Origin of the sequence: Okeania sp. SIO2F5 (assembly GCF_010692685.1) — a bacterium.
In the GTDB taxonomy this organism is placed as follows: Bacteria; Cyanobacteriota; Cyanobacteriia; order Cyanobacteriales; family Microcoleaceae; genus Okeania; species Okeania hirsuta.
The window spans coordinates 1-57,671 of the sequence record NZ_JAAHGU010000019.1; the positions used below are offsets into that span (position 1 = coordinate 1).

At 35.0% G+C, this 57,671-nt stretch carries 45 protein-coding genes and 3 pseudogenes (1 of these 48 running past the window's edge); 25 read left to right on the forward strand and 23 right to left on the reverse strand.

Translation table 11 applies throughout. The features are described 5' to 3' along the window. The first annotated feature begins 2,017 nt into the window (after positions 1-2,017). The 6 genes from F6K27_RS09920 to F6K27_RS09945 all read left to right on the forward strand — a co-directional run bounded on the left by F6K27_RS09920 (position 2,018) and on the right by F6K27_RS09945 (position 12,702). Positions 2,018-3,163, forward strand: a complete 1,146-nt coding sequence (locus F6K27_RS09920; RefSeq protein ID WP_287243410.1) for a response regulator — start codon at positions 2,018-2,020, stop codon at positions 3,161-3,163. An 80-nt stretch (positions 3,164-3,243) separates the two neighbouring features. Continuing rightward, positions 3,244-3,609 (forward strand): response regulator transcription factor, encoded by a 366-nt coding sequence (locus F6K27_RS09925; protein ID WP_287243412.1) that lies wholly within the window; start codon positions 3,244-3,246, stop codon positions 3,607-3,609. Positions 3,610-3,938: 329 nt separating this feature from the next. Beyond that, a complete protein-coding gene (locus tag F6K27_RS09930) occupies positions 3,939-4,424 on the forward strand; it encodes a chemotaxis protein CheW (RefSeq protein ID WP_287273077.1) in 486 nt (161 codons plus the stop codon). Positions 4,425-4,495: 71 nt separating this feature from the next. Next, complete coding sequence (locus tag F6K27_RS09935) at positions 4,496-8,398, forward strand: GAF domain-containing protein (protein WP_287273079.1); 3,903 nt, start codon at positions 4,496-4,498, stop codon at positions 8,396-8,398. Positions 8,399-9,496: 1,098 nt separating this feature from the next. Then, on the forward strand, positions 9,497-12,391 hold the full coding sequence (locus tag F6K27_RS09940; RefSeq protein WP_287273080.1) for a hybrid sensor histidine kinase/response regulator: 2,895 nt from the start codon (positions 9,497-9,499) through the stop codon (positions 12,389-12,391). Positions 12,392-12,549: 158 nt separating this feature from the next. Further along, a complete protein-coding gene (locus tag F6K27_RS09945; RefSeq protein WP_161564506.1) occupies positions 12,550-12,702 on the forward strand; it encodes a hypothetical protein in 153 nt (50 codons plus the stop codon). A gap of 117 nt (positions 12,703-12,819) precedes the next feature. On the opposite strand, the gene gatC is transcribed toward F6K27_RS09945, so the two are convergent. The 4 genes from gatC to F6K27_RS09965 form a co-directional block, all read right to left on the reverse strand. Then, on the reverse strand, positions 12,820-13,110 hold the full coding sequence (gene gatC, locus F6K27_RS09950; RefSeq protein WP_124154823.1) for an Asp-tRNA(Asn)/Glu-tRNA(Gln) amidotransferase subunit GatC: 291 nt from the start codon (positions 13,108-13,110) through the stop codon (positions 12,820-12,822). A 43-nt stretch (positions 13,111-13,153) separates the two neighbouring features. Beyond that, positions 13,154-13,675 carry a photosystem I assembly protein Ycf3 gene (locus tag F6K27_RS09955; RefSeq protein WP_124144852.1) on the reverse strand — a complete coding sequence of 174 codons (522 nt, stop codon included), beginning with the start codon at positions 13,673-13,675 and terminating at the stop codon, positions 13,154-13,156. A gap of 338 nt (positions 13,676-14,013) precedes the next feature. Continuing rightward, positions 14,014-14,532: a nuclease-related domain-containing protein gene (locus F6K27_RS09960; protein ID WP_375339641.1), complete on the reverse strand. Its 519-nt coding sequence runs from the start codon at positions 14,530-14,532 to the stop codon at positions 14,014-14,016. 498 nt (positions 14,533-15,030) lie between these two features. Beyond that, on the reverse strand, positions 15,031-15,648 hold the full coding sequence (locus F6K27_RS09965) for a DNA-3-methyladenine glycosylase (protein WP_287273082.1): 618 nt from the start codon (positions 15,646-15,648) through the stop codon (positions 15,031-15,033). 18 nt (positions 15,649-15,666) lie between these two features. Between F6K27_RS09965 and F6K27_RS09970 the strand changes: the two genes are divergently transcribed. The 6 genes and pseudogenes from F6K27_RS09970 to F6K27_RS09995 form a co-directional block, all read left to right on the forward strand. Further along, positions 15,667-15,789 carry a hypothetical protein gene (locus tag F6K27_RS09970; RefSeq protein ID WP_275670366.1) on the forward strand — a complete coding sequence of 41 codons (123 nt, stop codon included), beginning with the start codon at positions 15,667-15,669 and terminating at the stop codon, positions 15,787-15,789. A 1,237-nt stretch (positions 15,790-17,026) separates the two neighbouring features. Next, the gene (locus F6K27_RS09975; protein WP_161564508.1) at positions 17,027-17,176 is read left to right on the forward strand and encodes a transposase family protein; all 150 of its coding nucleotides are present in this window, start codon (positions 17,027-17,029) and stop codon (positions 17,174-17,176) included. 176 nt (positions 17,177-17,352) lie between these two features. Further along, positions 17,353-18,273 carry a cation diffusion facilitator family transporter gene (locus F6K27_RS09980; RefSeq protein WP_124144855.1) on the forward strand — a complete coding sequence of 307 codons (921 nt, stop codon included), beginning with the start codon at positions 17,353-17,355 and terminating at the stop codon, positions 18,271-18,273. Positions 18,274-19,128: 855 nt separating this feature from the next. Beyond that, on the forward strand, positions 19,129-19,827 hold the full coding sequence (locus tag F6K27_RS09985) for a 1-acyl-sn-glycerol-3-phosphate acyltransferase (protein ID WP_124144856.1): 699 nt from the start codon (positions 19,129-19,131) through the stop codon (positions 19,825-19,827). 479 nt (positions 19,828-20,306) lie between these two features. After that, positions 20,307-22,733: a phosphoketolase gene (locus F6K27_RS09990; protein ID WP_287273084.1), complete on the forward strand. Its 2,427-nt coding sequence runs from the start codon at positions 20,307-20,309 to the stop codon at positions 22,731-22,733. 284 nt (positions 22,734-23,017) lie between these two features. Then, positions 23,018-23,359 (forward strand): annotated as a pseudogene (locus F6K27_RS09995) (NAD(P)-dependent oxidoreductase); the annotation flags it as partial. A gap of 341 nt (positions 23,360-23,700) precedes the next feature. Here the strand turns inward: F6K27_RS09995 and F6K27_RS10000 are convergent. Beyond that, positions 23,701-24,447 carry a hypothetical protein gene (locus tag F6K27_RS10000; RefSeq protein WP_124144858.1) on the reverse strand — a complete coding sequence of 249 codons (747 nt, stop codon included), beginning with the start codon at positions 24,445-24,447 and terminating at the stop codon, positions 23,701-23,703. A 722-nt stretch (positions 24,448-25,169) separates the two neighbouring features. Further along, positions 25,170-25,307, reverse strand: coding sequence for a hypothetical protein (locus tag F6K27_RS10005; protein WP_287273086.1), 138 nt, complete (start codon positions 25,305-25,307; stop codon positions 25,170-25,172). Positions 25,308-25,559: 252 nt separating this feature from the next. Between F6K27_RS10005 and F6K27_RS10010 the strand changes: the two genes are divergently transcribed. From F6K27_RS10010 to F6K27_RS10030, 5 genes and pseudogenes are all read left to right on the forward strand, one after another. Next, complete coding sequence (locus tag F6K27_RS10010; RefSeq protein WP_287273088.1) at positions 25,560-25,895, forward strand: hypothetical protein; 336 nt, start codon at positions 25,560-25,562, stop codon at positions 25,893-25,895. Positions 25,896-26,533: 638 nt separating this feature from the next. After that, positions 26,534-26,712 (forward strand): annotated as a pseudogene (locus F6K27_RS10015) (DUF427 domain-containing protein); the annotation flags it as partial. Positions 26,713-27,595: 883 nt separating this feature from the next. Then, positions 27,596-28,075 carry an antitoxin Xre/MbcA/ParS toxin-binding domain-containing protein gene (locus F6K27_RS10020; RefSeq protein ID WP_124144860.1) on the forward strand — a complete coding sequence of 160 codons (480 nt, stop codon included), beginning with the start codon at positions 27,596-27,598 and terminating at the stop codon, positions 28,073-28,075. Positions 28,076-28,410: 335 nt separating this feature from the next. Continuing rightward, on the forward strand, positions 28,411-28,926 hold the full coding sequence (locus tag F6K27_RS10025) for an RES family NAD+ phosphorylase (RefSeq protein ID WP_124144861.1): 516 nt from the start codon (positions 28,411-28,413) through the stop codon (positions 28,924-28,926). 613 nt (positions 28,927-29,539) lie between these two features. Continuing rightward, positions 29,540-29,725 (forward strand): hypothetical protein, encoded by a 186-nt coding sequence (locus F6K27_RS10030; protein WP_124154826.1) that lies wholly within the window; start codon positions 29,540-29,542, stop codon positions 29,723-29,725. Here the strand turns inward: F6K27_RS10030 and F6K27_RS10035 are convergent. Further along, positions 29,686-30,114: a hypothetical protein gene (locus F6K27_RS10035; RefSeq protein WP_124144863.1), complete on the reverse strand. Its 429-nt coding sequence runs from the start codon at positions 30,112-30,114 to the stop codon at positions 29,686-29,688. The genes F6K27_RS10030 and F6K27_RS10035 overlap by 40 nt on opposite strands. Before the next feature lie 1,153 nt (positions 30,115-31,267). After that, entirely contained in the window at positions 31,268-31,849 is a 582-nt protein-coding gene (locus F6K27_RS10040; protein WP_287273089.1) for a thioredoxin family protein, read from the reverse strand. Positions 31,850-32,041: 192 nt separating this feature from the next. Here F6K27_RS10040 and F6K27_RS10045 point away from each other — a divergent pair, with 192 nt between their 5' ends. After that, positions 32,042-32,446 carry an NIL domain-containing protein gene (locus tag F6K27_RS10045; RefSeq protein ID WP_124144865.1) on the forward strand — a complete coding sequence of 135 codons (405 nt, stop codon included), beginning with the start codon at positions 32,042-32,044 and terminating at the stop codon, positions 32,444-32,446. Positions 32,447-32,453: 7 nt separating this feature from the next. Continuing rightward, on the forward strand, positions 32,454-32,873 hold the full coding sequence (locus tag F6K27_RS10050) for a hypothetical protein (RefSeq protein WP_124144866.1): 420 nt from the start codon (positions 32,454-32,456) through the stop codon (positions 32,871-32,873). A gap of 490 nt (positions 32,874-33,363) precedes the next feature. On the opposite strand, the gene F6K27_RS10055 is transcribed toward F6K27_RS10050, so the two are convergent. From F6K27_RS10055 to F6K27_RS10075, 5 genes are all read right to left on the reverse strand, one after another. Beyond that, a complete protein-coding gene (locus F6K27_RS10055) occupies positions 33,364-33,921 on the reverse strand; it encodes a shikimate kinase (protein ID WP_124144867.1) in 558 nt (185 codons plus the stop codon). Between the two features lie 41 nt (positions 33,922-33,962). Beyond that, complete coding sequence (locus tag F6K27_RS10060) at positions 33,963-34,682, reverse strand: hypothetical protein (RefSeq protein WP_287273091.1); 720 nt, start codon at positions 34,680-34,682, stop codon at positions 33,963-33,965. Further along, positions 34,675-35,307 carry a flavin prenyltransferase UbiX gene (locus tag F6K27_RS10065; RefSeq protein ID WP_124144869.1) on the reverse strand — a complete coding sequence of 211 codons (633 nt, stop codon included), beginning with the start codon at positions 35,305-35,307 and terminating at the stop codon, positions 34,675-34,677. The genes F6K27_RS10060 and F6K27_RS10065 overlap by 8 nt, the downstream gene beginning before the upstream one ends. Positions 35,308-35,720: 413 nt before the next feature. Beyond that, entirely contained in the window at positions 35,721-38,027 is a 2,307-nt protein-coding gene (locus F6K27_RS10070; protein WP_287273092.1) for a ribonuclease R family protein, read from the reverse strand. 437 nt (positions 38,028-38,464) lie between these two features. After that, positions 38,465-39,700: a transposase gene (locus tag F6K27_RS10075; RefSeq protein ID WP_287273094.1), complete on the reverse strand. Its 1,236-nt coding sequence runs from the start codon at positions 39,698-39,700 to the stop codon at positions 38,465-38,467. Positions 39,701-39,904: 204 nt separating this feature from the next. Between F6K27_RS10075 and F6K27_RS10080 the strand changes: the two genes are divergently transcribed. Beyond that, positions 39,905-41,122: a hypothetical protein gene (locus F6K27_RS10080; protein WP_287273096.1), complete on the forward strand. Its 1,218-nt coding sequence runs from the start codon at positions 39,905-39,907 to the stop codon at positions 41,120-41,122. Between the two features lie 194 nt (positions 41,123-41,316). On the opposite strand, the gene clpP is transcribed toward F6K27_RS10080, so the two are convergent. From clpP to F6K27_RS10110, 6 genes are all read right to left on the reverse strand, one after another. Then, entirely contained in the window at positions 41,317-41,904 is a 588-nt protein-coding gene (gene clpP, locus F6K27_RS10085; RefSeq protein ID WP_287273098.1) for an ATP-dependent Clp endopeptidase proteolytic subunit ClpP, read from the reverse strand. Between the two features lie 1,317 nt (positions 41,905-43,221). Further along, a complete protein-coding gene (locus tag F6K27_RS10090) occupies positions 43,222-43,449 on the reverse strand; it encodes a hypothetical protein (RefSeq protein ID WP_287273100.1) in 228 nt (75 codons plus the stop codon). A 1-nt stretch (position 43,450) separates the two neighbouring features. Next, a complete protein-coding gene (locus F6K27_RS10095; RefSeq protein ID WP_287273102.1) occupies positions 43,451-43,957 on the reverse strand; it encodes an ATP-grasp domain-containing protein in 507 nt (168 codons plus the stop codon). A gap of 1,232 nt (positions 43,958-45,189) precedes the next feature. After that, complete coding sequence (locus F6K27_RS10100; RefSeq protein WP_287273104.1) at positions 45,190-46,038, reverse strand: GNAT family N-acetyltransferase; 849 nt, start codon at positions 46,036-46,038, stop codon at positions 45,190-45,192. Positions 46,039-46,193: 155 nt separating this feature from the next. After that, the gene (locus tag F6K27_RS10105; protein ID WP_287273106.1) at positions 46,194-47,294 is read right to left on the reverse strand and encodes an acyltransferase family protein; all 1,101 of its coding nucleotides are present in this window, start codon (positions 47,292-47,294) and stop codon (positions 46,194-46,196) included. A 1,117-nt stretch (positions 47,295-48,411) separates the two neighbouring features. Next, positions 48,412-48,744, reverse strand: coding sequence for a hypothetical protein (locus F6K27_RS10110; protein ID WP_287273108.1), 333 nt, complete (start codon positions 48,742-48,744; stop codon positions 48,412-48,414). A gap of 359 nt (positions 48,745-49,103) precedes the next feature. Between F6K27_RS10110 and F6K27_RS10115 the strand changes: the two genes are divergently transcribed. Then, positions 49,104-49,892, forward strand: a complete 789-nt coding sequence (locus F6K27_RS10115; protein ID WP_287273110.1) for a DUF5131 family protein — start codon at positions 49,104-49,106, stop codon at positions 49,890-49,892. Here F6K27_RS10115 and F6K27_RS10120 read toward each other — a convergent pair. Together F6K27_RS10120 and F6K27_RS10125 are read right to left on the reverse strand one after the other, a co-directional pair. Then, positions 49,870-50,922: a three-Cys-motif partner protein TcmP gene (locus F6K27_RS10120; protein ID WP_353735962.1), complete on the reverse strand. Its 1,053-nt coding sequence runs from the start codon at positions 50,920-50,922 to the stop codon at positions 49,870-49,872. The genes F6K27_RS10115 and F6K27_RS10120 overlap by 23 nt on opposite strands. 378 nt (positions 50,923-51,300) lie before the next feature. Continuing rightward, on the reverse strand, positions 51,301-51,633 hold the full coding sequence (locus tag F6K27_RS10125) for a hypothetical protein (RefSeq protein WP_124147309.1): 333 nt from the start codon (positions 51,631-51,633) through the stop codon (positions 51,301-51,303). 592 nt (positions 51,634-52,225) lie between these two features. Between F6K27_RS10125 and F6K27_RS10130 the strand changes: the two are divergent. From F6K27_RS10130 to F6K27_RS10140, 3 genes and pseudogenes are all read left to right on the forward strand, one after another. Next, positions 52,226-54,166: pseudogene (locus tag F6K27_RS10130) on the forward strand (serine hydrolase). Positions 54,167-54,314: 148 nt separating this feature from the next. Beyond that, entirely contained in the window at positions 54,315-54,443 is a 129-nt protein-coding gene (locus F6K27_RS10135; RefSeq protein WP_287273112.1) for a hypothetical protein, read from the forward strand. A gap of 464 nt (positions 54,444-54,907) precedes the next feature. After that, the gene (locus F6K27_RS10140; RefSeq protein ID WP_287273114.1) at positions 54,908-55,420 is read left to right on the forward strand and encodes an inorganic diphosphatase; all 513 of its coding nucleotides are present in this window, start codon (positions 54,908-54,910) and stop codon (positions 55,418-55,420) included. A gap of 457 nt (positions 55,421-55,877) precedes the next feature. Here the strand turns inward: F6K27_RS10140 and F6K27_RS10145 are convergent, their stop codons facing one another. Then, positions 55,878-56,504, reverse strand: a complete 627-nt coding sequence (locus F6K27_RS10145; RefSeq protein ID WP_287273115.1) for a sulfotransferase family 2 domain-containing protein — start codon at positions 56,502-56,504, stop codon at positions 55,878-55,880. Between F6K27_RS10145 and F6K27_RS10150 the strand changes: the two genes are divergently transcribed. After that, on the forward strand, positions 56,494-56,703 hold the full coding sequence (locus F6K27_RS10150) for a hypothetical protein (RefSeq protein ID WP_287283970.1): 210 nt from the start codon (positions 56,494-56,496) through the stop codon (positions 56,701-56,703). The genes F6K27_RS10145 and F6K27_RS10150 overlap by 11 nt on opposite strands. Positions 56,704-56,974: 271 nt before the next feature. On the opposite strand, the gene F6K27_RS10155 is transcribed toward F6K27_RS10150, so the two are convergent. Beyond that, on the reverse strand, positions 56,975-57,671 hold the 3' portion of the coding sequence (locus F6K27_RS10155; protein ID WP_287273117.1) for a glycosyltransferase family 4 protein. 542 nt of this gene lie beyond the right edge of the window; only the last 697 of its 1,239 coding nucleotides appear in the window; its start codon lies off the right edge, out of view — the gene reads right to left on this strand; it ends in the stop codon at positions 56,975-56,977.

Consider the following 57,671-nt stretch of genomic DNA (forward strand, 5'->3'; position numbering starts at 1 on the left):
GGTATGGATGATTCAAAGGTAGGGGTCAATGACAGTCCCTCAACTGATGAGAAGTAAAAACAGGTGGATTTATCCCCTGTTTTAACTACCGTCAGAATCCACGCGGATTTATCCCGTGGAGTGTCAATTGATTATTGTTCCTGTAAAACTTAAATAAAATCAGGTATCTAATTTTGCTTATTGCCAAATTGGTGGGAATTATCGAATAAAACATGTGTCATATTTGAGAATATTTAAAAGTGTCAAATATGGCAAAACATAATCAATCTAAAAAAGATAAAAATGGTAATTATTTGCCTAATAACTCGGCATATCGGCAATGCGATCGCCTAAAGGTGTGCTTAACTTATTAGTATCTGGATAAAACCCAGAATATGAAGCGAAGAGTTATCATCAACTGTGTTTAATTCCAAACGACAGAAAGCAAAATCATATTTTTGGCTGTCGCCTACATGTTTGCGCAGCATGACCTAGGAAAAAGCACAGCAATGAGTAGCAAAGTTTGGTAATTTTAAGGTGTAACCTAAGCGCATCGCCGGGAAAATTTCAAATATCTACCTTATCTTAATATTTACTAGGCCTTACTACAACTATATAGCTTCAACTTCCTAATCATTTCCACTAATACTTCTGTTTTAGTTTTTTCGCTATGACGACATTTTTGATTATACCTTTTAAAAGTAAGATTCTGTTAAGCAGATGGTCAGTACTTTGTTTGATGGGGGTTTAATTCTAGTTATTATCTAGTATATGTATTGCAGAAGGAAGGACTGAAGTTGGAAAAATCTTGTGTTGTCTGAGTTTTAAGTTTTTCATATGTCCACAACCTTTCCTTCCACTGCTATACATACAACATACTTTTATTTTTACCAACATTAATCATAGCATAATGTAACTATTTATATTTGTCTCAAATTAGCAAAAATTTAAGTGTTTAATATGGCCTTTAGGTGGCCTTTTGATCATTTCGTAATACTTTTACTATATTTTGTTGACTCTAAAGAATTGAATCAGTGAAAATTTATAGGTGTATGAGAGATACCCAAGGGAAGTCAATCCGTGTCTACAGACTCCTTATAAAAGTGCAAAGTTAAAAATATTAACCGATCGCTGAAGGTCGTCAATATATCTTGATTGCGCCTTTTCAATACTTCAATAACTAATATGTATCCTAACTTCTGAAAAGGGGGTATATGAGAAATTCATAGTGCAAAAAAATGTTTAAGTGGCTATCACTCCTAGAATTTACATCATAAATATTAATTTAACTTAATTTGTTTAGAGGTCTGATAACTTAACATTCCTGAGAGGTTCATTAGCTTTTGAATTTTGTAATTTAATTAGTAAAATATAGCAAGGCTTTGATCGTTTATAAATTTTTAGCAATCCTATTTAAGTTGTAATATTTTGGTAACAGTTAGGGAGCAGTCATCAGGAGTCATAATTGTAAAGGTTTTCAGTTCCAATTAACTATTATAAAAATTGTCACAACCAATGCGCGGATTGCTATATATAAGGCGACTGTCAAAAACATTGTCCACAAAGTAAATATACTTAGATTTAGTAGTGTAGAATAATTTATATATATGATCATAGATGTCAATCAACTATAACTATAAACGATGGTGTTTTTTCAGCGACTTATTTTAATATTATTAATCAATTTCTTGATTAATAATATTAATTTTATGATAAAATTAACGTAGTTTTACTGTTTAAATATTTATGATCATTATCTAGTTTATTTGATCATATGAAACAAAAAAACTACTGATTTTAATGCAATCAATACAATAAAACATTTTGAAAATGTATTAAATAATGATTTTCTGTTCAAATATTAAGAATCATAATATAATATGATTAACGGAGAAAATATTAAAATAATTTTATTGTATTGTCATTTTCTTGAGAGGAAAAACTAATCTAGAAAGTTAAGCAGATGGCCACAAATGATGTTGTCAAATATTCATAACTCGAATGGTGATCGAGTTTTCATATTGAACCTTTAAGATTCATGTCTGCAAACAACAAAATAATCAAATTAGCACAAGAAATAGACATCCTTAGTCAAAGAATGGCAACCGGCAACCTATTATTAAATAGCCATGCAAAACAAGGAAACATTTATATATTTTATGGTAGATTACTCTATACTACTGGTAACTTTCATAGAGTGAGACGTTGGCAACGAGGGATAGAATTGCACTGTCCTAAATGGAAACCCATAACTTTACAACTATCAGATCAAGAAAAACCTTGGGAATATATTCTACTATATGATGGAATAACAAGAGATGAAATTACTCTTTATCAGGCTAAAAAAGTCATTCGTACTGTCACATTAGAAATATTATTTTCCCTGAGTCTTTACGTAGATCTAACATGCCAGTGGGAGCAAAGTCCAGATAAGAAATCAGAATTATCTTTAGGTTTAGCTCTATGCTATAGAGAACTAGAAGAAATTTTTAGTAAAGTTAATAAAATGCAAAATTTATGGCAAAAAGCAGGTTTCAATAGTCTTAACCCCAATCTTGTTCCTGTCATGACAAAAACTGTTAAACCAGAAGCTTTATCTGGTTGGGGTAAATACTTACATGGGGACCTAACTATATGGGATATTGCCTATCAACTAAGAAAATCAGTATTAGCTGTAACTAAAACTTTATTTCCTTTAGTCAAAAAAGGATTAGTTCAATTAAAAACAGTACCAGACTTATCAACATCACCTATAAAATCATCTTTAACAACAGCTAATTCTCAGAAAAGTACAGACAAAACTACATCCAAAAAACAATCATTAATTGCTTGTATTGATGATAGCCCAGTAGTGACTGAAACATTAAAGAAAATTGTGCAACCTGCTGGTTATAGGTTTATCAGTATACAAGATCCAATTAAAGGATTTGTTAAAATAGCTGAATATAAACCAGATTTAATTTTTCTTGACCTAGAAATGCCTCATGCAAATGGTTATACTGTCTATCAATTTTTACGCAAAGCACCAGCATTTGAAAAAATACCAGTCATTATTTTTACCCATCGAAATAATGTGATAGATCGCAGTCGGGCTAAATTAATAGGAGCAGCCGACTTTTTGAGTAAGCCTCCTAAACCGGAAGAAATCTTAAAAATGATCCAAAAACATTTGCCTCACACTTAATTAAAAATTCAACTGGCAAACAAAAAATTTATTAATATAAGTAAAATTTTGGACAAACATTAAATAACAATTAGAAAGTTATGAAAGCAAGTATATTAATTGTAGAAGATAACCCAACTGAAGCTAGTATTTTGACTGAATGTCTACAAAAGTCAGGATTTGATGCATTGAGCGTAACCACAGCAGAAGCAGCTAAAGCTTTGCTGAATCAAAAAACTTTTGACGCAATTTTAACAGACGTGGTATTACCTGGTCAAAGTGGTTATGGACTGTGTAGGGAACTAAAAAGTCAAGAAAATACAGCTCATATACCAATTGTTATTTGTTCTAATAAATCAGGGAAAATAGATCAAAAATGGGGTATGAAGCAAGGTGCATCTGCTTATGTGACAAAACCAATTAATCGAGAAGAAGTTGTAGCAACATTAAGACGATTAGTTGTTTAATATCATGTTCCCCCGGAGGGGGAGCTACGCTAACGGTTGAATACTTATAAATAACTGTTGTGAGTCCTCAGGAGTCAACCCACCCCTTGCCCCTCCTAGGAGGGGAAGTCACCGAGTCAGGAGGGAAGAAAGGAGAAAAAGAGGAAATATTGGTATTGGGGGTATTGATAATTTCAGTATTTGTTTGGTACTGTCGGTATTGTCAGTCCTTAAATTTTATTTATAACTGACCCGTCCGCAATTCGTAGCTTTCCCAGAGGGGGAACATGATATAACATAGTTGTTTAACAAACATAAATTTTTATGACTAAAGTCTTCACTTAAAGTCAATGCAAAAACAACAATTATTCCGTAGCATACAATATTTATGTATAGAAATTGATCGGACTTTACAAACTATACTATCTACTGATGACCTAGATGAAGTTATTACCTTAGACTACGGAAAAGTCTTACAAATACCAGGTATGCCAACTGTAGTTGCAGGAGTTTTTCAGTGGCATGGCGAGATTATATGGTTAATTGATATTGCTTATTTGATGGGATTTAATCCTTTACTATCTACTGGATACAATCAGGAAAAACTTCGGGTAGTAAAAGTAAAATATAAAGATAACTATCTAGGTATTTTAGTACAAAAAGTAGGTGAGTTGATAAATATTGAGACTAAAAATATTACCCTGTTGAAACAAAAAAAAGTTAATTCTCCTGTAGCAAAATTTATCAAGGGAACTTGTACAAACTCAGAGGGAGAAAAAATGATGATTGTAGATATTGAAAAAATTATTCAAGATTTAGAAAAAGCAAAGAAATAAAAATCAGACAAAAAAATTAGCAAGAGCCGTTAACTAATTAGTAATTATTGAGAATTAATACAACTAAAATTATGGCACAGACAAATTTTAGAAAAACCAACCAATCAGAAAATAGAACGCAAAATATGAGCCAAAATTTCCACAACAAATCTGATAAAAAAACTGTAAATACTCAAGGAAATAATGAATCATTAGCAATTGTTCCAGTAGAAGTGTGGCAACCGGATACTAATCAAAAATCATTAGGAATCAAAGCAAAAACTAATGCTTTAACAGAAGATTTAGCCGCCTTACGATCTAATATAGATTTCCGAATTAATCAACTTCAACTATTAATAGAAAAAGAAGGAGCAGCAGCCGAACGAGTAGAATTATTAAACGAAATTACTTCCCATATTCGGGAATCTCTCAACTTAAAAGACATCTTTAAAACAGTAGTAGAAGATGTCAGAGCTGCCCTAGAAACAGATAGAGTAGTAGTTTATCAATTTGACAAAAACTGGAAAGGTACAGTTATTGCAGAATCAGTTAATAGTGACTGGCCACAAGCTATAGGGGCAGAAATTACCGACCCCTGCTTTGCAGACCGTTATGTAGAGTTTTATCAAAAAGGCCGGGTGAAAGCGACTGCTGATATCTACGAAGCAGGATTAACAGAATGTCACATCAGTCAACTAGAACCTTTTGCTGTTAGAGCTAACTTAGTCGCTTCCATTCTTGCCAACGGAAAATTATTCGGCTTATTAATTGCCCATCATTGTTCTGAAGCAAGACAATGGGTAGAATCAGAAATAGAATTTTTTCAGCAACTCGCTACTCAGCTAGGCTATGCTGTAGACCAAGCTCTACTACTAACAAAACAAAAAACAGCTACCGAACAAGCTCAAAAACTTAATTACATCAATGTCCAGATTCGTCAATCTCCAAATGTTCAAGAAATTCTCACTATTTCAGTTGAAGAAACTCGCGAAGCTCTTGATTGTGACAGAGTAATAATATACGAATTTGATACCCAGTGGAAAGGCAAAATTATTGCAGAATCAGTTAATAGTAACTGGCCACAGGCTATAGGGGCAGAAATAGCTGATCCTTGCTTTGCCGATCGCTACGTTCAACCCTATCAAAGGGGACGGGTTAAAGCCACAGAAAATATTTACGAAGCTGGGCTAACAGAGTGCCATATTAATCAGCTTAAGCCCTTTGAAGTAAAAGCTAACTTAGTTGCTCCCGTAGTAGTAGAAAAAAAACTCATAGGTCTATTAATTGCCCATCAATGCACAGGGCCTAGAGACTGGACAGAATTAGAAATTGACTTAATTCGTAAGGTGGCTGTTCAAGTGGGTTATGCTCTAGAACAAGCATACCTATTGCAAAAACAACAAGCTGCTGCCAAGCAAGCTCGATTTTTAAACGAAATTGGCATCAAACTCCGGAGTTCCCAGAATGCCGAAGATATTTTTGATCTTATTGTAGAAGAAGCCCGCGGTACATTAGAAGCCGATCGCGTCATACTTTATCAATTTGATGCTGACTGGAATGGTAAAGTAGTAGCCGAGTCAGTAGATCGAGCTTGGCCTCAAGCTTTTGGTAAAAAAATATCTGAGCCTTGCTTTAAAAAAAATTATCTCAAATCATATCTGCGAGGACGAATTAGCACAATAGAGAATATTGATGAAGCAGGATTAGGAGAATGTCATATCCAACTTTTAAAACCTTTTGCCGTTAAAGCTAATATTGTTGCTCCCATCATCGCCGAACAAAAACTCCACGGTTTGCTAATCGTACATCAATGTTCTGCACCTCGTAAGTGGCAAGAATCAGAAATTGACTTTACTAAACAACTAGCCACCCAGGTAGGTTTTGCCCTTGACCAAGTAACATTATTACAACAGCAACAAGCCGCTACAAAACAAGCTATTGCCCTCAATCAAATCAGCTCCAATATTCGTAAATCTCTTAACCCTCAAGACATCTTGAACACTACAGTCGAGGATCTGCAAGAAGCTATTCAAGCAGACCGAGTTATGGTCTATAAATTCGATCCTCAGTGGAAAGGTACAATAATAGCAGAATCAGTAACAGTCGGATTTCCAGAAGCATTAGGAGCTGAAATTGTAGACCCATGCTTTGCTCAAGGTTATATTAAGCCATATCTGAAAGGGAGAGTTAAACCAACCAATGATATCCGTGAAGCTGGATTAACAGAATGCCATATTAAACAATTAGAACAGTTCAATGTGAAGGCAAATTTAGTAGCTCCCATTATCACAGATAAAAATTTATATGGTTTATTAATCGCCCACCAATGTTCTGCCCCTCGCTACTGGGGAGCATTAGAAATTGACTTAATTAAGCAATTAGCTATTCAAGTTGGTTACGCATTAGACCAAGCATTATTGCTACAGCAACAACAAGCAGTGACTCAACAAGCGCGGTTACTCAGTGAAATTAGCTCCCGTATCCGGGAATCTCTAGAATTGGAAAAAATTTTCCAAACTACTGTAGAAGAATCACTGGTACTGATGAAAGCTGACCGTATTGTCATATATCGTTTCGATGAAAACTGGGAAGGTAAAATTATTTATGAGTCAGTCAAACCTAATTGCTCAAAGATTGCAGAGATGGAAACAGAAATTCCCTGTTTCCCTGCTGAGTATGTAGAACCCTATCGTCAAGGTCGAGTACAAGTCACGGAAGATATTAACAAGGCAAATTTAACAGACTGTCACCGAGAACAGTTGGAAAAATGGCAGGTGAAAGCAAATGTGGTAGTGCCAATTTTAGTAGGTCAAAAACTTTATGGTTTATTAGGCGCTCATCAATGTTCTGATACAAGACAATGGCAAGATTCAGAGGTCCAAGTTTTCAAACAACTGGCTTTACAAGTGGGTTCTACCCTGGAACAAGCTCTCCTATTAGAACAGGTAATCCAGGCTCGGAAAACAGCAGAAACTATCTCTCAGGAGCAACAAAAGGGTAAAGAATTATTAGAAAATCAAATAGAAACTTTTTTGACAGAAATAGAAAATTCTTTTGAGGGGGACTTGACAGTACGAGCTAATGTAACAGTAGGTGTAATGGGTACTGTGGCTGACTTTTTTAATGCCACGATTGAAAACTTACAGCAGTTGGTACTACAGGTGAAGTCAGCAACAAATATTGTGAGTTCCACAACTGAAGGTAACAATGCTGAAATTGAAAAATTGTCTGGTGAAGCTCATCGTCAAGCAGAAGCTATTACTAATGCTCTTGGACAAATTCAGGTAATGACAAATGCGGTTAAAGCAGTAGCTGCTAATGCTCAACAGGCAGAAGCTAAGGTGCAGCAAGCAAATCAGATTCTGCAAACTAGTGATGCTGCAATGAACCGTAGTGTGGAGGGAATTGTGGTAATTCAAAAAACAGTGGAGGCAACCGCTAGGAAGGTGAAAAATTTAGGGGAAACTTCTAAGAAAATTTCACGGGTGCTGAATTTGATTAATGATTTGGCAAATCAAACAAATATTTTGGCGTTGAATGCTTCGGTAGAGGCAACCAGAGCGGGGCAAGATGACCAAGGATTTGCTACAGTTGCTAGTGAAGTACGTTCTCTTGCGGAACAGTCAGCTAGTGCTACTCAAGAAATAGAGCAAATTGTTGAAGAAATGCAATCTGATACTAGCAAAGTTGTCAAGGCAATGATAGTAGGTCGCAAGCGGGTAATGGTAGGAACTCAGTTAGTTAAAGGAGCGCGAAAAACTCTGACTGATTTATTGGATGTGAGTGCACAGATCAGTGAGTTGGTAGAGGAGATTACTTTGTCTGCGACTACTCAAGCTAATACTTCTAGCAAACTGTCAAAAACAATGCAAGAAGTGGCAAACATCGCTAATCAAACTTCTGAACAATCTATGAATGTTGCAGAGTCTTTTTCTAAGTTACTAGAGGTAGCAGGAGATTTAGAAAAGAGTGTGGCGGAGTTTAAGGTAAATTAAATAGTGTTTTCGTTTGTCATGCTTTGCAAACAGCATTCAGCGCTCCCCAAGAAACTTTGGATGTAGTTCTAAAATGGTCTTATACCACATTATGCACTTCAAAATGTATAGCGCTGTGCGCAGGCAACAGCTCCGGAAGGCAACAGCTCCGGAAGGGGGATTGAAGAAGGAGACAGGAGACAGGAGACAGGAGGAGAATTACATGGGGATAGTCTTCGACAAGTCGCTCCGCGTCTACGCTCCCCCAAGTAATGCGTGAACACCCCCGTTGACGGTGGGGTATTAAACCCACAAAGAAAATGATAAAAAGCTGTTTGCGCAAGCATTCGGTAGGAATCAGATAAAACTTTTAGCTATTGGACACCTCCTGTAATTTGTAAATATGCCAGCGCACATTGCTATAGTATAAAAAATCAGGAGTCAGAACTCACAACTCAGGAGTCAGGAGAAAATAATGGTCGGTAATCAGAGAAAGAAATTAAGTACAAATACTTAGCAGTTTCCTGGTAAACGGCGCGATGGTGCTCCGCATCGTCCGGAGCACCATCGCGAAGGCTAATTAACTTAATTTACAGAGTATAAATACTTAGGGGATAGGAAATTTTGTGCTACTTTGTATATTACAAATTGACGTGCCGAATGTGGGTTTTATAGATACAGAAGTTCCCTACTCCCTAAAACCATCAATATAGCAGTCGAAGCAAAGGGCGTGGACATATCAAAAGCTTAAAAGTCAGACAACGCCAGATTTTTCGGTCTTTCGGTTCTTTATTCTGCTATATATGTACTTCCAGAGGGTAGGAAACTGCTGTATTTAAGATTAATATCAAAAACTTAATGTGGCGTTGCTGACTGGTGGGTATGATTTGATAATTTTGTATTTGGGATTTTTTATTTTGGATGGTTTGAACTACTTGTTAATATTAACTTTTCCCAGATCCCAGATCCCAGATCCCAGATCCGGTGTTCCCTGTTCCCTGTTCCCTATAAACCTACTTTCATACCTTAATTCAGCAATGCCCTTAATGTTTGCCCACTGTGATACTTTCAATTTTCTTCCCTGTTGCCTGTTCCCTATGGATTTAGATTTTATAAATAATGATAGAAATTGACGATCAAGCCTACAAATTTTTTGTAGAAGAAGCTACAGAATTACTACAGACTCTTGAACAAGGATTAATACATATCTCTCAAGAGCATGAGATCCAAAAACTACATCAACTAATGCGGGCAGCTCACTCAATTAAAGGTGGTGCTGCTTGTATTGGTTTAATGGGAATTCAAACAATTGCTCACGACTTAGAAAATAGTATTAGAGCGCTTTATCAAGAAAATACTGTTTTTGACCTAGAGTTAGAAAATCTACTGCTACAAGCTTTTGACTGTTTGCGATCGCCTACTGTTAAACAAATTGAAACAGGTAACTATGACCAAGAGAATTCTATTATTAAGGCCAAACAAGTTTTTGAGCAGATAGAAAAGAAACTTGGACATTCTTTAGAAGAAGCAGCAGAATTTCCCGAAGTATCGATGGAAGAGGGTGATATGACTAAATTTCTGTTTACAGAAGAAATACCCTCTGGTTTGCATCGTTGGGAAAATTTATTGGCTGGAAAGAATAGCACTGACAGTGGTTTATCCATTCAAGATGAACTGAAGAGACAAGCTGAAGTATTTGCAACTTTAGGGACAATGCTAAATTTGCCTGGGTTTACTTCTATTGCTGAAACTACGATCAAAGCTTTGGAAGTAAATCCAAAATACATAAAAAAAATTGGTACACTAGCTCTAGCAGATTTTTGGGCAGGGCAAAAAGCAGTATTGGCAGGCGATCGCACTCAAGGAGGGAATCTAAATGCCACATTGGTCAAACTAACAAAACCACTAAAATCTTCAGAGGAAGAAACAACTGCTAAGAGAAAACAAGTTAATCAACCAACTCAAGCAGTAAAAGCTGTTGTCTCTCAAAAATCTGAAGTTACAGTGGAATCTGAAGTTGCAGTGGAAACAGAAAATGTCAAAACATCTAATAGTGCGACCGCATCAGTAAATATTTCTCAAAAACAAGTTTCTGCACCGGGAGTTACTAATCAAAAGGAACAAATTCAGCAAAAGCAAATTACTTCTACATCCTCATCTTCTTTGGGTATCAGGATAGATATCAAACGTCTGGAAATGCTGAATAATTTGCTGGGAGAATTAGCTACTCAAGATAATAGTTTTATTCTCCAAAATCAACTATCTCAAGCTGCAATAGGAACTTTAGAAAAAGGGTGGCAAAAATGTTATCAGTTAATGATGAAACTTCAAGATATGAAGACTTTTTCAGAACAACTAAATAAATCCCCCAATTCTCAGAATAATCAACTAGCATATCTGGTAAATATACTGCCAAATCTATTAGAAGAAATTGCTCAAGTAGGCGAAGCTGTGAATGACATTAAACTACTACATCAGCAAAGTCAACAAGTTGTCAAAAAAAGACAACAAACCTTACAGCAAATACAAAATAATCTCACAAAAACTCGAATGTTACCTGTGGAATCATTATTGAATCGATTTCCTAGAATGATTAGAGATTTATCAGTACAAAAGCAAAAACAGGTCAAACTCGAATTAGTGGGGATGAATACTCTAATTGATAAAGTAGTTTTAGAGAAATTATACGATCCTATGGTTCATATAGTCAGAAATGCTTTCGATCATGGTATCGAACCCCCAGAAATCAGACAAAGTAATGGTAAATCAAAAGAAGGAAAAATCACTATTAAGTCTTATTATCAAGGGAATTATACTTACATAGAAATTCGAGATGATGGTCGGGGTATAGATGTTAATAAAATTCGGAATCTAGCTATACAAAAAAAAATTTTTTCTGTCACTGAAGCTGCTAAATTATCCACTAAACAATTATACAAATTATTATTTTATCCTGATTTTTCAACTACAAAAAAAGTGAGCGATTTATCAGGAAGAGGGATGGGATTAGAATCAGTTTACAGTCAAATAGAATCATTGAAAGGAAATATTACTATTCAATCCCAACTTGGTCAAGGGACAAAATTTATTCTGAGACTGCCATGGACTTTAACAATTACAAAATTATTGGTTTTTCGCATGGAGGGAAATTTCTTTGCAATTCCTTTAGATATTTTAGCAGCCATTATATATGTTGACCCTAGCGAAATTAAAGTCGAGCGCAGGGAAAAAGTATATTATTGGAAAGGCAAAAAGGTATCTATAGCACCATCAATCTTGTTGGATTATAATTATCCCATAGTTTCAGGAAGTATTCAACAAGAATCAGTGGAATTTTCTTGGAAAAATTCTTATACAAAAAACTCTCAAGGGAAAGTGATGTTGTTATTGATATCTGAAGATTCAGATACAATTGCCATCAAAATTGAACAAATATTAATGGAGCAAAATTTGACCATTAAACCTTTTAGCAAAATTTTAAAAGCACCATCATATTTATATGGTTGTACAATTTTAGGAGATGGGAGCTTAGTACCAGTTATTGATGGTATTCAATTATTAGAAAAAATATTACACACAGAACAATTAGATGCTAAAAATTTACTAAAAAATACTTCTAAATTTAAACAGTCTATTCTTTCTAAACTACCAACTATTCTAGTAATTGATGATTCTTTAACTACTCGCCAAGCTATTTCCAGTACTTTACAAAAAGCAGGATATGATATTGTTCAAGCTAAAGATGGATGGCAAGGGTTAGTAAAACTACAGCAAAATACTCAAATTCAAGCTGTTATTTGTGATGTAGAAATGCCACAAATGAATGGTTTTGAATTCCTCAGTCGTTGTCGTAAACAATATCCTATAGCACAAATGCCAGTATTAATGTTAACATCTCGTAGTAGTCAGCCCTATCGTACATTAGCTAAACAATTAGGTGCAAATGACTATTTAAGTAAGCCTTATTTAGACCAAGAATTAATTAATAGGTTACAAAGCTGCTTACAGGTTTAATTAAAAGGGAATAGGGGATAGGTATGGAGGGAAAGCAGCATTAAATCTCACATTCCGCACGTCAACTTGTAACATCATGTGAACTTTTTCATCACTTTGGGGCTAATATTCATCATCAGTCCCATCAATAATAACCGTTCCAGCTAATCTTCTTTCCATTGGAAAATTTTTCTGGCTTTTCTTCAGATAGCCTAGAAGATGATTACAACTCTATAATAGGAGAACTTGATGCCGATAAAACAGAGAATCAGCTAAAAGAAAAGGAGAAATTTACTGAATATTCTAGAGTAGATAATTTTTCTGACTTTTGAACTCAGTGAAACAGTATAACAGAGTCCAGTAGGGTGCGTTAATGAAATGTAACGCACCATCTAGATATAAAGCTGATAGCTGATAGCTGACTGCTGAATGCTTACTTCCCTACTATATTATTCTTCACTCATAATTTTAGGAACTTTAAAAAAGTCTCCATCTTGCTCTGGAGCGCAAGAGAGAATTTCTTCTCTATTTGGAAACTTTTCTAAATCATCATGACGAGTGATATTACTAACATCAATTGCCCTAGTAGTAGGAGGTACTTTCTCTGTATCTAATTCACTCAACTGCTCGAAATAATCCAAAATACTACTTAACTGAGTCGTAAATTTTTCTTCTTCTTCTGGGTTAAGTTTTAATCTAGCTAAATGTGCAACTTTACGGACTTGTTCGCTGTCAATCATTAGTAATTTTTTCCTCTTTTCAAAACTCTAAAATTAACTACATTTAGAAAAATACATCTTTAGTCGATCGCCCAGTAACTTTCAACCAGTTTTGAGCTTCAATATAATTATTAGGAGCTAAACTTATTGCTTGTTGCCAATATTCAGCCGCTTTATCAAACCAACCATCTGCTTCTTCTGACGAACCTTTTTCTTTCGCCTGTTCTCCTCTGTAGTGAAAAATTACAGCAATATTATTTAAAGCTTGAGGCATTCTCGGATTATTTTCTAAAGCTTGGTGATAGTATTCTATTGCTTGATCGTGTTCGCCATTACTAGCATGAATTAAACCTATATTATAAAGAATATAACTCCGGTCATTAGGGTCATTTTCTAATTTCAAAGCTTCATCATAATTGTCTAATGCCTCAGCATATTCACCATCACCCTGTGCCGACATTCCATCACGATAATAAGCAAAAGCCTCTTTAGCTTGATTATTTGTTGGTAGCAGCTTCAAAATCAAATCTGCCATGACCGTAAATGATTTGTCAATGAAATTATCATTACGTTGAGTTCTGGGCATATTACAACTCTATATTAATTATTGAGTACATAATATAGAGTAGAACAATTCTGGGTAAGTTGCACATACTTTGTTCACAAAAGTTATCGGCCCAAAATATTATATGGCTAATTTTTTATTGATATTTTAATTATTTTTAGGCAAGAAAAGTGAACTGTTATTTTTATTCTAAAGTAGAACAATTTGGAGCTATTTTTCTTATTAAGTTCATTATTGTAGGGTGCGCCATTACGGCTAAAATATCAGCTGTGAAAGGTATTTAACAATCCGTTGTAACGCACCATTTTAGATTTGTCAGTCTAGTACATAAAGTTAGCAGCAGTTTTCCGGATTAAGAATTATTGATCGGAAGGTTTTAGTAAAATAGGCTTTGGTTTTGCAGAAGGTTTAGGAATATCTGAAATATCGCAATTCTCAACTAATTTACTAATGATTAAAACTTGCTCATTTGTTAAACATTTAGGATATTGCTGTAACATCTGTGTTAGTTCTTGAAAACCTTGCAATACAGGAACAGAACAATTAGTTATGCCAATCCATTTTGCCACAGGAAAAACAACAGGAGCAAATATAAAATTTTCAGGGAAACCAGAAACTTGAGGCATAATCAAATTTTCAAACATTTTTTTGTGATATATACTTTGAGAAGTAGGGCTATTTTCTAATGGAAACCACTTTGCTCCTTCTCGTCTTTTCCATTTATCTTGATTAGCAGAAAATGAACCTTTCCAAGTTTTTACTTCTACTAAAAAAGCACCTGCATTGCCAATAATTAAAAGATCGATTTCTGTAAAGTTTCTATATTTTGTGGAAATTAAAGCATTTTTAAACATTACCCAATTGTCAGGTAGTGACATGAGTAATAATGATAAAAAAGTCTCGCCTAAGTTGCCATTTATTTGGTTTCTAAATTGTTTAAACTGAAAAAAACCAGCGCCAATTTATCCAAAGAAACCACCCCTAAATCTTGTTTCACTTCTTGTCTATTGTCATAAATTTTTTCCTGAATTTTTGCTTAAAAAGCTTGTTGTAGTGATGGAGATTGTTTTAAAATTCTCATGATTTTTATTTATGGCTTGCTGATTAAATCTAAAACCATTGACATATAAAAAAAAGTGCCTTTTTGAGGTCGAAAAAAGTGCCTGGTTTTTAGTCTAAAACGCTCAAAAAGTTAGTATTTTAGGCTCATAGTTGGGCAGAAAAATCCCAAATTGACAAAACTTAGCTTCTACCTCCTCCCTCCTGTCTTCCCCTCCCAGGAGGGGAGGGGTTAGGGGTGGGTTGTCTCCTGTCTCCTGTCTCCTGTCTCCTGTCTCCTGTCTCCTGTCTCCTGTCTCCTGTCTCCTGACTCCTAATTAAATTTTAGACACAGCATCACAGTTAGCCAAATACCACCGCCACGGTAACTCAGTCCCTTTCCTAATGCCAATACGAGTTTTTTGTACTATTTGCAAATCTTCCTGAAGTTGCCTCGTGGGATGTTCCAACCACATAGGTCTCCCCACTCCCAAAGGTGAACCATTCAAACTAAGGTCAATATCAAGTAAACGACAAAGCTTACCTGGGCCAGCAGCAAGACGAGAAATTTTAGGTTTTGATTTTTGTTTTGGTATATATTCCCACAACCAATCTGGCACAGACTCCAATTGTAAAGCTCGAATTAAGACAACACTAGGAACCCCATCTGCATCTGTCACAATATTTAAACAGTGGTACATTCCGTAAATGAGATAAACGTAGCTCATCCCTGGGGGGCCAAACATCACAGCATTTCGTGGGGTACGACTGCGATAAGCGTGACAAGCAGGGTCTCCTGGTGCATAAGCTTCGGTTTCTACGATGGTGCTACGGATAATTTGGTCATTGGACATCCGTCGCACTAAAGTACAACCTACTAAATCTGGGGCAACTTCGGGAGATGGGCGTTCTAGCCAAGTATTGTTTATAATTTCATTTGTTTGAATTAAATTCATATTAAGGAGCTTGTAATTATGGATGTCAAATTAATTTTAATTGGATTAACTGTGTTGTTTAGTATTGGTTGTCTATTCTTTGGCACTAAGAATGGATTTTATGATACTGATGATTATCATGGAAATGGTTGTGCCCACTAAGTAGGCGATCGCGGTAGCGATAATGCGACTTATCGCTCAAATATTTTACTTTTTTGATTTTTGATAATTTATTTCTTGGGCAGAATAGTAGTCTGTCCAGGAATTTGTATGAATTAAAATTAAATTAACTATGATTAAGTAAGCTTTTTAACAATTAACAATTAATCATTAATCATTACCTCTCCTGAAAACTGATAGGATCGGCGAAAATGATTTTTTTTTATTTATTCTTCAAAAAAGAGGCTTGAAATCTTAATTATTCGGTAAATTAATCAAAATAAATGAACTAGGAATTAAATAATCTGCTCGAATATATCCATGGATTATGTAGAAAATCTAAATGATTTATGAAGAAGCATCATATTTTTTTAAATCAGGAAGATTGAATAGTTTTAAGTTAATAAATAATTCAAATAAACCTTTAACAATTTTGAAACTCTTACCAATATAATATAATTTTCTTAGCAAAGTTTTGAGTTGTAACCAAATCACTTCAAGTAGATTTTATTGAGGTGCGTAGGGAGAAAATTTACAACAATAAACTTTTCATTTTTCTTGATAAATTGCCTGATTTTATTGATTTTTTCTCCTCTATAATAACTTGCTCCATCCTATGTCAATCAAGTTATTGCTTTTAGATTTCTAGTTTGTTAACTTTTCACCAACTCTACTTTCCATTTTTTATTATCTACTCGATCGAAAATTAAAATAAATTCTCCACTTATGAAGATTTAATGCTCCATAATTATGCTCTATAAAATCAGTTTTACTACTTATATTTAATCTTTCAATTTAAAGGAATAATCTTGAGCTTGATGCTCAATATAAGCTTAACTTGATCTCACTATTTTCATCATTTTTGTCTACTTTTTTTAATTTCAATTAAACCAAGCATGAAAAAAGAATGCTACAAAAAAAGGCTGAAAATCATGCCTAAAAAGAACTTATCCAATCCTATAATAGACTTGTCGCTTTATAAGGTAAAGTATAGAACCCCTAAACGGATCTATTTAAAAATAGAGAAGGAGATGGGGAGATGGGGAGATGGGGAGATAAGAGTATTTTTCTACCTGCAAGGGAAGCTACCAGGTTTGCTATTGGGCGACGCGGGGTCTCATCCGCTTTTTCCCCATTCTCGTTCCTGAATTTCCACAACTTCCTCAGGCTGAGGACGGAAGTCAAAAGCACATACCGCCTCCAAAGATACGCTCAGGGGTTCTATAGAGTTAGAAGGAATTTGTCAACATCAAGCCGACCCACGAAAAAACCTCGATCTCAGGAATTAACTGACCAACAAAAACATCTCAATCAAGAAAAAAGTAGCGACCGCGTCAAAAGTGAACAGACAATATCTGGGGTAAACAGATATAATGCAGCTAGAGGATGATATCGAAATCACATCAAAGATGCGCGACGCTCGCTTCATGTTCACTGCAGCTGGACTCTGGAATTTCTACTTAATGGCAGGATAATTTAATGATTGAAAGGTAGAAATTTTCCATTTAACTTTAAGGTTTTATTTCGCGACAAGTCTATTAATTATTAATTATTAATTGTTGAACCATGTCTACCGATAATCGCAAACAAGTCCGCAAAGTTTTAATCATCACTTTACTACTAAATTTATTAGTGATGTTAATCAAAGCTGGAATAGCATTTTGGACAGGTTCTCTGAGTCTATTTGCTGATGCTTTGCACAGTGTCACTGACAGTGCTAATAACATTTTAGGGTTAGTCACAAATCATCTTGCCTCCCCTAAACCAGACCGCCAATATCCATACGGACATCAAAAATTTGACGCTATTGGCGCTCTAGGTATTGCTGCTTTCCTTGGTATTGCTTGTTTTGAAATTCTGAGTGGAGCAATACAACAAATAGTGGGCGGTAGTCAAGAGGTGAATATTTCTCCACCCGCACTATGGATATTATTAATTGTGCTTGGGATTAATATTTTTGTGGCATTTTATGAACGTCGGGTAGGACATAAAATCGGTAGTAGTATTTTAATTGCCGACTCTCACCATACAATGAGTGATATCTGGGTGACAGTAATTGTTATAGCTGGATTAATTGGTATTTGGCAAGGAAATATTTGGAATCTAACTATTTTCCGTTGGTTAGATGTGCTTTTAGCTTTTCCCGTTGCTCTTTTAGTGTTTCGGAGTGCTTGGGAAGTTTTGAAAGAAAATTTGCCTTGGTTGGTAGACTATATGGCAGTAGCACCAGAAGCTATTCATGCGATCGCGATGGAAGTTCCAGGAGTAGTTAATTGTCACGACATTGCTTCTCGTGGAATTATCGGTCGTCAGGTATTTATTGAAATGCACCTCATTGTTAATTCTAATGATATAGAAACTGCTCATCAAATTACTGAAAAGGTAGAAGCGCTTCTACAAGAAAGGTTTCATCCTGCCAGAATCATGATTCATGTTGAACCCCCTGCTTATCAATCAGAACATATTTCTTATCAATCTGATAGTTAAGCAAGTCTATAATTTTAATTTTAAATTTTCAGATCTGAGATTTCTGAGTAGGATTCGGATTTTTAATTATAGCACTACGTCTTTTGGCGTTTGACAATTTGAATGAAAAGCAACACAAGTAATATCATGTCCGGTTGAATATTATAAATAACGATAAAGGAGTCAGGAGTAATATCAAATCCATTTTATTGGACATAAAAAAATTCTCCAATCGTCATAACTATGCTCATCTTTGTCATTCTCTCTCCTCCTGACTCCCCCTCCTGGGAGGGGGAGGGGCGAGGGGTAGGTTGACTCCTCCTGACTTAACCATTCTATAACTGCTTAACCGGATTTGATATCAGGAGGGAAGAAAGAAAGAATAAATAGGAGGAAAAGGAGAAAGTTTTTTGTTTGCAGGCGCACAACTTTCCTAGGGTCATGCTACCGCAAACGTTAACGCGGAGCGCGGGACGGAGTTCTATCACTAATTATCCGGACATGATATAACAATAGTCTTAGAGCTGATTTGTAAACTAAGCTGAAACCTCTTTCTAGACTAGACTTGCTGGAAATTATGCTCATAGGGCTTAGATGTGGCTAAACCCTTGCACTTTGACATTCTCTCCGGCCTAAAGGCACGGAGATTCCTACTGAGCCGTAGCTCTTCGGCGGGTTGACGCTTCTTAGGCTGCTGCTACTTTGACAGTAGTCTTATGTTTGCCTCCACGTCCGTTTAGAGTTTCCGAGTGCCCCCCGGCAACTAATAATAGTGTAGCATATATTCAATTCACTTGCAAATAAAAAGTCGCCCGCTTATGGGCGAAGCTTTAAACTCAATTTTTCGGTAAACTTCTTCTTACCTTTACACCACCAATGACTAAAAACAATAAACCTAAGAATGATCAAGCATCTGCGGAAGTTACCTCTGAGTTCTCAGCTTGGTTAACTCCACTAACTTACTTTTTGTCATGCTGTATATTAGTGCCATTTTATTTCAAAATAGAAATCAGGGGTCAAAAAAATATACCAAAAACAGATGCAATTATTCTTGCACCTACTCACCGTTCTCGCTGGGATCCTCTAATTATAGCTTATGCAGCAGGTTTGTTTGTGACTAACCGTAAACTTCGATATATGGTCTCCGAAGAACAAACACGAGGTTTTCAAGGTTGGTTTATTCGTCGCTTGGGTGGGTTTCCTGTTGATCGCGATCATCCTGGAATTTCTAGTATTCGCCATAGTGTTCAACTCCTAAAAAATCAGGAAATGTTGGTACTATTTCCTGAAGGAAGAATATATCCCGAAAATAACAAAATTTATCCTATTCAATCGGGTGTTTCTCGTATAGCACTACAGGCAATATCTAGCAAAAAGGAACTTAATCTAAAAATTATTCCTGTTAGTATTTTATACGATCATCCAGCTCCTCCACCCTGGCGGTGTGGCGTTAAGGTTAATATAGGTTCTCCTTTAGAAGTCAAAGATTATCTTGGTTATTCTACAAAGCAAGCTGCTAAGATACTTACTGATAATATAGAACTTTCTATGACACAATTGCACAAAAAACATTAGGTTAGTTCAAGCTATTAAAGTAGCTAAAAATCAAGATAAATTATAGGCTTAAACTAAGTATGAGAAAATCAAAATAATAGTAGTTAAAATTTATCAAATAAGCTGAATTCATTAAACATAATAAAAAAATTATAATGAACAACCTTGATTGAATAGGGCATTCTATAACCTATAACATAATTGGTATATATGTATATTGGTATATATCTATTATTCTTTCCCTCGAATAAAGATAATAATTATAAATACTAAACTTAACTAAATCTTAACTATCTTTTATGACAGTTTTATTGTAGAAGTTAATTATAGTTATTCGTAGCTAGATTGGCATAGTAATATAGTCATGTCATCTCCACTATTAGCAGAAACAAGAATGAATGTTTGAAATTGCTCAACTCAACTTAATCCTAGCAATGGACATTTATTCTGCTTACTAAAAGACAAAAGATGTAGAATTTTGTATAAGGGATCTGAAAATAATGGTATCAACACCAGAAAAAATAGCTTCGATCAGTGCTTTTGGCCAGGCGCGTTCAACCGTTGAAGGAACGCCCCTGAGTTCTGATGAACTCTACAAAATGCAAGCTTTTTGGCGCGCTTCTTGCTATTTAATGGTAGGGATGATTTATCTTAAAAAGAATCCTCTCCTACAGGAACCTCTAAGCCCTGAACACATTAAAAGTCGAATTTTGGGACACTGGGGGTCAAGTTCTGGTCAAGCATTTATATGGATACATCTCAACCGGATTATCAAAAAATTTGACCTTGATATGATTTATATGTCCGGTCCAGGACATGGCGCACCAGGAGTATTAGCTCCAACTTATTTAGAGGACACTTACTCAGAAGTCTATCCTGACAAGGGTCAAAATATACAAGGTCTAGAAAAATTCTTCAAAGAATTCTCTTTCCCCGGTGGTATTGGTAGTCATTGTACGCCAGAAACTCCAGGTTCTATCCATGAGGGAGGTGAACTTGGTTATGTACTTTCTCATGCCACAGGTGCAATTCTGGATAATCCAAATTTAATTTCTGTGCCAGTTGTGGGAGATGGTGAGTCAGAAACAGGACCTCTAGCTACATCTTGGCATTCCAATAAATTTATTAATCCCATTACAGATGGTGCTATCTTACCAATTCTGCATCTAAATGGTTATAAGATTAACAATCCTACAATTTTAGCTAGAATCAGCCATGAGGATTTAAGAAATCTATTTTTGGGTTATGGTTATCAACCATATTTTGTCGAAGGCTCCGATCCAGATAGTATGCACCAAGCAATGGCAGCTACCTTAGACCATTGTGTTCAAGAAATTAAAGCTATTCAGCAAGAAGCTAGGAGTTCTGGCAATGCCGATCTGCCACGGTGGCCGATGATTATATTCCGGACACCTAAAGGATGGTCAGCTCCCTCAGAAATTGATGGACACAAAATTGAAGGTTTCTGGCGGGCGCACCAAGTGCCGATGACTGATGTTGCTAAAAATCCAGAACATCTAAAAATTTTAGAAGGGTGGCTGCGTAGCTACAGACCAGAAGAACTTTTTGATGAAAGTGGCAAGTTTAAACCGGAATTAAGAGAAATAGCTCCTTATGGTGGCCGTCGGATGAGCGCTAACCCTCATGCCAATGGTGGTCTTCTCTGCAAACAATTGAATATGCCTAATTTCCAGGAATACGGTATAGAAATAGATAAACCTGGAACAATAGAAGCAGAAAATACTCGTCCTTTGGGTGTATTTCTCCGGGATGTCATGGCTAAGAACATGAATAATTTCCGGGTATTCGGACCTGATGAAAATACTTCTAATAAGCTGAATGCCATTTATGAAGTTAGTAAGAAAACTTGGATGGCAGAGTTTCTACCGGAAGACTTGGATGGTGGGGAGCTTGCACGAGATGGTCGTGTGATGGAAATGTTGAGCGAACACACTCTCGAAGGTTGGATGGAAGCATACATATTGACGGGAAGACACGGCTTTTTCTCGACTTATGAGGCATTTGCTCATGTAATTGATTCAATGGTGGGTCAACACACAAAGTGGATTGAAAAGTGCAATGAACTTAGTTGGCGTGAAAAAATTCCTTCTCTAAATTTGTTGATTACTTCTACAGTTTGGCGACAAGACCACAACGGTTTTACTCACCAAGATCCAGGTTTCCTAGATGTAGTTTCTAACAAGACTCCAGAGGTAACTCGGATTTATCTACCACCTGATGTTAACTGTTTGTTATCGGTTGCTGACCACTGTTTGCGGAGCAAAAACTATGTAAATGTCATTGTGTCTGACAAACAGAAGCATTTGCAGTACATGGATATGGATGCTGCAATTAAGCATTGTACTAAGGGTATTGGTATTTGGGATTGGGCAAGTAACGACCAGGGAATGGAGCCTGATGTTGTGTTGGCAACTGCTGGAGATATTCCGACTAAGGAAGCTTTGGCTGCTATTGTTCTTTTACGGGAGGCTTTCCCTGACTTGAAAATTCGCTTTATCAATGTAGTCGATCTGTTTAAGTTGCAACCAGATACAGAGCATCCTCATGGATTGAACGACCGCGACTTTGATACTTTGTTTACTCTGGATAAACCAATTATCTTTAACTTCCACGGTTATCCTTGGTTGATTCACCGTTATACTTACCGTCGCACTAATCACAATAATCTCCATGTCCGAGGTTATAAGGAAAAGGGTAATATTAATACACCTTTAGAATTAGCTATTCGGAACAATATTGACCGCTTCAGTATTGCGATGGATGTAATTGACCGAGTAGATAGACTAAAAGTTGCAGGTGCTCATGCGAAAGAAGATTTCCGCAATGAGCAAATTTCTTGTCAAAACTATGCGTACGAGTATGGTGCTGACCGACCTGATATTGTTAATTGGAAATGGCCTTACTAGCTGAAGTCAGAACTCAGAAGTCAATCCGCCTCTTTTTCTCCTAAGTAGATGACAATGTAGGGACGTTTCATGCAACGTTCCTACAGGGTTATAAGTTTTTGGCGTTGATGATTTGAGGTATGATATCATGTCCGGATAAGGTCTCGATAGAACTCCGTGACCTTTGCGCGACCAAAAAACTTTCTCCTTCTACTCGGGGTTTCTTCTTCTTTCTTCCCTCCTGAGTCCTGTAGGGAGTAATGGCCATTCCCCCCTACGACTCCTGACTCCTAAGTAATTAAACAGGAGTGATGTTAATTAATACCAGTCGCGGTCAATTAATTGATACAAAAGCAGCAATTGAAGGTATAAAATCTGGAATAATTGGTTATTTTGGAATTGATGTTTATGAGCAAGAAGAAAATATTTTCTTTAAAGATTTATCTGATACAGTTATTCAGGATGATACTTTCCAGTTATTACAATCTTTCCAGAATGTTTTGATTACTTCTCATCAGGCATTTTTCACTAAAGAAGCACTGAATGATATTGCTACTACAACCTTATCTAATATTACTGACTTTGAGCAAGGAAAGCCTCTCCAAAATGAGGTAAAGCTTCCTGAAAAAGTTCCGACTAAAGCATAAAATGGATACAGAGATATTATTTTAGCCTACATTACGTACTTCAATATGTCGTATAAATGATCGGGAGTCCTAATTTAGAATTCAGGTAGGGGATCCATCAGATTAGCAACGTACAGGAAAAAATAATAGTGGTCATAATTAGTGATGCCATTTTAGAAAAATAATGTTACTAACAATAAGTGTGATTAAAATAATTTACAGTAGATGTCCCTTTGAGAAAAAAATAGAGTTTCTGACCTAAAAACTGGTTCTGAAGACATTCATTCTGACTCCTGACTCCTGATTCCTAATAAAGATGCTAATCATTTGTAGCAAAAATTTATCGAATTAGTATTAGACTTTTAAAAAGTATTCGATGATAGAGAAGGAGATGTTTTGGTACAATTATGTCTCCATTGAGTTAGAACTTGTTCTCTGTAAACCCTTCGATTTCTTCGTTTATGAATAAATTCATTGTTATTAACAAAATAGCCCATACGAGCATTAACAAAACCATTATAGGCAATTTCTACTGGAAAAGTTTTCCAACCATAATTGCTTCTATTGTTCCGCTCAAACCAAACTAATTTGTTAGTATTTTCATATCTACAAATATGAATTACTCGACTCTCCGTGCGGAAAAATGCCTCCTGAGATAAATTACGATTTATATTTTGGCAACTCAAATTATTGTTGGCAAAAGGAGGTTGATTATAATCATCATAAAATTCCGGTTGTGATGGTTTAGAAGCACCTTTACGGTTTTCATATTGACCATGTTTGAGGTAATGTTGGTAAGCAGATTGAAATTCTCCACGACGTATCGCATTTCTAACGTCAGGGTTATGTCGCAAATATTCTTGCTCATCAAATATTTTGAAAGCTGGGGGGCGATTTTCATATTGTCCATATCTGACATAATGTTCATAACCAGATCTATATTTTCCTTGACGTACTAGCTGTGCAACATCAGGGTTTTGACGTAGATATTTTTGTTCGTCAAATTCTCTGGTATAATTTTCTGCAAGTGCTAGGGGAGTATTACAAATAGTTAGAGCTACTACAGCGATCGCTACTATATTTGTTTTCATCTTATTAAGATTAAGCATTTTTGAACACCTCAACTATTAATTGTTCTTAATTATTAAGGTATCTCCTGAGTTATATAGACTGTGAGGTATTTTAGGCAGTTAAAATTTTTTTTTGTGACTTACCTAAGTGCCTTAACATCCTGTTTCCTTTACAGTGCTTTTCGTTTGAGTAAACCAAAAAATATAGCAGGGAATAGGGGATAGGGAATAGGGAATAGGGAATAGGGAACCCACCCCTAACCCCTCCTGAGAGGGGAATAATTGACAATTTATGGATAATAATTGATTTTTTTTAATTTCCACCAGATGTCTAGTGATATCATGTCCGGTAGCATCGGTATTGTATAGCAAAGGTAGGGAACAGGGAACAGGGAACAGGCAAGAATACTTAAGGGCAATAAAAAACTTAAATTTCCTGTAGATATTCACCCTTGGGTTACACAAACGCCCCCAGCAGACATGATATGATTGTATATTATTCAGGATTTACGCAGCACAACGTATTTTCGTCATTGCGACCCATAGGGAAGCAGTCTCAAATCCTAGTTTTTCGTACTTCATGGGTAAGTCCTATTATTCTTAACCCCACATTTCGCACGTCAATTTGTAGCATTAAAAGTACTATATAAATCCGTAGCTTGGTAAGTATTTATACTATGCGAATCATCTCAATTACTTTTTCCGTTGATCATGCTTCCGAGTAAAAAATTTACGCATAAATACTTGCTATACATGATTACTCAATCACGGCAGCTATGATTTTCTTCTAAAATTCTGTCTCCAGCTCTCCTGACTCCTGACTCCTGATTCGATACTACATTTTGTGGTGCGGAATGTGGGTTAACATTTACTACTCCCCTACTCCCCCACTCCTCCACTCCCTGACTCCCCCACTCCCTGACTCCCCACTCCCTGACTCCCCTACTCCCTACTCCCTATTACCTGCCATAACAGTGCCAATTTATGAAGTGTCTACTTGTCGGATGATTATGCTTTACTATTTTCGTAGTAACAAGGTAGATTAATCTGATATCTCAGATGGTTTGATTCAGATAGTGGCATATATCTATCACTATTTAGTGCTAAAAGTTCCTACAGTTAAAGCATAGAGTTAATCAAGGAATTTAACAATGACATCTAACACCTGCCTCTCCCAGTCTACCTCCTTTGCTGCTGATACCAATACAGATACTTGTAGTACTATTGCATGGCTTGACTTAGTAGCATCAGCAGTAGACAATTTTGATGGAGATGATTGGTTAGCTCTGTGTGGTGATATTGACAAAGGTGAAATCTACCGAGATTGGTTTATTTGGCAAGATGTAGATTTTTCTCAAGAGTGGGAAGCTTACGATCTGGCAAGCAACAAGAGATTTGTAGCAACAGATTTATCTTTACTCAAAGCTCATATCGATCAAATAGAAGATGCAAGAAGTGCAATATCTATCATGGAGTATAATAATTAGTATGTCATGTATCTATACATTTTGATTTTTTTGTCGTTGTTCCGTTTTTAGGGTTAGTTAGTGCAATATAAAAACCCCTATAAGAAAATTATGCTGAAAAAACAGTGAGAGTGTAGGTATCAAGATTTACTTGTTACCTACATTACTGAGTTTTCGTTTTGACGATCGCATTTTTTTCAAAACATTATCACTCTAATCATTGAAAAAATTCACAATTGACTGATGGGATAAATCACATACATTGAATTTATTTTTACATATTATCAAAGTAGAGAGGTAAATTATTTTCTATATTAAATTAATTAATTGATTAAAGTTTCCTCACAGAAACACAAAGGTTATTCTTAAATATGCAGCTTAACTAGCTGCTTTTTTTGTGTTTTCTGAAAGTTATTTTCAGAATAATAGCTTTTCTGGCGTTGGATAAAGTACAAAATTTTGATTTTCTAGATCATAAGAAAATACAGAGATAAAAACGTATTATTACTCAATTATTAATATAGAAATTAGTGATCGCCTTAAATCCAGGATTATAAAATTTAGACCGGTAAAATCAATTTTTAATTTTCTCTTTTTCCTGATTTAATTCAATATTTTATCTGATTATATACCGTAATTACTAGGATTAGGAAAAAATAATGCTTAAAGCTATTTGGAATGGTGTTATTTTAGCACAGAGCGATCGCTGTGAAACTGTCGAAGGTAATTATTATTTCCCACCAGACACAGTTAATCGTGAATATTTCAAAGAAAGCAAAACCCATAGTAACTGTTTCTGGAAAGGTGAAGCGAGCTACTACAATATAGAAGTAGTTGGTATTATCCCAACCCCAAAGAAAAAGCCAAAAACATTCAAAACTATGTGGCCTTTTATCCTCGCGTACAAATAGAAAGCTAGGGTAAAAATGTGTCCTAAAATCATTAAGTCTGGCCACAATTATTTCTCTTGTCCACTCGCCTTCTAGAAAAACAGTTTAGATCGAGTCAAATCAAAGCTATAACAGTTACACCCAACGGGAATAAAAAAATAATCCCGAATCCCTACTGGAAGGTAGAGCAGACTAGAAACAAAGGGCGAGAAATAAATACTCTATTCAAAACTGCATAAATTTATTTATGGGTTTTTTTGTTTCTTATTCAACTTTAACAAAAACTATGTAACATTGTTGTCTATAATTTTCTAGACATCAGATCAAGTCACTAATAAGGAATATGGTTTCTAACGGTCTCATCTTTATACTTTTTCTCATCTTTCTGATCCTCCTGTTTTTTGGATCTTCTCTCTAGAGTATCGAGCTTATCAGAAAAAATTAGAGGTTTATAGTATAAATCATGGTCATAATAGTTATAAATTAATTATATTCTGGATATTTAGCTTCAGATATAGCAACTAGCACTCAGCTATATCCAGGAAACTTTTTTCCCTAATGTTATCTTGCTTTTACGGCGGGTTAAACTACTGAATTAATATGTATTGCAGGGAACAGCGGTGCAACCCCCCGTCGGTGGTAGACGCATCTGGTATCCCACTCCTGTGAGGGAACAGTGAGAAAAACTTTTTCCTATCTAAGCTTCATCATCAACATAAGTCCTAACTATCCCGTTCTTTGTTATAAAATCTGATCAATATAAAATTTCAATCACTTTTTTAGACATCTGGCATTATAATATTAGACACATGACCTTCAAAGGATGTCCAGATGTTATCTCCAGATCAAGTTTCTCAGAACTCAGAAACTGAAACCATCCCCAGAATCTATCAAATTTTAGGATTTGAGCAAATACCTCAAAATATTTTGGAATTGCCCCAAGAACTACAAATAGTCAGTATAATTCGTCAGGGATTTTCCATAATTTCTGTGATTAAAGTAGCTGAATATTGTGGAATTTCTGAGTCACAAATGGCTGCTTTATTAGCAACTTCTGAACGTACTATATCTAGGCGCAAGAAAGATCAGAAACCTCTAGATCTTTCAGAATCAGATAGACTGTATCGTGTTGCTAGAATTTTTGCACAAACCTTAGATATATTTGAAAATTTAGAAATAGCAAGAGATTGGCTGAAAAAATCAAATCGTGCCTTGGGTGGCAAAACTCCTTTAGAACTATTAGATACGGATGCAGGTACACAACAAGTAGATGAACTTTTGAATAAAATAGAGTATGGAGTATATAGCTAATTATTCATTATTAATCGTTCATTTCTTTTAGTCGTGAATAAAAAAATATATAAAGGCAGGTTGAAAACCTGCCCACAGGTGTTTTTTTAAGAAAATAATTCAGGATTTACAAGCCGAAAAATAGATAGATATTATCAGCATTTTTATTCTATTGATTCTGTGGCACTGTCAAAATGAATCAAAGAATTGAATACTTCTGATCATCAACCGAGCTTATATGAATCTTGAATAAGGAGTCAGGAAAAAAATTAATTAGTAGCTAGTCTGAGTCTTTCAATCATTTATTCCGAACCCTAAATTTTTCTTCAATTTTAGTAGTTTACAAGATAATAATTATGAGTTTAATAGTATGGCGAATATCTCATAAAAAACATATTAATAGTGTTTTTAAAGCTGAAGCTTCTAGTTATAGCAGAGGGCGTTGGAATTCTAAAGGTACATCCTTGATTTATACTTCAGCCACATTATCTCTAGCGACATTAGAAACTTTAGTCAGTATGGAAATAGAAAATTTTGGCAATATATTTGTATCTATTGGTGTAAAAATTCCTGATAATTTTCCGATTAAACAAGTAGATGAAAATTTATTGCCCCATAACTGGCGTGATACTTCTCCACCTGCCGTTTTAGCATCGATTGGAGATAAATGGTTAACTGCTAAAACAACAGCAGTTTTAAAGGTTCCTTCTGCTATTATTCCTCAAGAATATAATTATTTGATTAACCCTTTACATCCTGATTTTGAGAGAATTTCAATTTATCCACCTCAATCTTTTACCTTAGACCGCAATCTCAAAAGTATCGAAAAAAAATTATTGACGGAATCTTATACGGTAGTTCTAAATAAGTAATAATTTTGGCATTTTACCTCTTGATAATCAAAGGGATATCACAACCAATGTACTTATATAATGTCCGCTTAATACAACGATAATAAAGTTCTTAGGTTGTAGGTTGTAGGTGGTAGGTGTAAATTCAAAAGGGAACACTGGAGGTGGCAAAAATTTGGGATATTCTTTCTATATCTCAGGGATAAAATTTTTATTATACTTAATCATCCGAAAATGGTATTACATATTTAGGCCTTGCTGATTAACTCTAAAAGCCTTTATCTGTAAATCCTTTAATCTTTTTGATGAGAAAAAAGTGCAAGCTTTTCGCTCCAAAAAGCTGAAAATGTGAGGATTTTCAGCAAACCTAGAGGGAAAAATCTTAGATAATTATTCCTCCTGACTCCTGAAGACTGACTCCTACACAAATACTTTTTCAGCAAACCCTATTTAGGAGCATCTCTTATACCATTTCTTTGTGACGCACTTAATAATTTTTGCTCAGACTTTATTGCACTGATTATTTTTATCGTTAATTCCAGCAGCTTCTTCTAAAGGAACGGTAATCCTTTTTCCGGCACAAGGGGCTGTTAAAGATAAGCAACTTCTCGCCTCTATAAAAATCTTTCATTCTTTGAATTACGATACAGTATTAGTCGATTATCAAGGAGTTGGAGGGTCGAGCGGAAGTAAAACAACAATTGGAGCAAAAGAAGCGAAAGATGTAGCTTCAGCAATGACTTTTGTACGACAAATTAATCCAAATCAGCCAATTATACTTTATGGAATTTCTATGGAAAGTGCTGCTATTCTCCGTTGAACTATCAATTGATTATTTTGATCAAAGCGAGTAATGCCAACTACATCTTGGCTCCGATTTAGAGCATCGCTCAGATAGTGTGTAATATTAGAAACAGCAGAAGCACGATTATTTAAACTTCGGTTATAAGCTTCTAATTCTAGTCTTGCTTGGGTACGACTAGCAATTTGTACTGCAATACTTTTGACTTTTGAAATAAATTCTTCTACTGCCAAAGTTCGAGTTCTTAAAGCTGACTGTAAATTGCTTTCTTCGTTTCTTTTGAGTTGCTTATATAGAGGAAATATACTGACTATTGCAACCAGAACACTAATAGTAAATATTCCTGCCGCAGAATAAAATATTAAAAGTATTTGTAATTGTTTAGAATTGATAGATGATTTATTCATAGATAATTTATTTGACAGATTAGGTGAGTTTTATCATGTATATAAATCATATTTTAGTTGTGCAAAAATATATGATAAAACTAGAAAGATTTACAAAATTTTTCATAGTTTTTATCGATTTTTTTATTTTCAATAAATTATTGAAGATTGCTATAGCAGATCCACAAGTTTACCTATTTCCTGAAATTGTATTTTATGTGATATAATCTGCTTTTTTGCATTCTCGATAGCTATCTAATTCAGAATTTATTTATCTATATTTTTAACATAGAGTTTAAGACCCCCACGCTTATTTGAAGAATTAGTTGTGGGTTTTGATAACGGTTCTGTAGACGTGGAGCGACAACATTCAGTATCTCTCATCATAAACCTGATAACTGATACAGCATTTGAAGGAAAGGTTAGGACATATCAAAAGCTTAAAACTCGGATAACGCAAGATTTTTCCTTCTTCCTTCTCTACTAGATAACTAAAGCCTTTTTCCTTCTACTATACAGCGTATTTCTGGTTTATGAGATACAGTAACCATAATTTATAAAGCAGTTTTAAAAATGCTGGGAGTCGATGAAATTAATAAGTTTACCTAATTTACTTGCAATCTTCTGTAACTGATTCAATGTGCATTATTTGCAGTTAATCTTGACAGTATTGATGAGTAAATTATCAGATTAAATTAACATTATACCTCTGTTACTTATATAAAAAAAAGGCAACTTATCAAACAAAAATGACCAATTTATATTTCCTAATCAATCAACTATAGCATTTCTCAGGTGAGTGAGGTACAGTTGTGATGAGGTACTGATAGTGTAACTTCTCTGTAAGAGGCTAACCCAGTTCCTCTGTAAAAAGGCTAGCTGATAACTGATAACTAAATTGACTTCTGTGAAATGGTATTATTTTCTATTACCTATTCCTTAAAACCTAGAACTTTGTACCTCATCAGTATTAAAATAGAATCGCTATACCGTTAATTGCTAAGTAACTAAAAAAAGCAACTAATTCAGCATTGGTGAATCAAGCTATGAAACCTAAATTTAGCCAAATATAAAATGCTTTTCAGTTAATAGTTAGGCAATTGCCATTAAAGCACAATCATAGCCACACATCACCAATGCTGTAATTCTATATATACACAAGCTTAATCGACCACTATTGCACTTGACTACCGTGAACTCTTGGATCTGCTTGACTTGCTTTAATTGGTGCCACTGATGTGTTAAATTTAGATCCTTGACCAAAAGTACCATCGTATGGTATTAAGTTCCCAGCAATTAAAGCCTCTATATTTGCTGCCATCACAGATTTTGGCATCTCTCCGATAGTCTGGCCAACCTCAGATCCATCTCCATCCAAAAATACAAAGTGAGGAATACCGTCTACTCGATATTTAGCCAACTCTGGTAACCACTTACTATTATCAACATTCAGCATCACAAAGTTGGCATTTTCACCATACTGTTGTTTAATTTCCTCCAATTCAGAAGCCATAGCTTGACAAGTAGTACACCAATTAGCATAAAATTCAACTAGACTCGGCTTACCATTACTTAAGGCCACATTCAGAGGTGTTGCAGCTTCAGCCATTTCACCCAAAGAGACCGAAGCAGTCTCCGTTCGTAATCCGATAAAAATGGTCACTGATAAAGCGATCGCTACCAACGCCACAATGAAATTTCTCAGGCGCGTTGTGAAAGGGGAAGTATTTGTAGAGTTAGATGGGTTTACGCTCATTGTCAAAAAATTAAAGAATTATTACAATTAAAAACTATAGCTATTAGTTTAGCAATTGTCGCCTTAAAACAAAGAGCATAAAAATTAATTCCATAATTAAGAATAAATAAAAACATCAAAAATCACGAAGGAAAAAATACTGGATTTTGACTTTTAGAAACAGTCTAATTATTCTAATTGGGGGACAGAACTATGAAAAAACGAGTAACTCTAACATTTCCACAACGTTCAATTCATATGCCAATTACCTATAGGTTGGCAAAAGATTTTAATGTTGCTGCTAATATTATTCGTGCTCAAGTAGCACCAAATCAAGTTGGTAAATTAGTGCTGGAATTATCGGGAGATATTGATGAATTAGATGCTGCTGTCGAATGGATGAGACTAAAAAATATAGATGTATGTTTAGCTAGTAGGGAAATTTTAATCGATGAAGATAGTTGTATAGACTGTGGTTTATGTACTGGTGTTTGTCCTACAGAAGCTTTGACTTTACAACCTGAGACCTTTCGTCTAAATTTTATTAGGTCTCGTTGTATCGTATGCGAACAATGTATTCCTACCTGTCCAGTGCAAGCAATTTCTACTAACTTATAAATTTAATGTGAAACTAATACCTTTACTTTCTTTAATCCTACTTTTAATTACTTACACTATTTTAGGCTGGAGACTAGCTAGTACTCAAGCTTCTCAGTTATTATATCTAGCTATTATAGCTGCTATTTTTTTATTAGATATTATTTTAACTGTTCCTCTGCCTAATTTTAAAGAAATAATTACACCTTGGTTTCAATCTGATATTACGACTTTTATTTCTGTGATTATTTCTGCTTTTTTATTTGTAGTTATCATTAGGTGGGTTAGTCTTTCTGTCGATGCTTTAGTGTTAATATCTGCGGGAATATTGGTAAGACTGGATACTCAAGTTTGTGGCTTAAAAAATTGGCAGTCTTTTATTATTCTAGTAATTATTTCTCAAGCAAGTTTAGGGCTAGGAATTCTACTTTATAGACTTAAATTTTAGCATAATCAATTAAACTCGAAAGACCTTAAATCTCACCTATACTGGTGCTATAAAACAGGAAACAAGGTGTCGTAAGGCTTAAAAATTCTGATTTATCGTGCCATGGGCAACTTCAGGACTGTGTCGTTAAGCACTATCATCTGTCACCTTTACTTCAAGAGTAGGTTCAAATTTAAATATTAATCTTATAGGTTCTATGAACGCAATCGGCCTTATAGAGGTTTAAGAAATTGTCACATATATAATAACCAATAATAATTGATTTCTGAGATTATAATAGAATAAGCGTTTAATTTTCCTTGCTCCCTACCTAATTTATGGTGGGGTTTTTTTTATTAAAATCTACAAAATTTTCATATATTCATCCCAGATATTATTTAGTTTCTACCAAATATCTTATAGCCGCATAAAACTATAACACCTTTTTTGGACAAAAAACATCTATTGAGATTATTTTCATACTAAAATCTTGGGATGAACCTTTCAATAACTAATTTAGTACCGATGATTTTACCACTTTTTTAACTTCTGCCAAGACTAACATTGTTAACTGTTCCGGAGTAGATTTAGGCTCTACATGAATATGAACATCTGCATTAGCATAAAGTGGCCGTCGTTCCTCTAAAAGAGCCTGAAGTTTACCCAGAGGGTCTCTATCCTGAAGCAGAGGTCTAGTTTGATCACCCTGTAAACGACTATGCAATACCTCTATAGGCGCATCTAACCAGACGACAATACCATGCTGTAAGTAGCTCCAGTTAAAATGGTTCAATACAATACCACCACCTGTTGCAATAGTCAAATTTTTATAACTAGATACTTGTGCCAATACATTTGTTTCCAACTGCCGAAACGCTGCTTCACCATCATCAGCAAAAATTTCATTGATAGACTTGCCAGCAACTTGAGAAATCAAATTATCCGTATCTAGAAAACGATATCCTAAGTTTTGGGATAGCAGCTCTCCCACGGTTGTTTTACCTGCCCCCATCATCCCAACTAGATAAAGATTTACTCCTTGTAAGAATTTCTTATTACTAACATTCATAAATTACTGTATGAAAAAAAACGATTAAACAAAAGCCAAACTTATTTTGGATCTTCTGACTGATGATCTTTGTCAGAAACTTGATCATCTTCTTCCTCTTGAGTAGGCATAGATGTATTTGCAGGAGGAGGAGTAATTATCCGATAATCTGCATCATAAACAGATTCAGTTTGACCAACACCTGAACTGCTACTATCACGATAACCATAAGAATATACAGAACCAGACCAAGAACCTGTTTTTGGCTGTTGTTCTGTTTCATGATTTTTAGTAGCACTTTCATTCACAGATTCCTGTATTTTTTCTGAACCTTGCTCCTCTGTGGTGCCATCCCAAGAACGATTCACCCTGGGAGGTCTTGGTTGCCAATCATCATAATTTTCATTTTTCTTAGCTGGTTCTGAATCTTTATTCAAGTTAAAAGAGCTTTGAGAATCTAAAGTTACTTGAGGTTGTGAAGCATCCCAAACTTCCTCAGTTCGATCTTGATGATGAGACTTTCTAGAACGAGGTCTAGCAGGTTGTAAATTCTTTTTTAACAAGTAATTTGAAAGTCCGAAAATACCATAAATCAACAGGTAAGTAATCACACCTGCAAGAAAAGCACCTAAAATCCATATAGACAAAGGTAGAGGTATAGATCGTAACCCCAAAAAAGTTAAAGACAAATTAGAAGACCAATTTTGCCAAGAAAATAAGGCCAACCCAACGATTATCAAGATTAAAACTACTAACAATAGTAAATTCCGAGATCTATTCATGGCCTATCCACCGTTTTATAGGAACACAATCTAAACCAAATTGGTCTAGGGCACGAGCTACAACAAAGTCTACCAAATCCTCTATAGTTTGGGGATTATGATACCAAGCTGGGATTGCTGGGACAATTCTTGCTCCTGCTTCTGCTAGAGTAGTCAAATTTCGTAAATGAATCAAGCTAAAAGGTGTTTCCCGAGGCACCAATATTAGTTTACCACCTTCTTTTAACTGTACGTCTGCTGCACGCTCCAGTAAATCTGAGCTGAATCCAGCAGCCAACTTACCCACTGTTCCCATGCTGCAAGGAATGATAATCATCCCCTTAGTTCTGTAGGAACCACTAGCAATATTAGCCCCTATATCTTGCCAAGCATGACAACACAGTTTACCGTTACTTTCTTCTCCTGCTTGCTCTCGCCAGAATTTTTCTTGTCTAGCTGCTTCAGCAGGCATTTTAATATTTTGCTCTGCTTGCCAGACTGAGTAGGTAGCTTTTGACGCTACTAAATCAATAGTGTAATTGGATGCTAACAAAAATTTAATAGTTCTGACAGCATAAATTAGTCCTGATGCTCCTGTAACTCCGATCGTTATCGGTAGTTGCGGAGTAGAAACAGAATCATTCATTTTCAATAAATAATTTACAGTAGGTGGTAGTTATACCGTTTCACTCAAGTCAGAAGTCAAAATTCAGAAGTCAGAAGTGACCTTAATGGAACTTAAAATCTGGCGTTGCTGAATGGTAATGATTTTTAGATTAAGTATCAACGCAAAACATAAGTTTTTCAATTTTACCTTCAGCTACTTACTATTACATTTCAGCAACACCTCTTTTTCCGGTGTTGCTGAAATAAGGAATGAAACTGGTGAGTGAGTAGGTATTAATAGTAAGTAAAAATAGCTTCTTTTAACTACTAGCTGCTAGCTACTGACTACTAATAAATCACACAATCATTCAGCAACACCTTATATTTTCGGGTAGGTAGGATACCCACCCCACTTATATTCATCCCGCCCTTCAGCAACACCGAAAAAGATAATTAATATCTATAAGGATGACTAGGGGGTGAAAACTCATCATCATCAAAAGCAACGCTACCACCACCCACTGCAACTAAGTCAATTTGCTGGCGATAATAATCAACACTTTTGACCTGTACTTCTACCATATCACCCAGTCGATACTGGTTACGATTTTTCCGTCCCACAAGGGTTTGTTGCCGAGAACGATATTCATACCAATCATCTTTGAGAGAGGATACATGAACTAAACCTTCTACTCTGAAAGTTTCTATTGACTCAGAGGAAATCTCAATTTCTACAAAGAAACCGTAAGACTGCACCCCTGTAATCAAACCTTGGAACATTTGTCCTGTGCGTTCCTTCATCAATCCAGTTTTAATTAATCCCTCCAAGTCTTCTTGAGCATCCTGTGCAACATTTTCTCGTTCTGTTAAATGTACAACTACTGATGTTAGTTGTGCTTCCAACTCTTGCTGTATTTCTGGAGGTAGAACATTCCAGGTGATTTTGCCATGACAAGAAGAGTGACTGAGTTCTACACCTTCTTTGGAGCGACTCGAACGGCGATCGCGTCCTTCATTAAAGATGGTATGTAATACTCGTGAAATCAGCAGGTCAGAATATCTGGAAACTGGCGAGATACAATGAACATAACCATGTTGCAATGCTAGTCCAAAATGGGGTTGAGCTATGGTACTATAAATAGCTGGTTTTAAAGTATCTTCAAGCAAGTATGCCAGCACTCTTTCTGATTTCTTTGCAGTAAATTCTTCAATAAATGCTTGATAGTCAGCAGGTTGCACGTCTTCTTCATCTTCTAGATATAACTCAGCTCCAAGATTACTAGCTAATTTAATAAATTCTTGGATGTCTCCTGGATCTGGAGTATTTTGGACTCGATAAATTGCTGGTACTCCCAGTGCGAGTAAGTGACTTGCTATTGCTTGGTTCGCTAGGACGATTAATTCTGCTACCATAGATCGAGCCGGAAATAGTTCGGGAACTATCATTGCTCCCAATTCTCCCTCATCATTGTAATAGCTTTTTTCATCTGGTAAATTTAGATCGAAACCACCTCTTCGTAATCTTGCATTGCGGACTGCTTGACTGACATGATTGAGTTTATTAATTGTATTATCAATTTGATCTGAGGCCAGATTAGCTAATTCCTCTGTATTTCCATTGATAATTTCTTTGGTCTGTTCATAGCTAAGATGATCGTCTACCTTGATGACACTAGGTTCAATTTCAAACTCAACTATTTGACCATTTTTATTGACCGTAACTAGGATTGATATCGCGAGTCTATCTTTTTCTGGTAGTAAAGAACAGTAATCACTTGATATTATCTTTGGCATTATCGGAATTACTGTATCCCGCAGGTATATACTAATACTTCGCTTACGAGCTTCTTTGTCTAGTTGTGAATCTGGTTTAATAAAGTATGCTACATCAGCAATATGAATTCCTATTCGCCAATAACCGGAGGAAGTTGTTTCTATGCTCAGAGCATGGTTAATGTCTTTCTTATTGGCATTTCCAAAGGAAACTGTCAGCAGTTCGCGCAAATCTAATCTATTTTTTTGATCAGCCTTTGTCGAGTGCTTAACCAAGGACTCAGCTTCTTTGAGAACAGCATCAGAAAAAGACCGGGGCAAGTCATGTTTGCAACATACTATATCCATATCGTCTGCTGCTTCTGCATCTGAACCTAGAATTTGAACTACTTTTCCTATTGGACGTTTTTCTCCCAGGGGATAGCGCAATACTTCGACATGGACAAGGTGATCGATGGCATTCGCTAGGTCAGGACTTTCTGGTACTAGGTCTAGTTCAAATAGTAAGCGATCGTCTAGGGGAACTGCCCGATAATAGGGTTCTCCATTATGTCCATTTATCTGTTTGATTCTGGCTAACAAGGAGGGGTTAGCACGTTCTAAGATTAATTTTACTTCTCCTTCTGGACTCCGACGACGACTGCCTTCTTTGATGATTTTGACTAAGACGCGATCGCTATTCCAGGCGTTACTCAGATGACTTTCTCGAATATAAATATCTTCAGTTCCTTCTGAGTCTTGTATTGCGAAGCAAAATCCTTTACTGGAACAGCGAAGTTTTGCTTCTACAATTGCCTCTTCAAATAGTCGTCGATAACGACCTTTATCTTTGGCTAAAACTCCTATTTTTTCTAGAGCATCCAAAACAATTTGTAATTTATGGATACTTAGATCGTCTTGACAATCTAGTTTTTTCTCCACTGCTTTAGGAGCGACTAATTTGTCTTCACTAAAGTTTGCTAGGAGTGTAGCGATGGAAAATTTCATGCAGCGTTTTATCCTTTTTGTTATCGGTTCAGCTATCCTATAAATTAGTCTGTCTTGACTGTCTCACCTAGATAGTCGTCTTAATCAGCTTTCCCTAGTTAAATGCTTAATGGCCCTCTTAAGCTAATTTTGGCAAGACATTTACTGAGTAGAGTTATTTCATCGTAGACAAAACTGCCCAGCTATCTAGTATTTACCACTATCTTTGCTACTTTTTGTGAATGTATTAGGATAAATGGCTTGTACTTTTTTGTCTTCACAATAGTTTATGGGAAACTTATTCTTTTTTGGTGATTCAGGTCTATGGACGTGCGACTAATTTAATCGTTTGTTTATTCTATAAGAAAAGGTAACCAACTTTGGACTGTATTGTTTTTGACACTCCCTCGGCTGTTGGCGTAGCCTGCCGTTAGGCATAGCGCGGGGAATTCTTTGTTCTACGACCCAAGTTGCTGAGGCAGGATTTCTCCAACCTCAGTAGTGCCTGAATCTCCCAAAGCGTTTGACTCATTGAGCCAAGTTCCGATGTGCCCCATCGTACTTAAGGCCGAATTCAGGATATTGATGGCCACATTGTGGTCGCGGTCTAGAATACATCCACATCGACAAATATGGGTTCGAGTGGATAATGACTTTTTGACTGTGGTGCCACAATTTGAGCATTTTTGGGTCTTGTATGCAGGATTAACCGCAACCGTTACTTTGCCAAACTTTGGCCCAAAATACTCTAACCATTCTTGATGCAGTCGCTCATGGGGGAAACCCCCAAGACCGCGCTGCATCGCTTTTCTGAATTGATACCAACCTGCATCATTAATAGACTTGGCGAGACAGTGGTTTTTCACCAAGTTCTTAATCCTCAAGTCTTCATAGGCTACCACATCGTTAGATCGGATGACGCAACGTGCCAGTCTCTTGGCATATTCTTCACGTTGCCTACTTATTTTGAGGTGTACTCGTCCCAGTTTATTAATAGCTTTCTGGCGGTTGGTACTGCCTTTCTGCTTACGAGAAACGCGACGCTGATAGAACTTCATTCGCTTCTCGCTTTTTCTGTAGAATCTTGGGTTAGGCTCTCTATTGTCTTCTGAATCGGTGTAGAACTCTTTGAGTCCAACATCTAAACCGACGTTATGCAATGTCTGTTCACTCTCAACTTTGATATCTACACTAATACAAAACTGACAATAATAGCCATCAGCTCGTCTGACCAGTTGCACCCGCTTAATCTTCTCAACTGGATAGAATGCTAAATCCCACGTCCCCATCAGTTTAAGCTTGCCAATCCCTTTTCTGTCGGTGAACTCTATGTGTTTAGGGTCTTGCAACTTCCAACCGGATGTTTTGTATTCGACAGAGCGAGTATTTTTCTTGAACTGTGGATATCCTTTCTTTCCTGGGATGTTTCTGTTGGAGTTCTCAAAGAATTGAGCAATGGCTGACCAGCACCTTTTTACAGATGCCTGACAAGCATGGGAGTTTAAATCTTTGACGAAGGGATACATTGCACGCAATTCGGTATTGTACCGATATAGCTCTTTCCTGCCCGCTCCTGGATTATCCATCCAGAACCTCAAGCATGAATTTCTGACAAATTGCCCCGTCCGGATTGCCTCATCAATACCTTGGTATTGATTCAGTTTTCCTTTGACTTTAAACTCGTAGACTATCATAATATATGAGGCTAGTTTTGGGAGGGGTATATTGATATTTTAACACATTCAGCTAGATTTCTCCAACGCCGGTTGAGGTTCACCGTCCTTCTAGGACAGGGCTTGAGACCAGCTTTTTTTGGTCAATGAAATAGCTCTGAAGTTTTGGGCAAATGTACTAAACTGGACTTTTAACTCGATCTAGGTTTCACTAAGTAGACAATTATGTTAGAACGTTTTCGAGCTTGTTACCCCACAGGTTGCTTAATCTCTGAGTTAATTACTATCCATAATGGTAAGTATGTGGTTCGTGTCCTAGTGCAGGTCAATGGTCAAACTTTGGCCAGTGGGTTAGGGGCGGCTGATACTGTGGAGTTGGCAGAAGACCAAGCTAGAAAGCGATCGCTTGCTATTCTTCCACTTGATAAATCTATTTCTACACCTCAAACTTCTGTTCAATTTTATCCTACTCAATCTGTTAGTCCTCCTCCATCTGTCAGTCCTCCAACACCACAGACTAATACTTATATAAACACTTATTTAGAAAAAGAAATAGAGGAAGTACCACCAGCAATATCGAATTTAGATACTAATGAGATTCCTGATAGTTCAACTGTTTTGTCTTTAGATGTTAATGAGGTTCCTGATAGTTCAACTATTTCGTCTGAGTTGGAAAAATCAGAAATTTATACCCCGGTGGAAAAAGAGGAATTACAAGTAGTAGAATCTAGTATTAACTATGATGAGATTCCCTATCGTATTCAAAATCCGAGTGAATTTGATAATAGTTGGTTAGAGACTGACTATGGTACGGAACAGAAGGAGGAAAAGATTGATGAGGCGACAGAAACATTAATAAGCTCTGGAAATGATAATGATATAGATAGTGAAATAACTACATCAGAATCTATAGATTCATCAGTAGAAATTGCTCAATCAATTGATAATAATGATGAAAATTATTCACTAAGTTCATCATACGATGTATCTAATGAAAATGTTAAGATAGACATTTTGATTGATAGTTTAGGCTGGACGAAAGAACAGGAGCGAGATTTTCTCGAACAAAATTATCATCAAAAAACACGCCAATTTTTAACAACAGAAGAATTATTCAATTTCCATCAATATTTAGATATACTGCTGAAAGTGACAAAAGAAAGTAAACATCAGGGATGGAAGCTTAAGCAACAACAAGATTATTTAGAATATAGTCATAATAAAGAATCTTTAGAACAGTTAAGTGTAGATGAGTTACAAAGCTTTTTGGAGTATTTAGAAGTATTTGGTAAAACTACTAATGAAATTAAGCGTCTAGGTTGGAGTCCAACAAAAGGAAAAACTTATCTCAAAAAAAACTATGGAGAGGAAGGGCGTACACGTCTTTCCTTTGAAAAATTGCAAGATTTCTTACAACATTTAGAAAAGTTAGATACGCCTTGAAGAAATAAGGAATAATCAGGAATAATCAGGAAGAAGGAAGAAGAAATAAGGAATAATCAGGAAGAAGGAAGAAGGAAGAAGGAAAAAATGGATGGGGACTCAAACCCCAACCAGTTGTAAACATCCTGTAGACTGCTGGGTATTCAACCCAAAAGAAAAAGACAAAAATTTAGTGATAATCAAGAAAAAATTGGTTAAGAATTAGAGGGGTTACGGTTATAAACTTGGTCAATTAAGCCGTACTCCATTGCTTCTGTAGCTGACATAAAAAAGTCTCTTTCTGTATCTTCTGCAATTTTTTCTATGGGTTGACCTGTGTGGTCTGCTAAACAGTCATTCAGGTATTTTTTGAGGTATAAAATCTCCCTAGCTTGAATTTCAATGTCTGTGGCCTGACCTTGTGCTCCACCTAATGGTTGGTGAATCATAATTCGAGCGTGGGGTAGACTCATTCTTTTGCCTTTTGTTCCTCCACTGAGAAGAAATGCTCCCATACTGGCGGCTATTCCCATACAAATAGTACAGACATCGGGGCGAACGTGTCTCATGGTGTCATAAATACCCATCCCTGCACTGACCGATCCACCAGGGGAGTTGATATAGAGATAAATATCTTTTTCTGGGTCTTCTGAATCTAAATATAATAATTGGCCGACAATTAGATTGGCCAGATCGGAATCTATGGCTTCTCCTAGATATATTATGCGATCGCGTAGAAGTCTAGAATAAATATCGAAGGCTCTTTCGCCACGGCCAGATTGTTCAATAACGGTTGGAATCATATTTTTTAAGTCAAAAGTTAAGTGTCAAAATTTTTGACATTTGTATATCTTAGCGATTCTGGTTGAAGTTTAGCAAATTTATTAGGAAGTCAGGTAAGGTTTATTAGTATTTAGGCAGAATTTAACCAGACAATTGCAAAGATAAAATAGTGGATATTTTTTTTACTTTTCATTCTTATTTTGACAATATTTATAGATATTTTTTTGTTTGAAATTATTTTTTTGACATTAATATATTAAGGGCAATTATGGTTAAGTTTTAGCTAATTTATTGGGAATTAAGGTAAAGTTTATGGTAGTTATGCATAGTGATGGTATATGTAGCAATACAGTTCAGTTAAGGATTTTTTTGGCAGTTATGTAATCTCAAAAGCTACTCTAATGGTTCCATAGCTTATGAATTTTTATCTTATCTGTTTGCGCAGCATTCCGTAGGAAACTGTATTGGTATATGTAGATGAAAAATGGCGCTTCATAGGAGCATCTTGCTTCTACTGTTCTTCCCCTTGAGCAAAATAATTACAATGCACGACTACCAAGTTTATTAGTATTTAGGCAGCAGATTATAATACAATGACAAAGCTAAAATAGTGCATCAATGCTAGAAATACAACTAAATTAATTAGTATTCCATAGACAGTCAGGATATAAGTTGATAGTTTGAGTTATTTTTTCTGTGATTAAATTTATGGTTTTAACCCATTCCTCATAATTGGAAACTTTATAGACTTTCATGCTATTAAGTCCGGTAGCATCAGTATTGTAAAGTAAGGGTAAGGAATAAGGAAGATGGAAGATGGAAGAAGACTTAAAAGGCTGAAAAAAACTTAAATTTCCTGTAGATATTCACCCTGGGGTTTACACAAACGATAATGTGCGGACATGATATGAAATGTTGTCAAACTTAAGACTTTTTAGTTCTACTTGAAAAAACTCTTTAACGTAGAAGTTGGGAAAGATTGACTTTGCGAGTTTCATCAATTTATACTTGTTCTTAAATAGCTATATTTTTTCAGGTATATCGGTAAATTTAAAATGTTTTTACATCCAAATGATAGGAACTTTCAGAGGTAGTGTAATTTCAGTTATCGGTTATCACTACCTCCTGCAATAAGGAGGCTTGACATCAGGAATATTATCGTTTTTTTATCCCTTTAAAAAGGGGAGGCTTTAGACCACAATTTTTCGGTAAAGACTCGGATTATCTAATTGTTTAACTATCTCAATGCCTCGCTCTTCAGTAATTATATTTGTACCGCTTTTATATTACTAGATCGACTAGGTTAAAAATTTGGTGTAACTTATGAATATATCAACCTATTTATTGACTGTGATAAATTCACTTAGGTCTGAATCTATGATGTTTTTAATTTCCAGAAAATTCTCCTCTCTAGTTTCTATAAACAAGATGCCAAAGATAGGATATTGTTTGTAATCTATCTTTCTTAACTCTAAGGGTTTTTCAAAATTTGCTAGCAATTTATCATAATTAAATGATGTAATCTCACTGACATTTTTTCCAGTGGAATTATCTAACCCAACCATGCTAAATAACTTTCCCTCTTTTTCTTTTAAAATTTGACACCAATCTGGTTTTTTTTTGATAGTAAAAATATAAGTAGGGGTTAAAACCATAAGCTAAGAAAGATAAATCTGCGGTAGTACACCAACCACCAAATCGAATTGGATTTACTTCAATAGGTAATAAAATACCATTACTATTTCTTCTCAGCTCAATATGTACTGGAAAGTTTTTTACTCTAGCAAAGTCACCAATTTTTTCTAGAAAATTTGTCAATTCCTCAAGGTTACTTTCAATAATTTCTTTGAATAAACAATAAACTCTTTGACTGACACTATTATCTGAAGAAAATATATGCTTAAAAATTCCTAGGATAACTGGTTTGCCAATGGAATTATAATAAGCATCTACAGCAAATTCTTCACCATCGATATATTCTTCAATGATCAATGAATTGGTGTTCAATACACTTTCAGGATATAAGTTTTTAGTTTGAGCTATTTCCTCTGTGATTAAATCGATGGTTTTCACCCATTCTGAATAATACCAATTTGAAAAAATAATGTTACGGATAATAGGGGCAATTAAAATACTTTATAGGAGATGTCTCTTGGACTAAAAAGATAAATTCAGACCTAAAAACTTCTATTAAAGGCATTGATTCTGACTCCTGACTCCTGAGGACTGACTTCTATAGCGCTGTGCGCAGCTCATCTGGCAACAGGCAACAGCTCATCTGGGGGAATAAATTGCTGATAATATAAGACTTTTAGCTATTTGGCCTTTCCTGCAATTTGTAAATATACTAGCGCTCATTGCTATCAGAAATATCCTAGCTATTTGTAGCAAACATTTATAAAATTGGTATAACTGGAAACTTTATAAACTCCCATGCTAAAAAAGCCAGTTATTGGTTTGAGTATAAATGGTAGTGGAATTTGATCAAATTCAATTCTTTTGAGGTCTTTTGTAGGTATCTCTCTGAAGTAGAAGTTGGGAAAGATTGATTTTGTTAGTTTCCGGAATTTATACTTATTCTTAAATAGCTCTATTTTTTCAGGAATCTCACTGAAATGTAAATGTTTTGATATCCAATAATAGGAATTTTCAGAGGTAGTGTAAATAGTTTGATTATCTAATTGTTTAACTATCTCATGTGAAAAATTTATCATTTTCTTTGTGGGTTTAATACCCCACCGTCAACGGGGGTGTTCACGCATTACTTGGGGGAGCGAATCCCCATGTAATTTTCCTCCTGTCTCCTGTCTCCTGTCTCCTGTCTCCTTCTTCAATCTACTACCGATATTTGTAGCTTTTTGTGAGAAAAAAAAGGTACACATTTAGTGTTAACCTTTCAACTATCAGCTTCATTACCGAAAAATTGTGGTCTAAAGTCTCCCCTTTTAAGCTATCCCTGATCAGGAACTCCTGAAAACCTTGTGGGGAGCAGGGGAGCAGGGAGCAGGGGAGAAGGGAGAAAGAATCATAGTAGATAGGAAAAACTACTTAAGTTATCAAAAAAAATGTACTTTTTCATACACTTTTTCTCTCACAAAAACCTTTGAAAGACTTGTACATAATTTGTCTATAATGTCTACGTTTTATGTGAAGAAAGATGTTTATAAAGCATTGCCTTTTAAGGGGATAAAAAAAGAGAATATTCCTGATATCAAGCCTCCTTATTCCAGAGGTACTGTTAACGCAGTACCTCCGGAGGAGGCTAACTGATAACTGAAATGACCCTATCAAATCATTTTGAAAGTTTATCCTAACTCTAAGCTAGTCACACCAAAAATATTTGTCCAATCAATATTTGGTTCTCGACCGGAATACATTCTGACACATTCAAAAACAGATTGCATTTGATAATTTTCAACTAAATTAATAGCTTGTTGATTAATATTAGGAACATCAATATAAACATTTTGATTATCCGAATAACTACACAAAGCTAAAAATAACTTTTCTGCTATTTCTTGGTTTTCGGCAAATATAGGACCTATCTTAAATCCTTCTTTGGCTTTTCTAATAACACCATAACCAACTAAATTTCCATCATTAATTATTCCATAACCTTTACCATTTGATTGATTAATCCATGCTTTGAGAAAATTAGGACGGTCGGCAGGAAAATAAAGGCGATCATAACTACAAAGTTTCTCAAAATTAATAGTCTTTAAGTCTTTGACATCTTGAGATATTTCACCAGGAATTATTCCCTGATAACGCAGATGACTATGAGAAGTTTTAAAGCCAGATTTACGGTAAGTATTAACTTGTTCCAAAACACCATCTAAAGCAGCAGATTGATGATTAATTAACTTGAAAGCTTCCTGCCAAGTTTTTAAGCCAAATCCTTTTTTTCTCCATTCAGGTTTGACAATATAAATACCAATAAAATTAAAGTTTTGACTATATCTAACTACAGAAATACAACTTATTGGTTCCCCGTTTAATTCTCCAATTAAAAAACCTTGAGGGTCAGCCACATAAAAATTATTAACATCATCAATTCCAGGATTCCATCCTTCATTATATGCCCAACTTATAGCTAATTTTAAGTCAGCTAGAGTCATTGGACGAACTATAAAATTATCTTGGTTAATACTCATTTTCAAATTTACCTAAAATATCTCAATTTAAACTTTTTTAAATAAGCTACAGTTAGAGCATTCAATCATATTGAATACCTGACTAATACCATTTATCAAAAACTTTTATACTCTATTTGAATCCTAAATTTTTGGAGACGGAATGCTGCATTTAGTTAAACCTTAAGAAACCAACCTCGACGATACATAAATTCAGAAATTCCCCACCAAAATAATACATTCACAATAGCAAAAATCAAAGAACCATTAAATGAACCAGCCCAAGATTGAAAAAATTGTTCATATATCCATGTCTTAATAGTAGGAGAACTTTCAACCATACTAATTTTGTTATAAATCATTAGTCTAGCCAAAAATCCAGAGGCTACAAATATAAAAATGGCATTTAATCCCATCACCTCAAATGGCCGTCCCCATTTTTGCCAACCTTGGACTTCGATCGCTTCATAACAAGCGGCCAGTAAAATTAAAGCCCATCCGCAGGTAAATATTACATAAGAACTTGTCCATAAAGCTTTATTGATGGGAAAAAATAGTCCCCAGATATACCCCACTACTAAACAGCTAAGACCGAAAATGACCAGATTTAAGCTAGTGCGACTTTTGATTGGTTGATGGTTGAGCCATTCCCCTGCAAAGTAACCAATCAAAACGGTTACTATAGCAGCTAAAGTGCTAAATAGACCTTCTGGGTCGTATGGTTTTCCGGCCCACAAATGTTGTTGGGTAAGAATAAGGCGATCGATATAAGCAGCAAGATTTCCTTCTGGGGAAAGGTCGCCAGCGCCATAACCGGGAACGGATATTAATTGCATGGCTATCCAATATCCAATTAGTAATACGGCGGCAAGTCCATAAAGTTGTTTTCTCGAAAGGTTAAGGATGGCGATCGCTGCAAGGAGGTAGGCTAAACTAATACGTTGCAATACTCCCATAATTCTAATATTAGCTAAGTCGTAATTAGGAAAGCCGTTTAGTAGTAAACCTAAGAGGAAAAGTATGAGGCATCGCTGCAAAATTCGCCGATAAATTTGTGGAGTTGTTTGGTTTTTATCGGTGTATTTTGACAGAGAAAAAGTCATTGCTACACCTACGATAAATAAGAAGAAGGGAAATACTAAATCGGTGGGTGTACAGCCATGCCATTTTGCGTGAAGTAAGGGTGAATAAACATAATTCCAACTGCCTGGGTTATTAACAATAATCATACTGGCAATTGTAATGCCACGAAATACATCTAGAGATTTTAGGCGCATTTTTTATTTCGGTTTTGATAGTAGGAAATTATACTACCGCGTTTTGATTCTTATTGGCACTACACTCCCAATTTGTATTCATAAATATCAAAAAAATAAATTCTATAATTTTCCAGCTATAGCGTTTTTATCTGGAATGTGGAAGCCAAGTGCTATTAAAAAAGGTATAGGGAATAGTCAAGGAGTTCATCAATTGATAATGAATAATGAATAATTACCTCTGGTTATGGTTAAAACCGTTACGGAATTGAATATAAGGAAATCTGATTTTTTTTTATCCTTAAAAGGAAAGGCTTTAAAGCAAATGGATTAATTATCAATTGTTAATTATCCATTTTAAAAAAATATTAAATAGCAGCAAATACCAGAATATCAGATACTCAAAACAGCGCTTTTTTTTATCAAAAATTTCAATCTATAGCCATAAGATTTGAGTTGTGAGATATTGGAAACTTTTAGGGAACACCGGATCTAGTAACAGGGAACAGATAAGAATAAAAAAATGTATCATAAACGTATCATGTCGATATAATCATTGCTATCTTATATGCTTTTAAGGAACACCTCAATTCTCAAAACTGATTCCTGATTGCTATATATTTACATCTTAAATAAAAACACTATATAAGTAGTTATTTCATATTCTCTTTTATAACTATGGCGATCGTCAATATTAAACCGTTGTAATACTTCACCAAAAACTTAGTTTTCAAGCCTATGTCTATTCAAAAAACATCTTGATTATTTTTCAAGCTATTGCACTTAATAGAAGCAGGAAATATCAGGAAATATATTACCAAGGTTAGTTCTTATTCCTTTAAATATAGGAATAGTGAGGTCTCAACTATTAGCAGAATTGAGACCAAATGATAGCATAAAAATTAATTTTTTAATTTATGGCTAAAGCTTACCTATTTACCAATTTTAGCTATAGAGTTTCTCCAGTTACTGAGGTACATTTGTTTTTCTTTTTTCTACTCCCTACTCCCAAAAATAAACGAATTTTGTACCTCACCTTTATTGGAAATTGCTATATAAAATAAGTAGCTTTAATCAGAAGGTACATATTTTTTTGCTGCATTCAAGCTTTGTTTATTTAGTTGCGGCTTAAATTACCTTATTGAGGTACTTCTTTGTCATATAAATCAAACTCCTGTGGCGTTCCATTTAATTCAGAGATAAATTTTTCATATAACTCTTGATTACCATTTTCTACATCCCATACTTCATCCACCCAGGTGAGTAAAAAAGCTTCGATTTGATTAACTTCACCATCATCTTTTGTAAAAGATCCCTTACGCAATCTTTCTCTCACTCCATCGCTATTAGAGAGGAGATGCTCTAAAATATCTTTAGATACAAAATCCAACTTATTTTCCACATGTGGGTAAGCTTCAAGAACTTCTTTGATTAGGAGGTCGAATACTTCTTTGTGAGTTATTTTTGCCATGATTAGAACAATTTTTAATTAGTTTTATTTAAAATAAGTTTTTTGGAGAGGCTTTCCCTATATCTTTGTCTTTTTTTAATATTCAATAGATTAAGTAATTTTGCTTTACTCTCGTTGTTAATGCTATTGAAAATATCAAAATATGTAATTAATTTTGCAGAAGTACTTAACTATTTTATTATTGATATTCAGTAACTATTATATTTTTTTATTGAGATAATTTTTAGTTGTCATATTGCTGGACAAATAAATTGATTTAAAATTCAAAAAAAGGTATACTTTAGATAAGTAATAAAAAAATATTTAATTAAATAATTAGACCTTAAAAATTATTCTTTTTTGAGAAGGTAAATTTAACTATGGCTAGCAGTAAAACTGGTATCGAATGGACGGACAAAAGTTGGAACCCTACAACAGGTTGTGATAAGATTAGTCCTGGTTGTACTCATTGTTATGCGGAAGCAATTACAAAACGTTTTACTAATAATTTTCCTGATGGGTTTGCTTTGAAACTTCATCCTGAGCGTTTGAATCAACCTTTAAGTTGGCGTACTCCTAGTAGAATTTTTGTTAATTCAATGAGCGATATTTTTCACGAAGATGTTCCTGTTGATTTTATCAAACAAGTATTTGAAATAATTGGCAAAACCCCTTGGCATATTTATCAAATTTTGACGAAAAGACATGAACGTTTAGTTGATGTAGCACCTCAATTAGAATGGCATGAAAATATTTGGATGGGTGTGTCAGTGGAAAGTCAAAATTATGTTCATCGTGTAGATTATTTACGACAAGTACCTGCTAATGTAAAATTCCTTTCTTGTGAACCACTTTTAGGTGATTTAGAACTTAATTTAACAGGTATTGATTGGGTAATTGTAGGTGGTGAATCTGGCAATAAATATCGTCCGATGAAAGAGGAATGGGTAAAAAATATTTATGAACAATGTCAGGCTGCTAATGTAGCTTTTTTCTTTAAACAATGGGGAGGTAGAACTCCTAAAGCTTCAGGCAGAATTTTAGATGGAAAAGTTTGGGATGAAATGCCGGAACTGTGGAATAAGCATCAAAAAAAATGGAGAGGATACAAGGTAGAATCTAAGGGTAAATCCAGAAAAAAAAAGATTAATGTTTCGATGGGAATATAACTTTTACTTTATCTCCAAATGTATTTTTTTTACGCTTAGATGGTTCTGCAATAATCTGACTTTTAGTTTCTAATTTTATTAGAGCATCTTTGTAATTTTTTTTGATATATCGTTTGCCTACATGATGTTGATTATAGATATCTATCATTGTAATTGTCTGACCCGAAAATTCATTTAAAAGCATATTTTCCAACTCATCAAGTGGTCGGGATAGTTCAAAAAGTAAAGGTTGATATTTTGTTGCAGGATTATACTCAAAAATTGGTACACCTTGTTCAGAAGATGAACTTTCCTTAGCCATAATTTCTTTCATAATTGAGTATCCTCGAATATGCTTTGATATGAAAATAAGATGATGGCTAGTTCTAGTTCCTTCAACATTTTTAAAGCAAAAAGGTAAGACATATCCGCTACCAATATTTTTCAGTTCTTGAGATATATTTTCAATGATATTTAATTCTCTTTCGTATGGCTGCATTTCTTTAAGTTCTTTTTTAAGCTGATTAAATCTCTGTTCACTAAACAAGGCTTTCATGTGTTTTTCTACTGCCTGATTTCCTAATCCCATATTTATTCTGTTGTAATTAAAGAAGAATATACAATCACAACCCCAATCTTTAATTACTGAACCTATTAGTTCACGAGATATACCTTTATAACCCCACGGATCGATAAAAAATAGTGTAGGTACTAAACTAATTTGTTGAAATGCTTGAACAACTTCTTCTCCTACTTCCGTATTGAAAATTCGTGGTTGATATTTTAATGTTTCTATATTTTCGAGAGAGTTTATTGCTTGCTGAAGTGAATCTGTATTATCAGAGTTTTTATCGTTAAAAATAGTAATTAATCTCTCTCGCATATCTTCTTCAGCAATAGCACGTTCTAAAATTAGTAATGGTGTAGATTTTGAACCATCTTGATAACGACCAGGTCCAGAAAACAGATCAATATATGCAATATCTTTGCCCCATTTTTTAGCTTGCGGTATTATGACCTTTGCCCAAGCCCAAAAATATTTAGCTACAATTTCAGCTTTAACTAAAGATGTTTCTCTAGATTCATCAAAAAAAAGAATTATTTGTCATATTCCTACACTTTAAAATATCTAGTAATTATCGCTCTATTTTAATACTTATTTAGATATTGTTCTTATTGGTAAAATTAAGTTTTTGTTAAACCCAGACAATATTTCCACTCGAATATTCTTGAACAATAAATTCCTTTGTTTGATATAGCAATCCTGAATAGGTTGTAACATTTTATCGTAGCGGTTTGCTCTCCAAATCCGATTTTCCCTTGGATTTGGAGACCATTTTTTTGCACAAATCATTTAGGATTTCTATAGCTGATAGCTGACGACTAAATGCTTTCTAGATTTGTTTGTTTAGCCACAACTTAAATCACCTTATTGAGGTACCTCTTTGTCATATAAATCAAACTCCTGTGGTGTTCCATTTAATTCAGAGATAAATTTTTCATATAACCCTTGGTTACCATTTTCTACATCCCATATTTCATCCACCCAGGTGAGTAAAAAAGCTTCGGTTTCATTAATTTCACCATCATCTTTTGTAAAAGAACCTTTACGCAATCTTTCTCTCACTCCATCACTATTAGAGAGAAGATGCTCTAAAATATCTTTAGATACAAAATCCAACTTATTTTCCACGTGTGGGTAAGCTTCAAGAACTTCTTTGATTAGGAGGTCGAATACTTCTTTGTGAGTTATTTTTGCCATGATTAGGACTGTTTTTAATTAGTTTTGTTTAAAATAAGTTTTTTTGGGAGGCTTTTCCTATCTCTTTGTCTTTTTTTAATATTCAACAGATTAGGTAATTTGGCTTTACTCTGATTGTTAATGTTATTTAAAATATCAAATCATGGGATATTTAGATAATATTTATAGCTTAATGCTGAGATGAAGATATAATTATTAATTGTAGTAGTATATAGAAAATATTTTCTCAGTTTTTACAGGGTAAGTATTCAGCTATTAGCATTCAGCATTCAGCTTTTCCTGTAAGGTTAGCTGACACCTTTTTTTTATAAGTTTTAATTCTGCTTGGATAGTAATTCCTCCTTCCAAGATAACGAGTTATAGTGGTTTTCATTAACATAGAATACAGCTATTAGGTCTGTAATTATTAAACTTCAAACATACTTATATTTTGTCTGTAGTCTACCTTTGTGAAAACCGCTAGAATAACTCATAGTTGACGGCTGTTTGCGCAGCATTCCTCAGGAAATGCTTACTTGACAGGAACGTATTTTTCTTCCTTTAAAATATGAACAAGCTCAAAATATTCTTATTAATCGTAATAATATCAGCTTTGATTAATCTGCCGCTGGTAGTAAAAGTTCAGGGTTTTACTACAGTAGATAACCCAGAGTTAGTAGGACTTTCTGCAGTCAAACTCAATGCTTTAACAGAAGATATTCAAAACTTTGTAGACACTGGAAAAATTGCTGGTGCAGTAGGTTTAATTGTCAAAGATGGCAAGATAGCTTATCGTCAAACTTTTGGGTTTAGCAATCTGGAAAAAAAAATTCCAATGGTAGAAAATAATATTTTTCGGATGGCTTCTCAAACTAAAATTGTCACTGGTTTTGCTACTTATTTATTGGCTGAAGATGGGTCTATAAAATTAACTGATCCGGTTTCTAAATATATTCCCTCTTTCGCTAATATGGAAGTTCTAGTACGAGGTAATTCGGGAAGTGGAAATGATTATACTACCACCCCTGCAAAAAATCAGATTACCATTGAGCAATTACTCAATCATACTTCGGGAATATCCTATAATTTCCAGAATCAACCAATTTTATTTCCCTTATTACAAGCTGCTAATATTTCTGATGGTCTTTCAACCACTTCAGGAACTATTGGCGAAATGGTAAATCGTTTAAGCAAAGTTCCTCTAGCTTTTGAACCAGGTACAGATTATCTTTATGGTCTTAACTCAGATGTTTTGGGTTATCTAATAGAAGTTGTTTCCCAAAAACCTTTTGATCAGTTTTTGGCAGAGCGAATTTTTACTCCTTTAGAAATGGATGATACTGGGTTTTTTGTGACTAAAAATAAATTAAATCGTTTGGCAGTTACTTATACTCCAAATGCCAATGAAAATTTAGAATCTATAGGTGAGAAAACTAGAGAATTAAAACCTGGTTTATTTATTGATGAAGCTTATCCTTATCTTACAGGAGATACTTATTTTTCAGGAGGTGCTGGTTTAGTTTCTACTCCTAATGACTTTGCTCGTTTTTTGCAAATGCTACTTAATGGGGGAAATTTAAAGAGTAAAGATGGGCAGCAAATGGTAAAAATAGCTAATCAAGAAACCATTGAAAAATTTCTCTCTATTCGTCCTACAGATCGATTTAAAGATCGTCCTATAAGTGTGGGTTATAAATATACTAATGGGTTTGAAGTTAAGGATAACCCTGAACTTTATCAGAAAATTATTAAACTTAATTATAATTCTGCTGATGCTTATGCACAACTAGGAATAGCTTTACGAGAAATAGGTAAATCTGAAGAAGCGATCGCTCAATTTGAAAAAGCGATAAAGATTAATCATAGACATATCAAAGCTTATGCTCATCTGGGTTTAGCTTTGCAAGATGTAGGTAAAAAGTCTGAAGCTGAGTCTATTTTTGACTGCTCAGAATTAGTAGCTAAATACCAGTTTGCCAATGTAGAAGGATGGGAGATTTTGGCAGCTTATAATAGTGACTTGAAAGATTACATTGTTCGACATCCCACTCTTTTAAAAGACCGACCAGGTAAACCAATAAATAGAGGTAGTCAAACTTACGAAATTTTTACAGATAATACTTCCGTAATGGCAGAACTGAAGCAAAAAATTAATCATTACCTCTTTAATTATTTTAGTCGTTTCACTGCTAACTCTAATGATCAATTTTTCCATAATTTACCCTCAGACTGGAAGCTCAGTGATTGGGCGGTTATTTTAGAGTCAGAAGGATTTCAAAACTCTCATATTCATCCTGAAAGTTATTGTAGTGGCGTTTATTATATTCAAGTTCCGAATAGTATAAAAGAAAATCATCATGGCTCTGGTTACTTAAATTTTGGTACTTCTTTTCCCTGAGAATTGGATATGGCAAAAAAAGAGAAATATACGATTCAAGCAGAAGCAGGATTATTAGTAATTTTTCCTTGTTATTTTTGGCACTCTACTATTCCATTTACTGGAGATAGCAAACGAATTTGTATTTCATTTAATTTGATTCCTCTAGATAGGTAGATCAAGAAAAATATGAGGTTTGGGAAAACACTTCATCTTTTAGGTAGAGGCGAGTTTAAATATAAATCAATTTTCCTCATGTCTCAAATAAAATAATTATGGGTCTGGTTATTGAAATTTTCCTACTTCCTTTCCCTCAGAGTAAGACATGAAAAATCAACAGAAATATCTGATTCAGTCAGAAGCAGGATTATTAGTAATTTTTCCTTGTTATTTTTGGCGCTCTACTATTCCATTTACTAGAGATAGAGACCGAATTTATATTTTATTTAGTTGAATTCCTTGAGATGGAAAAATCTCAATATTTGGCAAAATACTAATCATCTATTAAGTAGGGGCGAGTTTAAGAAATCAATTTTTCCTTATCCTCTCTAACAACATAATTCTGGAGTAGGTTACTGAAATTTTCCTACTTCTTTTTCCTGAGAGTAAGACATGAAAAATCAACAGAAATATCAGTGCAGACTAGAAGTAGGATAATCAGTAATTTTTCCTTGTTATTTCTGGCACTCTACTATTCCATTTACTGAAGATAGTGACCAAATTTGTATTTCATTTAATTTGGAAATAAATAAAGAGGGAAAGTCTCCCTGAGAATAAGTGCCTTGTGCCTTAGAAGCAGAACCTCTGGACTCTATCTAAATTAAAACTTCGATCAGCTAAGGCGATAGCTTGACTTTCCTACTTCCTTTTGGTTAAGACTCTTGATATACTCTTTTTTAGTTAAAATGGAGAAATGTCGTGGATTTATCGCTAATTCCAGCCCAACCAGAACCAGGACTAATAAATGTCCTGATAGAAATTCCCGCAGGAAGTAAAAATAAATACGAGTTTGATAAAGATTTACAAGCCTTTGCCCTTGACCGAGTACTTTATTCTTCCGTACAATATCCTTACGATTATGGTTTTGTCCCTAACACCCTAGCAGATGATGGAGACCCCCTTGATGGAATGGTAATTATGGATGAGCCAACATTTCCAGGATGCGTTATTGCAGCGAGACCCATCGGAATGTTAGAGATGATTGATGGAGGGGACAGAGATGAAAAAATTCTCTGTGTACCAGACAAAGACCCACGCTACACTGAGGTTAAATCTCTCCAAGATATAGCACCTCATCGATTAGAAGAAATAGCAGAATTTTTTAGAACCTACAAAAATTTACAAAAAAAGGTGACAGAAATACTTGGTTGGAAAGATGTTGAGCATGTAATGCCATTAGTAGAAAAATTCGTTAAAGCGGCAAGCAAATAATATTTATTCCAGTATTTTTTGGAATTACAGAAAATTTAGCGGTAGGTTTTCTAGAGATTTTACTCAAATGAAAACCTACCTCTATTTTTTAAAAAGACCTGTTAACTTTTTAAAAATCCTGAACTTATGGCAAAGGAAGAAGGAAGAAGTAAGAAGGAAGAAGTAGGAAAAAAAGAAGGCTTTAGTTATCTATGAGAGAAGGCTTAAATTTCCTATAGACATTAATGCTCTTGTTTACACGCTCTGCAAGGACACGATATGAGTGAGTTTTTTCTAGGTCAATGCTCCACAAACAGGATTTACCAATATCCTAACTAATTAACATAGTGCTATAAAAATAGAAAAACCTTCTGTCCTCAGCACAAGTGCGTTCTGCTACAAGGTATTAAAATCATAAATTTGAGTTTACTAAAAATTAGTTAGTTCTATTTCAATTTTTCTAAATTTTCTAGAGTAGTCAAATAAATTTATTTGTTGGTTTACAAAAAGAATACCCAGCATACTCAATCTCTGCTGCATACTTATGTGCCACCATATCAACTAATTCAGAATCATAATATTTCCAATAATCTTCTCGATTTGATTTATTACGGACAGGGAGCTGAAAGTTTTCTAATTCTAATATTTGGGATACTTTTCTAAAGTCGTTCTCAAGAGATTCAAAACGCATAACAAAATTAACTTCAGGTTTACTTGACGGTAAACCATTAGTATTTAGATAGTAAAACATTGTTGGTACTTTTTCCAATAAATCAATAAACTCATCTCTGTTCCAAGTTTGGGTTTGACGATGTGGCGAAAAAAAGAAAGAAATCATTATTTCCCAAGGGTTTCTAATAACGGCAAATTTATAAAGAGAATGAAAAACGTCTGGTTGCAAAACTTTATAGTATTCGAGTAAAGACGAGTGTTTGTTTATGTTAGGGAAATTTTTATTTATTACTCCAAATCTATTTACACCATCGTGCAAATCGGTAGGGCAAACAATTTCATCTTCAGAATAATACTTTAGAACATTCTGAATTGAATTACCTGCTGTTTTAGGAATGTGAATAAACAAAAACTTTTTTTGTATGGAAAGCATCTTTAGAATTGATGGAGTAAATATTTTTTTTGCTTGTTGCCATCCTCCGACCCATCTTCCCTATTCCCTACTCCCTATTGAAGAAGGAGACAGGAGACAGGAGACAGGAGACAGGAGGAAAATTACGTGGGGATTCTCACCCCAAGTAATTTTGAACACTCCAGTTGACGGTGGGGTATTAAACCCACAAAGAAAATGATAACTAAAACAAAAAACTATAGCAATCCTATTTAAGTTGTAATATTTTGGTGGTAGAGGCGAATGGCTATTCGCCCGTACAGGAGTCAGGAGTCAGTCCTCAGGAGTCAGAATATGAAAGGTTTTCAGTTCAAATTAACTATTATAAAAATTGTCACAACCAATTTAGGGTTGGTATATTTAGATATATCTAATAATAAAAACTAAAATCAATTATCGAACAGAAATCATCAATTATTTTCCCCTACTCCCTACTCCCTACTCCCTACTCCCTACTCCCTCGACTCTAAAATTTCAGTAAATAAAGCTTCATAACTATTCAAAGCATTTTTAGACCCAAAATTTTCTTCTGCATATTTTCTTCCTTGCTGACCCAGTTGCTCAAGTTTTTCTGGATTTTCATATAATTCTACAATTGCTTGTGCCAAAGCTTGAGAATCTTCTGGAGTAACTACTATTCCACCACCACTTTCATTAACAACTCTGATTGCCGTACCTGTATCTGGAACAGAAGCTACTATTGGACGACCACTAGCAAGAATAACAGGAATTTTTGAAGGTAAATTAAAAGCAGTAACAGTCTTTTTCTGTATTACTAACCCAACATCAGCAGCAGATAACATTTCTGGTAATTTTTCTCGTGGTACTAAAGGGAGCAAAAGTACATTATCTGCTTGATATTTATCGCAACACTCTTGTAATTGTTGACGCGCTTTTTCTTCCCCCAAAATTACGAAACAAATTTCCGATTTTTCCTTGAGACTAACAGCAGCTTTAACTACAGTTTCTAATCCTTGAGTTAGAGCAATATTCCCAGAATAAACAACGACAAATTTATCTTGAAGATTATGTTCCTCTCTAAATTGATTATTTTTATTTAGAGGTCTAATAAAATTCAGGTCTACCCAATTAGGAATACAAACAAGTCGGTCTGGAGAAACCCCTTGTTCAACTAAATTAGTGACAAAA

Excerpts from the sequence above, each read along its gene's own strand:
- gatC (WP_124154823.1), bottom strand. The coding sequence starts at position 13,110 with ATGATTGACAGCGAACAAGTCCGTAAAGTTGCACATTTAGCTAGATTA.
- F6K27_RS09990 (WP_287273084.1), top strand. The coding sequence starts at position 20,307 with ATGGTATCAACACCAGAAAAAATAGCTTCGATCAGTGCTTTTGGCCAG.
- F6K27_RS09960 (WP_375339641.1), bottom strand. The coding sequence starts at position 14,532 with ATGTCACTACCTGACAATTGGGTAATGTTTAAAAATGCTTTAATTTCC.
- F6K27_RS10055 (WP_124144867.1), bottom strand. The coding sequence starts at position 33,921 with ATGAATGTTAGTAATAAGAAATTCTTACAAGGAGTAAATCTTTATCTA.
- F6K27_RS10145 (WP_287273115.1), bottom strand. The coding sequence starts at position 56,504 with ATGCTTTCCATACAAAAAAAGTTTTTGTTTATTCACATTCCTAAAACA.
- F6K27_RS09985 (WP_124144856.1), top strand. The coding sequence starts at position 19,129 with ATGACTAAAAACAATAAACCTAAGAATGATCAAGCATCTGCGGAAGTT.
- F6K27_RS10110 (WP_287273108.1), bottom strand. The coding sequence starts at position 48,744 with ATGGCAAAAATAACTCACAAAGAAGTATTCGACCTCCTAATCAAAGAA.
- F6K27_RS10010 (WP_287273088.1), top strand. The coding sequence starts at position 25,560 with ATGACATCTAACACCTGCCTCTCCCAGTCTACCTCCTTTGCTGCTGAT.
- F6K27_RS09920 (WP_287243410.1), top strand. The coding sequence starts at position 2,018 with ATGTCTGCAAACAACAAAATAATCAAATTAGCACAAGAAATAGACATC.
- F6K27_RS10125 (WP_124147309.1), bottom strand. The coding sequence starts at position 51,633 with ATGGCAAAAATAACTCACAAAGAAGTATTCGACCTCCTAATCAAAGAA.
- F6K27_RS09940 (WP_287273080.1), top strand. The coding sequence starts at position 9,497 with ATGATAGAAATTGACGATCAAGCCTACAAATTTTTTGTAGAAGAAGCT.
- F6K27_RS10090 (WP_287273100.1), bottom strand. The coding sequence starts at position 43,449 with ATGGTTGGGTTAGATAATTCCACTGGAAAAAATGTCAGTGAGATTACA.
- F6K27_RS10100 (WP_287273104.1), bottom strand. The coding sequence starts at position 46,038 with ATGAGTATTAACCAAGATAATTTTATAGTTCGTCCAATGACTCTAGCT.
- F6K27_RS10135 (WP_287273112.1), top strand. The coding sequence starts at position 54,315 with ATGAAAAATCAACAGAAATATCTGATTCAGTCAGAAGCAGGATTATTA.
- F6K27_RS09955 (WP_124144852.1), bottom strand. The coding sequence starts at position 13,675 with ATGCCCAGAACTCAACGTAATGATAATTTCATTGACAAATCATTTACG.
- F6K27_RS09925 (WP_287243412.1), top strand. The coding sequence starts at position 3,244 with ATGAAAGCAAGTATATTAATTGTAGAAGATAACCCAACTGAAGCTAGT.
- F6K27_RS10080 (WP_287273096.1), top strand. The coding sequence starts at position 39,905 with ATGTTAGAACGTTTTCGAGCTTGTTACCCCACAGGTTGCTTAATCTCT.
- F6K27_RS10060 (WP_287273091.1), bottom strand. The coding sequence starts at position 34,682 with ATGAATAGATCTCGGAATTTACTATTGTTAGTAGTTTTAATCTTGATA.
- F6K27_RS10075 (WP_287273094.1), bottom strand. The coding sequence starts at position 39,700 with ATGATAGTCTACGAGTTTAAAGTCAAAGGAAAACTGAATCAATACCAA.
- clpP (WP_287273098.1), bottom strand. The coding sequence starts at position 41,904 with ATGATTCCAACCGTTATTGAACAATCTGGCCGTGGCGAAAGAGCCTTC.
- F6K27_RS09935 (WP_287273079.1), top strand. The coding sequence starts at position 4,496 with ATGGCACAGACAAATTTTAGAAAAACCAACCAATCAGAAAATAGAACG.
- F6K27_RS09970 (WP_275670366.1), top strand. The coding sequence starts at position 15,667 with ATGGATGTCAAATTAATTTTAATTGGATTAACTGTGTTGTTTAGTATT.
- F6K27_RS10105 (WP_287273106.1), bottom strand. The coding sequence starts at position 47,294 with ATGCGCCTAAAATCTCTAGATGTATTTCGTGGCATTACAATTGCCAGT.
- F6K27_RS10020 (WP_124144860.1), top strand. The coding sequence starts at position 27,596 with ATGTTATCTCCAGATCAAGTTTCTCAGAACTCAGAAACTGAAACCATC.
- F6K27_RS10000 (WP_124144858.1), bottom strand. The coding sequence starts at position 24,447 with ATGCTTAATCTTAATAAGATGAAAACAAATATAGTAGCGATCGCTGTA.
- F6K27_RS10070 (WP_287273092.1), bottom strand. The coding sequence starts at position 38,027 with ATGAAATTTTCCATCGCTACACTCCTAGCAAACTTTAGTGAAGACAAA.
- F6K27_RS10045 (WP_124144865.1), top strand. The coding sequence starts at position 32,042 with ATGAAAAAACGAGTAACTCTAACATTTCCACAACGTTCAATTCATATG.
- F6K27_RS10025 (WP_124144861.1), top strand. The coding sequence starts at position 28,411 with ATGAGTTTAATAGTATGGCGAATATCTCATAAAAAACATATTAATAGT.
- F6K27_RS10035 (WP_124144863.1), bottom strand. The coding sequence starts at position 30,114 with ATGAATAAATCATCTATCAATTCTAAACAATTACAAATACTTTTAATA.
- F6K27_RS10065 (WP_124144869.1), bottom strand. The coding sequence starts at position 35,307 with ATGAATGATTCTGTTTCTACTCCGCAACTACCGATAACGATCGGAGTT.
- F6K27_RS10150 (WP_287283970.1), top strand. The coding sequence starts at position 56,494 with ATGGAAAGCATCTTTAGAATTGATGGAGTAAATATTTTTTTTGCTTGT.
- F6K27_RS09980 (WP_124144855.1), top strand. The coding sequence starts at position 17,353 with ATGTCTACCGATAATCGCAAACAAGTCCGCAAAGTTTTAATCATCACT.
- F6K27_RS10040 (WP_287273089.1), bottom strand. The coding sequence starts at position 31,849 with ATGAGCGTAAACCCATCTAACTCTACAAATACTTCCCCTTTCACAACG.
- F6K27_RS10115 (WP_287273110.1), top strand. The coding sequence starts at position 49,104 with ATGGCTAGCAGTAAAACTGGTATCGAATGGACGGACAAAAGTTGGAAC.
- F6K27_RS09965 (WP_287273082.1), bottom strand. The coding sequence starts at position 15,648 with ATGAATTTAATTCAAACAAATGAAATTATAAACAATACTTGGCTAGAA.
- F6K27_RS09930 (WP_287273077.1), top strand. The coding sequence starts at position 3,939 with ATGCAAAAACAACAATTATTCCGTAGCATACAATATTTATGTATAGAA.